52 protein-coding genes and 1 pseudogene (1 of these 53 cut by a window edge) are annotated in these 57671 nt (G+C 47.8%); 35 read left to right on the top strand and 18 right to left on the bottom strand.

What is annotated here, in order from left to right:
- Positions 1–153: 153 nt before the first annotated feature.
- The 3 genes from ACSQ8O_RS01820 to ACSQ8O_RS01830 all read left to right on the top strand — a co-directional run bounded on the left by ACSQ8O_RS01820 (position 154) and on the right by ACSQ8O_RS01830 (position 5483).
- The gene (locus tag ACSQ8O_RS01820; RefSeq protein WP_436240224.1) at positions 154–1956 is read left to right on the top strand and encodes a histidine kinase N-terminal 7TM domain-containing protein; all 1803 of its coding nucleotides are present in this window, start codon (positions 154–156) and stop codon (positions 1954–1956) included.
- A complete protein-coding gene (locus ACSQ8O_RS01825; RefSeq protein ID WP_436240225.1) occupies positions 1953–2549 on the top strand; it encodes a response regulator in 597 nt (198 codons plus the stop codon). The genes ACSQ8O_RS01820 and ACSQ8O_RS01825 overlap by 4 nt, the downstream gene beginning before the upstream one ends.
- A gap of 204 nt (positions 2550–2753) precedes the next feature.
- Positions 2754–5483 carry a hemoblobin-interacting domain-containing protein gene (locus ACSQ8O_RS01830; RefSeq protein ID WP_436240226.1) on the top strand — a complete coding sequence of 910 codons (2730 nt, stop codon included), beginning with the start codon at positions 2754–2756 and terminating at the stop codon, positions 5481–5483.
- 53 nt (positions 5484–5536) lie between these two features.
- On the opposite strand, the gene ACSQ8O_RS01835 is transcribed toward ACSQ8O_RS01830, so the two are convergent.
- Positions 5537–5686, bottom strand: coding sequence for a hypothetical protein (locus ACSQ8O_RS01835; protein WP_436240227.1), 150 nt, complete (start codon positions 5684–5686; stop codon positions 5537–5539).
- On the opposite strand from ACSQ8O_RS01835, the gene ACSQ8O_RS01840 reads away from it, so the two are divergent.
- Positions 5679–7418, top strand: a complete 1740-nt coding sequence (locus ACSQ8O_RS01840; protein WP_436240228.1) for an S-layer homology domain-containing protein — start codon at positions 5679–5681, stop codon at positions 7416–7418. The genes ACSQ8O_RS01835 and ACSQ8O_RS01840 overlap by 8 nt on opposite strands.
- 59 nt (positions 7419–7477) lie before the next feature.
- On the opposite strand, the gene ACSQ8O_RS01845 is transcribed toward ACSQ8O_RS01840, so the two are convergent.
- The 8 genes from ACSQ8O_RS01845 to ACSQ8O_RS01880 form a co-directional block, all read right to left on the bottom strand.
- The gene (locus tag ACSQ8O_RS01845; RefSeq protein WP_436240229.1) at positions 7478–8950 is read right to left on the bottom strand and encodes a DHA2 family efflux MFS transporter permease subunit; all 1473 of its coding nucleotides are present in this window, start codon (positions 8948–8950) and stop codon (positions 7478–7480) included.
- Positions 8943–9404: a MarR family winged helix-turn-helix transcriptional regulator gene (locus tag ACSQ8O_RS01850; protein ID WP_056622476.1), complete on the bottom strand. Its 462-nt coding sequence runs from the start codon at positions 9402–9404 to the stop codon at positions 8943–8945. The genes ACSQ8O_RS01845 and ACSQ8O_RS01850 overlap by 8 nt, the downstream gene beginning before the upstream one ends.
- Before the next feature lie 219 nt (positions 9405–9623).
- A complete protein-coding gene (locus ACSQ8O_RS01855) occupies positions 9624–10307 on the bottom strand; it encodes an ABC transporter permease (protein WP_436240230.1) in 684 nt (227 codons plus the stop codon).
- A complete protein-coding gene (locus ACSQ8O_RS01860) occupies positions 10285–11220 on the bottom strand; it encodes an ABC transporter ATP-binding protein (RefSeq protein WP_436240231.1) in 936 nt (311 codons plus the stop codon). The genes ACSQ8O_RS01855 and ACSQ8O_RS01860 overlap by 23 nt, the downstream gene beginning before the upstream one ends.
- A gap of 15 nt (positions 11221–11235) precedes the next feature.
- Positions 11236–12171, bottom strand: coding sequence for a sensor histidine kinase (locus ACSQ8O_RS01865; RefSeq protein WP_436240233.1), 936 nt, complete (start codon positions 12169–12171; stop codon positions 11236–11238).
- Between the two features lies 1 nt (position 12172).
- Positions 12173–12871 (bottom strand): response regulator transcription factor, encoded by a 699-nt coding sequence (locus ACSQ8O_RS01870; protein ID WP_056622468.1) that lies wholly within the window; start codon positions 12869–12871, stop codon positions 12173–12175.
- A 70-nt stretch (positions 12872–12941) separates the two neighbouring features.
- Entirely contained in the window at positions 12942–13736 is a 795-nt protein-coding gene (locus tag ACSQ8O_RS01875) for an ABC transporter permease (RefSeq protein WP_436240234.1), read from the bottom strand.
- Positions 13729–14475 (bottom strand): ABC transporter ATP-binding protein, encoded by a 747-nt coding sequence (locus tag ACSQ8O_RS01880; protein WP_436240235.1) that lies wholly within the window; start codon positions 14473–14475, stop codon positions 13729–13731. Before ACSQ8O_RS01880 ends, ACSQ8O_RS01875 begins: the two co-directional genes overlap by 8 nt.
- A 610-nt stretch (positions 14476–15085) precedes the next feature.
- Between ACSQ8O_RS01880 and ACSQ8O_RS01885 the strand changes: the two genes are divergently transcribed.
- From ACSQ8O_RS01885 to ACSQ8O_RS01920, 8 genes are all read left to right on the top strand, one after another.
- Positions 15086–16072, top strand: coding sequence for a substrate-binding domain-containing protein (locus tag ACSQ8O_RS01885; RefSeq protein WP_436240236.1), 987 nt, complete (start codon positions 15086–15088; stop codon positions 16070–16072).
- Positions 16069–17529, top strand: coding sequence for a sensor histidine kinase (locus tag ACSQ8O_RS01890; protein WP_436240237.1), 1461 nt, complete (start codon positions 16069–16071; stop codon positions 17527–17529). Before ACSQ8O_RS01885 ends, ACSQ8O_RS01890 begins: the two co-directional genes overlap by 4 nt.
- Positions 17504–18871, top strand: coding sequence for a response regulator transcription factor (locus ACSQ8O_RS01895; protein ID WP_436240238.1), 1368 nt, complete (start codon positions 17504–17506; stop codon positions 18869–18871). Before ACSQ8O_RS01890 ends, ACSQ8O_RS01895 begins: the two co-directional genes overlap by 26 nt.
- A 245-nt stretch (positions 18872–19116) precedes the next feature.
- The gene (locus ACSQ8O_RS01900; RefSeq protein WP_436240239.1) at positions 19117–20499 is read left to right on the top strand and encodes a sugar porter family MFS transporter; all 1383 of its coding nucleotides are present in this window, start codon (positions 19117–19119) and stop codon (positions 20497–20499) included.
- A gap of 167 nt (positions 20500–20666) precedes the next feature.
- A complete protein-coding gene (locus tag ACSQ8O_RS01905; RefSeq protein WP_436240240.1) occupies positions 20667–21158 on the top strand; it encodes an SRPBCC family protein in 492 nt (163 codons plus the stop codon).
- A 36-nt stretch (positions 21159–21194) separates the two neighbouring features.
- Positions 21195–22211: an SDR family oxidoreductase gene (locus tag ACSQ8O_RS01910; RefSeq protein ID WP_436240241.1), complete on the top strand. Its 1017-nt coding sequence runs from the start codon at positions 21195–21197 to the stop codon at positions 22209–22211.
- A 682-nt stretch (positions 22212–22893) separates the two neighbouring features.
- Positions 22894–23739 (top strand): MerR family transcriptional regulator, encoded by an 846-nt coding sequence (locus ACSQ8O_RS01915; RefSeq protein WP_436240242.1) that lies wholly within the window; start codon positions 22894–22896, stop codon positions 23737–23739.
- An 87-nt stretch (positions 23740–23826) separates the two neighbouring features.
- Positions 23827–24783, top strand: a complete 957-nt coding sequence (locus ACSQ8O_RS01920) for an NAD-dependent epimerase/dehydratase family protein (protein WP_436240243.1) — start codon at positions 23827–23829, stop codon at positions 24781–24783.
- A 92-nt stretch (positions 24784–24875) separates the two neighbouring features.
- Here ACSQ8O_RS01920 and ACSQ8O_RS01925 read toward each other — a convergent pair.
- The 3 genes and pseudogenes from ACSQ8O_RS01925 to ACSQ8O_RS01935 form a co-directional block, all read right to left on the bottom strand.
- Positions 24876–26420, bottom strand: a pseudogene (locus ACSQ8O_RS01925) (catalase); the annotation flags it as partial.
- A 194-nt stretch (positions 26421–26614) separates the two neighbouring features.
- Positions 26615–27457: an aldo/keto reductase gene (locus tag ACSQ8O_RS01930; RefSeq protein WP_436241921.1), complete on the bottom strand. Its 843-nt coding sequence runs from the start codon at positions 27455–27457 to the stop codon at positions 26615–26617.
- Positions 27458–27486: 29 nt separating this feature from the next.
- The gene (locus ACSQ8O_RS01935) at positions 27487–28710 is read right to left on the bottom strand and encodes an MFS transporter (protein WP_436240244.1); all 1224 of its coding nucleotides are present in this window, start codon (positions 28708–28710) and stop codon (positions 27487–27489) included.
- Between the two features lie 137 nt (positions 28711–28847).
- Between ACSQ8O_RS01935 and ACSQ8O_RS01940 the strand changes: the two genes are divergently transcribed.
- Positions 28848–29264, top strand: coding sequence for a winged helix-turn-helix transcriptional regulator (locus ACSQ8O_RS01940; RefSeq protein WP_436240245.1), 417 nt, complete (start codon positions 28848–28850; stop codon positions 29262–29264).
- Positions 29261–29629, top strand: a complete 369-nt coding sequence (locus ACSQ8O_RS01945) for a DUF4180 domain-containing protein (RefSeq protein WP_436240246.1) — start codon at positions 29261–29263, stop codon at positions 29627–29629. The genes ACSQ8O_RS01940 and ACSQ8O_RS01945 overlap by 4 nt, the downstream gene beginning before the upstream one ends.
- Before the next feature lie 498 nt (positions 29630–30127).
- Here the strand turns inward: ACSQ8O_RS01945 and ACSQ8O_RS01950 are convergent, their stop codons facing one another.
- Together ACSQ8O_RS01950 and ACSQ8O_RS01955 are read right to left on the bottom strand one after the other, a co-directional pair.
- Positions 30128–30451, bottom strand: a complete 324-nt coding sequence (locus ACSQ8O_RS01950; RefSeq protein ID WP_436240247.1) for an antibiotic biosynthesis monooxygenase — start codon at positions 30449–30451, stop codon at positions 30128–30130.
- A 66-nt stretch (positions 30452–30517) separates the two neighbouring features.
- Positions 30518–31210, bottom strand: coding sequence for an HAD family hydrolase (locus ACSQ8O_RS01955; protein WP_436240248.1), 693 nt, complete (start codon positions 31208–31210; stop codon positions 30518–30520).
- Between the two features lie 158 nt (positions 31211–31368).
- Between ACSQ8O_RS01955 and ACSQ8O_RS01960 the strand changes: the two genes are divergently transcribed.
- The 4 genes from ACSQ8O_RS01960 to ACSQ8O_RS01975 all read left to right on the top strand — a co-directional run bounded on the left by ACSQ8O_RS01960 (position 31369) and on the right by ACSQ8O_RS01975 (position 36374).
- Positions 31369–33153 carry a methyl-accepting chemotaxis protein gene (locus ACSQ8O_RS01960; protein ID WP_436240249.1) on the top strand — a complete coding sequence of 595 codons (1785 nt, stop codon included), beginning with the start codon at positions 31369–31371 and terminating at the stop codon, positions 33151–33153.
- Positions 33154–33311: 158 nt separating this feature from the next.
- Positions 33312–34157, top strand: a complete 846-nt coding sequence (locus ACSQ8O_RS01965) for an ABC transporter ATP-binding protein (protein ID WP_436240250.1) — start codon at positions 33312–33314, stop codon at positions 34155–34157.
- Between the two features lie 191 nt (positions 34158–34348).
- Positions 34349–35431: a 23S rRNA (adenine(2503)-C(2))-methyltransferase RlmN gene (rlmN, locus tag ACSQ8O_RS01970; protein WP_436240251.1), complete on the top strand. Its 1083-nt coding sequence runs from the start codon at positions 34349–34351 to the stop codon at positions 35429–35431.
- A gap of 271 nt (positions 35432–35702) precedes the next feature.
- Complete coding sequence (locus tag ACSQ8O_RS01975; protein ID WP_436240252.1) at positions 35703–36374, top strand: stalk domain-containing protein; 672 nt, start codon at positions 35703–35705, stop codon at positions 36372–36374.
- Positions 36375–36426: 52 nt separating this feature from the next.
- Here the strand turns inward: ACSQ8O_RS01975 and ACSQ8O_RS01980 are convergent, their stop codons facing one another.
- The 3 genes from ACSQ8O_RS01980 to ACSQ8O_RS01990 all read right to left on the bottom strand — a co-directional run bounded on the left by ACSQ8O_RS01980 (position 36427) and on the right by ACSQ8O_RS01990 (position 40059).
- Positions 36427–36933 (bottom strand): hypothetical protein, encoded by a 507-nt coding sequence (locus ACSQ8O_RS01980; protein ID WP_436241922.1) that lies wholly within the window; start codon positions 36931–36933, stop codon positions 36427–36429.
- A gap of 556 nt (positions 36934–37489) precedes the next feature.
- Positions 37490–38878, bottom strand: coding sequence for a threonine synthase (thrC, locus tag ACSQ8O_RS01985; RefSeq protein ID WP_436240253.1), 1389 nt, complete (start codon positions 38876–38878; stop codon positions 37490–37492).
- A gap of 152 nt (positions 38879–39030) precedes the next feature.
- Positions 39031–40059 (bottom strand): copper amine oxidase N-terminal domain-containing protein, encoded by a 1029-nt coding sequence (locus ACSQ8O_RS01990; RefSeq protein WP_436240254.1) that lies wholly within the window; start codon positions 40057–40059, stop codon positions 39031–39033.
- Between the two features lie 190 nt (positions 40060–40249).
- Here ACSQ8O_RS01990 and ACSQ8O_RS01995 point away from each other — a divergent pair, with 190 nt between their 5' ends.
- The 7 genes from ACSQ8O_RS01995 to ACSQ8O_RS02025 all read left to right on the top strand — a co-directional run bounded on the left by ACSQ8O_RS01995 (position 40250) and on the right by ACSQ8O_RS02025 (position 45902).
- Positions 40250–41995: an ABC transporter ATP-binding protein gene (locus ACSQ8O_RS01995; protein ID WP_436240255.1), complete on the top strand. Its 1746-nt coding sequence runs from the start codon at positions 40250–40252 to the stop codon at positions 41993–41995.
- Between the two features lie 46 nt (positions 41996–42041).
- A complete protein-coding gene (locus tag ACSQ8O_RS02000; RefSeq protein ID WP_436241923.1) occupies positions 42042–43760 on the top strand; it encodes an ABC transporter ATP-binding protein in 1719 nt (572 codons plus the stop codon).
- A 21-nt stretch (positions 43761–43781) separates the two neighbouring features.
- A complete protein-coding gene (locus ACSQ8O_RS02005) occupies positions 43782–44021 on the top strand; it encodes a hypothetical protein (protein WP_436240256.1) in 240 nt (79 codons plus the stop codon).
- Between the two features lie 54 nt (positions 44022–44075).
- Complete coding sequence (locus tag ACSQ8O_RS02010) at positions 44076–44291, top strand: hypothetical protein (RefSeq protein ID WP_436240258.1); 216 nt, start codon at positions 44076–44078, stop codon at positions 44289–44291.
- Positions 44292–44696: 405 nt separating this feature from the next.
- A complete protein-coding gene (locus ACSQ8O_RS02015) occupies positions 44697–45017 on the top strand; it encodes an ArsR/SmtB family transcription factor (RefSeq protein ID WP_056622409.1) in 321 nt (106 codons plus the stop codon).
- Complete coding sequence (locus ACSQ8O_RS02020) at positions 45010–45453, top strand: SRPBCC family protein (protein WP_056622407.1); 444 nt, start codon at positions 45010–45012, stop codon at positions 45451–45453. The genes ACSQ8O_RS02015 and ACSQ8O_RS02020 overlap by 8 nt, the downstream gene beginning before the upstream one ends.
- 14 nt (positions 45454–45467) lie before the next feature.
- Positions 45468–45902 carry a cupin domain-containing protein gene (locus ACSQ8O_RS02025; RefSeq protein WP_436240259.1) on the top strand — a complete coding sequence of 145 codons (435 nt, stop codon included), beginning with the start codon at positions 45468–45470 and terminating at the stop codon, positions 45900–45902.
- 74 nt (positions 45903–45976) lie between these two features.
- Here ACSQ8O_RS02025 and ACSQ8O_RS02030 read toward each other — a convergent pair whose 3' ends face one another.
- Positions 45977–47170 (bottom strand): MFS transporter, encoded by a 1194-nt coding sequence (locus ACSQ8O_RS02030; protein ID WP_436240261.1) that lies wholly within the window; start codon positions 47168–47170, stop codon positions 45977–45979.
- A 192-nt stretch (positions 47171–47362) separates the two neighbouring features.
- Here ACSQ8O_RS02030 and ACSQ8O_RS02035 point away from each other — a divergent pair, with 192 nt between their 5' ends.
- The 10 genes from ACSQ8O_RS02035 to ACSQ8O_RS02080 all read left to right on the top strand — a co-directional run.
- On the top strand, positions 47363–47806 hold the full coding sequence (locus ACSQ8O_RS02035; RefSeq protein ID WP_436240262.1) for a MarR family winged helix-turn-helix transcriptional regulator: 444 nt from the start codon (positions 47363–47365) through the stop codon (positions 47804–47806).
- 112 nt (positions 47807–47918) lie between these two features.
- The gene (locus ACSQ8O_RS02040; RefSeq protein WP_436240263.1) at positions 47919–48881 is read left to right on the top strand and encodes a ring-cleaving dioxygenase; all 963 of its coding nucleotides are present in this window, start codon (positions 47919–47921) and stop codon (positions 48879–48881) included.
- Positions 48878–49486 carry an alpha/beta hydrolase gene (locus ACSQ8O_RS02045; protein WP_436240264.1) on the top strand — a complete coding sequence of 203 codons (609 nt, stop codon included), beginning with the start codon at positions 48878–48880 and terminating at the stop codon, positions 49484–49486. Before ACSQ8O_RS02040 ends, ACSQ8O_RS02045 begins: the two co-directional genes overlap by 4 nt.
- Positions 49487–49517: 31 nt before the next feature.
- Complete coding sequence (locus ACSQ8O_RS02050; protein ID WP_436241924.1) at positions 49518–50129, top strand: flavin reductase family protein; 612 nt, start codon at positions 49518–49520, stop codon at positions 50127–50129.
- A 230-nt stretch (positions 50130–50359) separates the two neighbouring features.
- Positions 50360–51397, top strand: coding sequence for a fatty acid desaturase (locus tag ACSQ8O_RS02055; RefSeq protein ID WP_436240265.1), 1038 nt, complete (start codon positions 50360–50362; stop codon positions 51395–51397).
- Between the two features lie 148 nt (positions 51398–51545).
- On the top strand, positions 51546–52169 hold the full coding sequence (locus ACSQ8O_RS02060) for a TetR/AcrR family transcriptional regulator (RefSeq protein ID WP_056622392.1): 624 nt from the start codon (positions 51546–51548) through the stop codon (positions 52167–52169).
- Positions 52170–52226: 57 nt separating this feature from the next.
- Entirely contained in the window at positions 52227–55346 is a 3120-nt protein-coding gene (locus tag ACSQ8O_RS02065) for an MMPL family transporter (protein WP_436240266.1), read from the top strand.
- Between the two features lie 136 nt (positions 55347–55482).
- Positions 55483–55695 (top strand): hypothetical protein, encoded by a 213-nt coding sequence (locus ACSQ8O_RS02070; RefSeq protein WP_436240267.1) that lies wholly within the window; start codon positions 55483–55485, stop codon positions 55693–55695.
- A 1-nt stretch (position 55696) separates the two neighbouring features.
- The gene (locus ACSQ8O_RS02075; protein WP_436240268.1) at positions 55697–57247 is read left to right on the top strand and encodes a spore germination protein; all 1551 of its coding nucleotides are present in this window, start codon (positions 55697–55699) and stop codon (positions 57245–57247) included.
- Between the two features lie 18 nt (positions 57248–57265).
- A protein-coding gene (locus ACSQ8O_RS02080) for a GerAB/ArcD/ProY family transporter (protein ID WP_436240270.1) crosses the window boundary here: on the top strand, positions 57266–57671 show its 5' portion. It continues 695 nt past the right edge of the window; only the first 406 of its 1101 coding nucleotides appear in the window; the start codon lies at positions 57266–57268; its stop codon lies beyond the right edge, outside the window.

Raw genomic sequence — 57671 nt, forward strand, 5'->3', positions numbered from 1 at the left:
GGTACTTAGTACCTAGTTTTCACTCCGAAGGTACCCGAAAAGGTAAAAGGTAACCAGTTAGATTATTTCGCTAAAAATCAACAAATTTCATGGCAAGTTTGATAACATAGAACATGCGGAATGAAAGATGATTCCCGTATGGGGGCTAGAGCAATGAGTTATAATGCATATTTATCCGTCCTACTGATTGCTGCGACCTGTTGTTCATTAGTCATTGCCTACCTTTGTTGGAAAAGAAGAGAGCTTCCCATTGCCATCAGCTATGGTTTAGGCGTGTTAACGGGAGCATTTTACACCTTCGGCTACGCTTTTGAGGTTGTTAGTACATCGATAGAGCAAATACAGTTCTGGTTGCGCATCGAATATATCGGGATTCCATTTGGCACCATCCTGTGGTTCGTGCTCGTTTTACAGTATACAGGTCGACAAAAATATGTCAGCAAATGGGTTGTGTCGCTCCTCATGATTGTACCGATGACCACATTTATTTCCCATAATACGAATGAGTGGCATCATTTATTTTATTCAAGTATGAGATTAGATTACTCCGAAGGCTTCCCTCTCGTTACCATGGAAAAAGGACCGCTATACAAGCTGCATGTTGCTTACTCGTATTCATTTTTTGTAGTCGGTATGGGTATGTTGATCCAAATGTTCCGTAAAGCAACACCCCGAATGAAGAAACAAATCGCGTTTATGATTATTGGTTCATGGGGCCCGTTCGGCTTTACTTTGATATATTTAAGCGGTTTCTTCTACCTGCCAATCGATATTTCCCCATTCGGCTTTATATTCTCAGGCATCTTCTATTTATGGGGGATCTACCAATTCAATATGCTGCGGTTAGCGCCCTTGGCACTGCAAAAGGTGTTTGCATCCATGCAGGATGCGGTTATGGTGTTTGATTTGGATAACATCCTGACTAGCTTCAACCAGTCAGCGAAGCGTGTTATTGCAGGCATTGATCCGAATTGGATCGGGCAGCCAGCTGGTCAGATTTTCTCTCAATTCCCGATGTTGCTTGAAAGGGTATTACAGGGACCCTCAATGGAAAGTAAGATTCCAATATCGGGTTTAGCGGATAGGCGATTCTATAATGTTCACATGTCCTATATTCATGATCATGCGCAAAAGCCTGCCGGCAAAATGCTCTTGATAAGCGATGTCACGGAAATGGTACGATCGGAGGAGATTTTACGCGATAATGCTAGGCAATTAAGTGAACTGAATACCTTCAAGGACAAAATGTTTAACGTCGTGGCGCATGATATTCGTGATCCATTGGCTGTCCTTATCAATTTAGTAGAAATTATGGAAGACGATTTGCGCGATGTCGAGGGGGATTATGAAGAGATTGTACTTGAAATGAGCCAACAGATTCAGAATACGTTTACGTTGGTAGAGAGTTTACTCGACTGGTTTCGAAGTCAGAGAGGTGGCATGATTTTCAACCCAGTTGAACGAGACTTGGCACAAACCATACAGACAAACTTGCGTATGATGAAGGTCCGCAGTGAGAGTAAGCAGCTTGAGATGATCAATGAAATTCCTATGGATACGTACGTGTACGCAGATAAAGAAATGCTGGATCTCATTATCCGTAATTTGTTATCCAATGCGATTAAGTTCACGGCTATCGGAGGCACGATCCGGTTACGAGTCGCCTATGAAGCAGATGTCGTCGTAGTTTCGGTGAGCGATACAGGGGCAGGCATAACATTCGATCAGGCTAGTACTTTGTTAAAAGAGTCCTATCCAGCTTCGTCAATGGGAACCGCTGGAGAACGAGGTGTCGGACTAGGGTTAACCCTATGCAAGGAGTTTGTTCACCTAAATGGTGGGGAAATCTGGTTCGAGAGTGTACCCTTGCAAGGAACTACGTTTTATTTCACTATACCAACACGGCCTGAGGCGTCAGCAAAACTAGAAGGTTATGAGGGAGGGCGAGAGAGATGAAAGTCATCCTGATCGACGATGAGAAGGCCATGCATCTCATCATGAAGCGGATGCTCGCCAAAATGTCAGACATCGAAGTTGTGGGTTGTTTTTTAAATGCGAAGGAAGCTTACGCTTACCTAACCACGCACGAGGTGGACATGGTTTTCGTAGATATTAGTATGCCGCGGGAAAATGGCTTGGAGTTTGCGGAGCGTGTACGGGCGAGTGAGAGAGAGACCAAAATCGTGTTCATTACCTCTCACAAGGAATACGCCTTATCTGCCTTTGATGTATATGCCTTCGATTACATCGTGAAGCCTGTTGTACAGGAGAGATTGGTTAAAACGGTGGAGCGGGCTCGTGCGGAGATAGTTCCAGACGTAGATAGGGTAGTTACCTCATCCGAGTCTCTAATTGATCCACTGACGAATCGGGAGCTGGATATCGCTTTAGCCATCGTAGATGGGTTGTCCAATATGGAAATTGCCGAACGGTTCGGACTAACGGAAGGCACGGTAAAAGGACACATCAATCGCTTATATGGAAAGTTAGGCATTAAACGACGCGTACAAACAGTTGCTAGAATGAAAGAGTTGAGAATGTTAACTTGATAGGTCTAACTACATAGGAATAAAACGCCCATACCTGCCATAAGTATGGGTTTTTCGACATTATTTTCAAAACTATAACTTTAGTTACATTTCATTTGTAGGTGTAAAGTCTATAATTGCCAGTAGAAATAGAGTTATGACAAAAATCGATAGGAATGAGGTTGTTCCATGTTAAAGAAAAATCAGGGAGTAAGGAAGCTAGTAATGGGAAGATTATTATCTTTTCTGCTAGTTTTAGCGGTGGTCATTTCACCGTTTAGTACGAGCTTTGCGGGTACGGCTTATGCTGCTACGGGGCAAGATCCTACTCCGATTGGATTGGTTGGTAAACCAGTAATAAGCAATAACAACTATGATGTGACACTAACATTTGACGGGCCAGTTCAAGGAATAGATGAGGGTTGGGCAGATAAGATTGACGTAAGAGCATCATACGAGGGCATATTTTATAATGCTGATGATGAGTATGAGGCCTATAGTGAAATTGTTGGTAATACAGTAATTATTCATTTGGATTATGACTTAGGAGGAGACAAGAACCAAATCCGTATTAGGGAGGGTGCTTTTCAAGGTCAGAATGGAGTTATCCTCAGCCCAGAATTTGCTGCTCTTGATGTAGAGAATCCTTCGCTAGATGGTATGGCTATCAGCGAGGATTTGAAGACGGTTACGTTCACATTCGACAAGAATGTGACTACAGTGACGAACGACGTGTACAACTATGTTAAAGTGAACGGCGGTTTTCTGACGAATCAAGATCCAATTAGTGTAACAGGGAATCAGTTGATCATTACCGTTGCTGAGGCACTAACTGCTAATCCACGAATTGATATATTAAGCGGGGCTTTGAAGAGTGATAACGGTGTTGAAAATAATAGAATTTGTGCGAGATTGAATTTGAATCCGATTCAAATTAGTGGAATTTACGTTGGCAATGATAGCATCCCGAATACAAATTTATATTTCGATTTCGCTAACAATCAATATGTACTGAGTAACCTTAGTGATGCTGACTTGAAAGCTGCGATTACGATTTCCAAAGATGGGGGTACGCCTGTAGCTTTAGCTGCTAATGATACTGCTGGAACTGGTGAAGGTTTTTATGTTCATTTCTTCAAATCGTTAGCTCCTGGCAACTATGTAGTTCACATCGCGGCGGGTGCCTTGAAGAACAGCATTGGCCTTGTTAATGGTGCATTAACGTCTGGTACTATTGAAATAAGTGATCGTACAGCACCTGTCTATCAAGGGGTGGAAGTCAACGCAGAGCGAAATAAAGTGACGTTGACCTTTGATGAGGCGATTGTGGATAACCAAACGTGGACGGACTGTCCTCCAGTTTGGATGCCGGGACCTATGGGGCCAATACCGATGCCGTGCATTACGCCTGTGACACATTCAAATCTCAATAACTATATCACGATTAATAGAAGTGATAGCTCCGGCTTTAGCGGGTTATCCGAAGGAGATTCTGCTGCTGTATCCGGGAAGACGTTGGTCGTGACCCTGTCTACACCGCTCGCTGGATCCCAAAACAAAATCTTTGTTTCCTCGGGAGCGCTAAAGGATGTTAACAATAATGTGTTATACACTGGAGTCACTACGAGGTTCATTGATGTATCAACAATCGCTCCACCTCAATATGTGAATGCAACAATTGATAATCTGAATCATGATTATACTATTTATTTTGATAAAAAAATTAAAAACAACCTGGGATCGTTGGAAGCCCTTCATGATGCTATTCTGGTATCCACAGATGGTAGCATGCCTGTAGTGCTAGATTCTGTCACACAAGTTACGTATACGGATAATAAAGTTGTTCTTCGTTTCGTGAATCCTCTAGCTGATCGTAATATTCAGATCTATATACCTGCAAATACAATTGCAGATGAGTACAATAATGTACTAGAAGAAGTAGTAGTAACGGATCCAGTAACACCGAATGATTTCTACCAACCTCAAATGTATTATGCATACTTAACGAGTCAGCATTCCGTTCAGATTCGTTTCATTACAGCAGAAGGGCAAGGAATTTTAGTTGATAATACAATCAATGAAACAGGTTCACACTTGAAGGATTTCGTAACTTACTCAACGGACAGAGGAGTTAATTTTCTTCCTCTACAAACAGAAGATGTTGTAAGTGTAGATAATAACAATAATGTTGTTGTTTACTTTGCTCATGTTGTCGAAGGGAATCTGCAAATTAAAATTGCTGCAAATAAGCTTAAAGATACAGCAGGCGTTGTGTTGAAAACAGATGTCATTACCGGAGATATTTACACAAATCTTTTTCCTTATTATTTAAGTGGAGCGTTGTTCAGCAATGCGCCAACTGCCCTGACATTTGAAGACAATTCAGTGTGGAGAAGTAAAATTCAGAAGGTTGTCCTAAAGGAAAATGAGTATTGGGGAGGCAGTTCAGAAAGAATTCTGTCACCTAGCGAATACACAATAAGTGCGGGGAAACTTACGATTCATCAAGGAGTTTTTGAAAATAATAGCAGATATTATCGAATCCATGTATACTCAGACGGGTTTAATACTAGCACTTCAGACTTTATGAGAGCAATTAAAAGTCAAGATTCCTACTTCATAGCACCGGTCAAACTATATGCAACAAATGGGATCACTGTCAAGGCTAGGATTGTGGAAAACGAATATGGTGGCCATCTGAACGTCATTTTCCAATTATTGAATGGAAATGAACCAGTAAGTATTATAGCTGCTGAATCCGACTATTTCGAAAGTGGAACATTTACAGCTAACTTTAACGTGCAGGATGTGGCAACAAATCCCAATTATAGAGTTAGAGTTTTCGTAGTTAACGAATTTAACAGCAGTGAATTAAGTGTTGGTGTCAACTTGGCAACGCTAGTTACAGATGCGGAATATGATGTATTAGTCAATGGCGGTATGTTTAATGATTAAAATTTAATGCATAAACAGCACACTGAAACTGCCCTATTTGGGCAGTTTCAGTATTAAAGAAAGTGAGGAAATGAAAAAGTGAAACCTTTAAAGCTAATTTTGAACTCATCGATAGCCTTATCAATCGCATTGGCTAGTACGGCAATAGCACCATTAGCAGTAATGGCAAGCCCAGTTGTACTATCTACTGACATAATGGCCATTACATCTATACACCCAGGCGGAACAGTTAACATTTCAGGAACTTCTACGAATTCCGAAGTAATCGTGAAGGTCATTCGCCCTACAGGAAGTGTGGTTTACTTCAATATTGTTAAAGTGACGAATGGAACATTCTTGGATTCGTTCATTTTGGGTGGCAGTGAGCTGCCTGGTACGTATAAAGTCGTAGCTGGACAAGCCGATACCGTAGATACGGAAGATCTTGTTGTTACGGCGGCTCCAAGCGGCGGAACTGGAGGTACAGGCGGTACAGGCGGAACTGGAGGTACAGGCGGAACTGGAGGTACAGGCGGAACTGGAGGCACAGGTGGAACTGGAGGTACAGGCGGAACTGGAGGCACAGGTGGAACTGGAGGTACAGGCGGAACTGGAGGCACAGGTGGCACAGGAGGCACAGGAGGCACAGGAGGCACAGGTGGTGGTGGTCCGGTTGTCAGCAACACGGTAACTCCTAACAATGTCGAAATCAATCCCGACGCCGTTAAATCGAACAATGTGACAGGTCCTGACGGGAAGTCGACGACAACCGTGACGATTGATAACAAATTATTAGGCGATGCGTTTGTTCAGCTCAAAAATCAAGGTAAAACCGAAGAAAAGCAAATTATCGCGATCAAAATCGGTGCTATTGAATCAAATGGTAAGACAACAATTGATATTCCAGCTTCTGTTCTTGTAGAAGGCATGAAGAGCGCGCCGGATGCTCTAATCCGCATTTATTCCGGTAAGGAATCTTACCTGCTTCCTCTATCTGTGTTAGATCTAGCAAACCTTGCTAAGTCCCTGGGTACGGACAGTTCAAGCATGACTCTCCACTTGAATATTTCGGTAATGGGAACGGACATTGAGAAGAAGATTCAAGAGAGTGCGGCAGAAGAAGGTGCTACCTCGTTAGGACATTCTGTTGATTTCAGTATTACAGCTGAGAGTATCAACAAAAAAGTTGATGTGAACGACTTCGGCAGCGTCTACGTGGAGCGACAAATTGTGTATTCAGGTACGATTAAGCCCGAGAATGCGACGGGTGTCCTGTATGATCCAATTACGGGGGAAATTTCTTTCGTGCCTACCTTGTTCACGGTGAATTCGGATGGAACAACAGATGCGAATATCAAAAGAAACGGAAACAGTATTTATTCCGTGATTACATCGTTCAAATCGTTTGATGATATCAAAGGACATTGGGCAAAGTCGGACATCGAATTGCTTGCTTCCAAGCTGGTTGTTAGCGGTGCAACCGATACAGGCTTTGCGCCAGATGCGAATATCACTCGCGCTGAGTTTGCAACGTTGCTCGTACGTGCGTTGGCTTTGACGTCAAATGCAGGAGCAGCCTCATTCAATGATGTGGGTGCAGCGGATTGGTACGCAGGTGCTGTTGGTGCTGCTGTGAAGGCAAAGCTAGTGAGCGGCTTTGAAGATGGTTCTTTCCAGCCTAACGCGCCGATCACACGTGAGCAAATGGCCGTTATGGTAGCGAAAGCGTTAAGCGCAGCGGGTAAAACAGTTGAAGGTCAAGCAGAATTATTGAACAAATTTAACGACAACTCAGAAATTAGCAGTTGGGCGAAAACGTCTGTTTCACAATCCGTGAAAGCGGGGATTATCTCCGGTATGACGGATAGCACATTCGTTCCATCTGCCAATGCTAGCCGCGCACAAGCGGTTGTTATGCTGAAGAGATTGCTGCAATATGCGCAATTTATTAACTAATCAGGCATAGCGAAAAAGGTCATCTTCACAGATGACCTTTTTGTCGTTCTATTTTACCCTTATGCAGCTTTTTCTACATGAGGTTCTTCGGCTGGGGTAGTCTTTCTAATAAAGAAGGCCAGCACCAGCGCGGCGAGCGTCATCCATGTTGCGATTTCAAAGGAGAAATTGATCCCATATACCGTGGCATGATGCGTAACATCGGCCATAGCTGCCGCGTCTTTGGGATCGATTTTGCCAGCTATAACAAGGTCTTTCGCGTGGGAAGTCGCTGTATTCGTCATAATTGTAACCAGCAGCGCTGTACCTAGCGCCCCCGCGACATTTCGCAGTGTCTGGGACATTGCCGAGCCATGCGCGTTCAGACGTCTTGGCAGTTGATTCAAGCCCGCTGTTTGAATGGGCATCATCAGCATGGACATCCCGAACATCCGAAGGGTGTAAATCAGCATGAGATGGGAATACGTAGAATCAACAGTAAGGTGACTGAATTCGTAAGTTGTAATCGTTGTAATCGTCAAACCGATAACAGCCAGCCAGCGTCCTCCGATTTTGTCAAAAATAATACCCGTCACAGGGGACATAATGCCCATCAGGATAGCACCAGGCAGAAGCAATAGGCCTGAATCCAACGGTGAGAATCCACGGATATTTTGCAAGAAGATCGGCAGCAAGACCATTGCAGAAAACATCGCCATCGTAATGATGACATTAATGACAGTGGTTAAGGAGAACATGCTGTATTTGAACACGCGAAGCTCGAGAAGTGGTTTTTCTATTTTAAGCTCACGCCATACGAATAGAAGCAAGGCTACGGCACCAATAATTAAGCAACTAACAACAGTGGCGCTGCCCCAACCATCGGATCCAGCATCACTAAATCCGTATAACAAACCACCGAAGCCGAGAGTAGAGAAAATAACGCCAAGAATATCGAATTTAGGTGTAGACGTTTTGATCACATTTTTCATGGAAAAAGCGCCGAAAACCAGTGCAAATAAAGATAATGGCAAAATGATGTAGAAGAGCACACGCCAGGAATGATGCTCAACGACCCAGCCAGATAATGTCGGTCCGATAGCAGGCGCACAGATCATGGCAAGACCCATAAGACCCATGGCTTTCCCACGTTCCGCAACAGGGAAAATCGTTAGGAACACGATCGTCATCAGCGGCATGAGAATACCAGCACCAACCGCCTGAACGAGACGCCCGGTTAATAAAAGGCTAAAGCCGGGGGAGAAGGCACAAATGATGGTGCCAAGTGCGAAAAATCCGGATGCTGCTAAGAATAGATTTCGCGTCGTAAAGCGAGAAATGAGAAAGGCACTGATCGGGACGAGAACACCGTTTGCGAGCATATAACCATTGATCAACCATTGAATGGTGTTTTCATTGACATTCAAATCCTTCATCATGCTCGGCAAGGCGACATTCAATAAGGTTTGAGCTAATAGGGCGACAAAAGCCGCGATCAGCAGGGAGGCAACAATTGGGCCTCTTCGTAGGGTATTCGTGACGGCATTACTCATACGTAGAATCTTCCTCCAGTTCTTGGTGCAGGATGCGCACAATTTTTTGGTGAATACGAAGCAAACTGTCGATTTCATCATCGGACATTTGTAAGAGCGGAGACATGCGTTCCACTTGGTTTTCTCGCACGCGTTGAAGCAGCAGCTCACCCTTGTCTAGCAGTTTAAGGGTGACCGAACGGCGGTCAGTGCTGGATTGTTCGCGGGATACCAGTTGATCTCTGACCATGCGATCGATAATGCCGCTCGTCGTGCTTTTACCCAATTGAATACATTCGGCTAACTCCGATAGGGTAATGCCAGGTTTCTCACTCAGCTTTCGAAGGACGAATGATTGAATCGGTGTGATATTTAAATGCTGGTAAGCTTTACTCATCACCTGGTGGAAGGCTTGTTTGACCTCTCGTGCGGACCGAATGATTTCAAGGGTACGCTGTTGCTGCTGATCATCCATGTTCATTCATTCCTTCAATTAAATTTCGTGGGCGAATAATTCGTATACGAACTATTATAGAAGCACTGATAAAGTACTGTCAAACTGATAAATTTGGTTGTTTGTCCTAGTTTGTACAGATAGATGGACATCATGCAGTTCATATGTAGTGAAAAAAGCCCTATCAAAGCGAGGAGCGCTCAGATACGGGCTCTATAGGGTAATGTTTGAAAAGCCAGCCTACAACTGACTCCTCCGCACGCCCGCGTAGGCCATAAGAACCCCGAGCGTGAAGCACAGCAAGGCTGCCATTAAGTATTTTCCGTAACTATCCTCGACGGAGATGTTATTGACAATAACCATCGTAGCGTTAGATAGAAAGAATGAACTCACGATTAAGGCAGGCATTGTCTTCCGAATCATGCCGAAATAGAGCGGAATTAGCGACACGCTCCCACATGCAAAAGCGAAAATCAGGATGCGAATCGCTTCTTTCATAAGCCGGTCGTTGGTTAGCGTTTCGGTAATGTAATGGTTATGCGAATTGAAGAATAGAAGTGAGAGCAACACGAAAACATTGTTGAATAGCACCGTAGCGAAGGTCCAAGCCCCTATAATGATCAACTTGGCCAAGAATACCTGTTTACGAGGCACGGGGTAGGCGAAGAGAAGGGTAATCGTTTTGTTTCGATACTCGTCAATGACCATTCGGGACATTAGCACGGAACCGAAAATAATGAAGGTAATCCCAGCATAGTTCATAATGCTCTGGAAAGCTCGGTCATAGCTTATGATTTCATTATTAGGTACATCGCTACCTATGACCCATAGTGCTACCATGAGATTGGTGATCACGGCGCTAAGTAAAAGTCCCCGCCACTTCGTTTTCTTCAGTTCCAGCTTAATGAGCTTCCATAGCATCATGGTTTCCTCCTTCGATGACCCCGAGGAAATAGTCTTCGAGCGAGCGGGTCTTTTTGTTCAGCGCCTCGACGCCAATCTCATGCTGCACAAGTAAGCGATTCAGCTCTACAGGGGCAAGACGAGGATCATAGATGCGTATGGTGCTGTGGTCCATAATTTTATAATTAACGATAGCCAGCTTATCTTCCAGGACAAGCACAGCCCGCGGCACATCCGTCACGACAATTTCCGTATACTCGTTATGACGTCCACGAACCTGTTCCATGGATACCTCTTCGAGCAGCTTTCCATGGTTAATGACGCCGATTGTATCAGCCAATTGCTCAATTTCCTGTAAAATATGACTGGAAATGAGCAGCGTCATGCCAAATTCCTTGCTCAACATGCGAAATAGATCACGGATTTCACGAATCCCCGATGGATCCATGCCATTGACGGGCTCATCGAGGATGAGCAGCTCGGGCTTCGTACAGATGGCCCGGCCAATGCCAAGACGCTGCTTCATGCCAAGTGAGAAATCCTTCACGGGTTTATTGCCAATGTCGGACAATCCAACGAGATCGAGTGTTTCATGTATAGCAGTTTTATCGTAATAGCCCATATATTCGCAGTGCAGCTCCAGATTAGCACGTGCAGTCAGATGGTCATAGAAGATCGGATATTCAATAATGCTGCCCATCCGTTTCATCGTTTCGTAAGAGTGGGGGGTTAGTGGAGCCCCGAACAATTCAATTTCACCGCTAGTCGGCGGGATTAAATTCGTAAGCATACGCATGACCGTTGTTTTGCCCGCACCATTCGGGCCCAGGAAACCGTAGATCTCGCCACGACGCACGCGCATGTTGACTCCGGAGACAACTTCGGTCTTTTTGTACCTTTTAGACAATTGCTTCGTTTGAAGAATAAGGCTCATCACATAAGGTTCCTTTCAAAAGCGGATTGTGGGAAAACGGACCGTAAATACGGTCTTCACATGAGGAATACTGTCCAGGGAAATACTCCCTTCCATGAGTTCAACTAACCGCTTCGTAATCGTGAGACCTAGGCCGCTGCCTTGATAGGTCTGGTTTCTGGAATCCTCAAGTGTATAAAGGCGTTCGAAAACATTCTGGCGATCTCGCTCGTTAATCCCCTTACCTTGATCCCACACGTCGATATAGACGCTGTCCGTGTCTTGTCGCAACGTGACGCCAATAATCCCGCCATCGTTTCCATAACGAATCGCGTTGGAGAGTAGATTTTGCAGCACACGTCCGAGTGCCTCCGCATTCCCATACGCATAGATCGGCTCTTCGGGTATGGCGACATCGACTTCGAGACCTTGTGACTCAATTAATTCGTAATAGAAAAGAATGCCGTTCCGGCAAGCCTCACTCAGATTGATTTTGGATAAAGGGACAGGTCGATCACCTGATTCCAATCGCGCCAGATCGAAAAACTGATTTGTCAGATTGAGGATGTCGAGCGTTCTTTCGTGAACCTTGAGGGAGAGTCGCTTCCGCTCCTCCTCGCTGGCAGCGTGGTCATGTACGAGTGTTTCTGTCAGGCCGAGCACAACCGTAAGCGGTGTTTTCAAGTCATGGGACATGTTAGCGACCATCTTTTTGATCGCATTTTCCTTGCGAGTATAGTCAGCTTCCACTTTGCGATTCGCATCGAGGAGTCGGTTTATGACAATGAGTAAGCGTTGGAGCTGGGTGGAATCGGTATGGAGATGAACCTTCTCTGAAGATTCCTGATCAAGAATATCGGTTAGTTTCGTTTGCAAATAGCGGAGATGACGCGATTGGTCGATTCTGATCTTCAATTGAACGAAGATGACTATTCCAAGAAGGATACACAGGCTGGGCCATACAATGTCCATATCAGAAATCCCCCATTTTGTAACCAATCCCCCATACGGTCTTAATGTAACGCGGGTGCGCAGGATCGTCCTCAATCTTCTCCCGTAGGCGGGAAATATGGACCTGAATCGCATTCACATCGTCATAATAAGCGTCATTCCATACCGAGCGATAGATTTGCTCCTTGGAGAAGGCGCGTTTGGGATGGGACATCAATAGTTTTAAAATAAGAAGCTCCTTCGCAGTGAGATTGAGAGGCGTGTCATTTTTGGTCACGAGATGCTCATCGGGATGAAGCGTCAGCTCATGAATGCGCAAGAGGGCGTGCTCAGCCTGTGCTGAAGGACTGGCATATTGGGAAGCCCGCCGCAAAATTGCTTTTACACGTGCCGACAACTCAATAAGAGAGAATGGCTTCGCTAAGTAGTCATCTGCTCCAAAGCCGAGACCCAATGCTTTCTCAACATCACTATCTTTCGCGGACAATATGAGCACAGGCACAGTACTTCCGCTCCGCACCCTGCGCAGCACTTCCATGCCATCGACTCCAGGCAGCATCAGATCCAGCAGTATCATATCAAAAGCTTCCTCGGCAAAGAGCCGCAGCGCCGCCTCCCCATCAGGGGCATGTCGAACGGTGAGACTCTCTTTGGTTAAATGGCCCAGGACCATTTCAGCAATTGCCGGGTCATCTTCTACAAGCAAAATGTGATTAGCCATGTCATTTCCACCTTTATGTCATATGCTTCCAGTATACTGCTTTGTCCGCTCATAATGAAACGGATGCAGCTTATATAGAAACATCACGCTTCGCGAACACATACCAAGCTAGAGCGAGGAAGAGCAGCTGATAACAGGCCAACATCATCAAGGAAAAAGATAAAGACATACTGGCTATGAGCGGTTTGCCATCCACATAACTCAGCAAATTCGTGTTGGCAAAAATCAGAAATTTGGACCATTCAAATTGTTTGAGCACGTAGGCTAATTGCCCGCTGGTCAATAAGAAGAACAAGGAAATCCCGATGGCCATGGAACTTGCACGAAAAACAGAAGAGAACATGAACGCTAGTGTGACCATGACGATCATTTCGATGCCGCTGTAGCCGATAGCTTTCCAGGAGTAAGCCACATTCGAGAACGCAGCCCCGGCATGAAGCTCGGAAGCACCGTCAAATCCGAAAAACATGCCACCTGTAAGAAAAGTGGTTAATACAAGTAATAGCATAAGGCCCACCCCGAACAATAGGACGGTCACGAACTTGGAAAGTAAGATCGTTGAGCGGCTGAAGGGCCGGATCAGTAGTAATTTGATCGTACCGCCGGAGAACTCGGAGGCTACGATGCCCGCGGCAACGATAATCGTAAACAATGTGACAATATCCATGAGATTTGGAATGGCGGAAAGGCACAAGTCTAAGAACTCCCACACATTGTTCACGGTAAGCTCGTCTTGATTCGCATACTTACAGAGAAAGGCTACTGCGATAACAAGAATCGGAATGAAGGCAATCATCACCCAAGTTCCGATTTTGGTGAAGATCTTAATGCCCTCATTTTGCACGAGTTTGATGAAATTAAGCATAGTTGGCAACCTCCGTGAGCTCGATATATTTCTCTTCGAGTGTTTGTGTGTTCGTCTGCGTCTGAAAGTCTGCAAGTGCGAAGGTCGTTCGCAAACGCCCTTCGATTACGACGCCGAAGCGGTCGCACATTTGCTCCATTTCGGCGAGCAGATGAGAGGAGACCATCACCGCGATGCCTTCTTCAGCGGCTAACTTACGGACGAGCTGGCGCATTTCGCGGATGCCTGCCGGGTCAAGACCGTTGGTTGGCTCATCAAGGATGAGCACGGCGGGCTGATGGAGCAGGGCCTGGGCGATGCCTAGCCGTTGGCGCATGCCGAGCGAGTATGTCTTCACTTTATCGTGAATGCGGGCTGAGAGCCCGACTAGCTGCACGATCTGGTCGATGCGGCTCTGGGGAATATTCCCCACCATGCGAGCGAATTGCTTCAGATTTTGCATCCCGGTGAGATGCTTGTAGAGCTCGGGATTCTCGATAATCGCGCCTACGTGTCGAATCGCTTCCTGGAAGCTAGTGCGAATGCTGTGGCCGCTGATTGCGACATCACCATCGCTCATGCCGATGAGGCCGACCATCATGCGGATGGTTGTTGTTTTGCCAGCACCATTGGGCCCGAGAAAGCCGAATACCTCGCCCGGAAAAAGCTCAAAACTAATCTGATCCACGATGTTCTTATGTCGAATTCGCTTCGTCAGATTGCGTACTTCGACAACGGGTTGAATGCTCAAACGGTTCATATGTGTACCTCCAATAAGTTTCATACGCTTATCTTACTAGACACATCATGCAGGACTCTTTCCTAAATCTTACGAAAGTCTTTCGATGTGCAGGAGAGTAGGAGGGGCGGGGGTTTTCTGAGGACTTTAAGGACATTCTGAGTACCCACGGGGGACTCTCTGGGGTCCGCTGTCGATTCCGCCAAGGACTTACTGAAGACTCTTAGAAGCACCACCGTCTCAACTTACTGGAAAACATACAGCTATTTCCAGTGATTTCAGCCCATTTCTCCGATTAACTGGAAAACCTACAGCTAATTCGAGCACATATGCCCAATTGAGCCGGATATAGAGGAATTACCTGTATGAAATCCATCTATCCACATTTCGAGGGTATTTGGGTGAAAATAGATGGAGGTTTTCCAGCTAATCAGCAACTAGCTGCTCAAAGCTAAGTCCACGCTCACGCTCTCGTTTTCTCATCCAAATTCACGACTATGTGCATTCTTTCACAAGCCAGCCCCTAAATGTTCCTCCTTATGGCAAACCCTGCATGTGCAACCCTCACCGGGTTCATACTAAACAAAAAGCGTCCCCTAGCGGACGAATGCGCTGATTAGGAGGTGCCACCATGCGAAATAGAAGCTGGACGCTCGGTCTGCTGGGCTTATTTCTCGTTTTTTGCTATGTGATGCTTCAATTTCTCCTATCCACCGCTCATATTGGCCAGCTCGTGGGACAGATGGAGCCGCGTAGCGAGGCTCAGCAGCCGTTCAAACACATTGTGCTCATCGCCCAAGAGCTGGACAACCCATTCTGGCGAACGGTCGAGAAGGGCGCGAGTGAAGCCGCAGCAAGCCGTGGTATGAAGATTGATTACTTGGGTCCAATCCGTATCAATCCAACTGAGCAAACGAGTCTGTTGGAGAAGTCGATTGCAGCGAAACCGGATGCCCTTCTTGTGCAAGGGATTAAGGAGCCGCAGTATGACATGTTGATCAGCAAAGCGATCGATCAAGGCATTCCTGTGATTACGTTAGATGCGGATGAACCGGAAAGCCGAAGATTGACTTATGTGGGCACGGATAATCGGGAAGCGGGCAGACGGATGGGGGAGCTCGTAGCAGGGGCAGCAATCGGCAAGGGGCGAATCGGCGTTGTTATCGGAAGTGAGCAGGCGGAGAATCAGCAGCAGCGTTTAGAGGGATTCCGTGCTGCTATTGCGGATATGCCACATTTTGAAATTATAGATATTCGCTCATCGAATATATCTCGGATTCAGGCGGCCAAACAGGCGGAGGCGATGCTCAAGCAATATCCCGCCATCCAGACGATGGTGGGCTTCAGCTCCTTAGACGCGGCAGGCATCGCGGAAGGGGTGAAAGCAGCGCATCGGGATGACACGCTCGTGTTCGGCTTCGATGATGTGGCAGCGACGAAGCAGGGAATCAGCCAAGGAAGCATCAAGGCTTCCATTGTGCAGCAACCTCACGAAATAGGTGCAGTATCTGTACAGCTATTAGATTCGTATTTCAAAGGGGCGGCGTTACCGCAACAACATGTTACAGGCACCTACATCCTCGATGCGACGACGCTAACTTCTGTGAGTTCCCCGTGAACATACGTCGCATGCTGTTTATCGTGCTGCCTGCGCTGTTTATTTTGAATAATGCCGTGGCTTACTTCATCTTTCATAGTGGCAGATCCGTACAGGAAAGCTATAATGTTATGCTTAATCGGGTATTATTGTACAAGCAAATTGCCGGGCAAACGCAGGACAATCTTCGTGCTATGAACGGCTATATCGTGGACCGTAGCGAGGACAGCCGGTTGGCCTTTTTACGCCAGAAGGAGGCGTTGGAGGTATTGCAGCAGAAATTAGCTTCACAAAACACGATTCCAGCGACCGACCTCACGTTCCGCAGCTATACCCATATGGTCGATACCTTCATGACACAAGAAGCAGGCGTGATCCAGGCAGCCAGCAGCCCAGATTCGCTAGCGTATACAGCCTTTTATGAAGAAGCAGAACGGACAGCGACATTCATACAACAGGAAGGCTACCAGTTGATTGATTTGGAGTTGAGCTACTATCAGCCACTCTATCGGCAAATCCTGAATCATACGGAGGGGATGAATCAGTGGGGTGTCGTTATTTTCATTCTGACTACCTTGATCAGTATTGTGCTTGCTTATCGCATTTCATGGGGCATCTCAAGACCGATTGGCCAGCTGGCTCAGGTGGCGAAACAAATGTCGAACGGTGATCTGCATGCGCCCATTCCTCACTTGCCTGCAGAGCATGAGTTTGGTGTGTTAGCGCGAGCTTTTGGACATATGCAAGATAATCTCAAAGCGCTTATTGTGAAGGAAACGGAAGGATTGGAGAAAGACAAGCAGTTGAAAGAAATGGAGCTCGAGGTGTTGCAAAATCAAATGAACCCGCACTTCCTCTTCAATTCTTTGAATGTGTTGTCCAAGCTTGCCCTGTTGGAGGGCGCTGAGCAAACGAGCGATTTGACGGTCACCATGTCGAATCTACTCCGATATAATTTACGAAAGCTAGATCGACCTGTGAGGCTTAGGGATGAGGTGGACCACGCCAAGCAATATTTCACCATTCAGCAAGCAAGGTTCCGCAATCGCATACAGTTTGTACTGGATATTGATGAGGGCGGCCTGGGCGTTCCTGTACCGATGCTTACGCTGCAGCCGATACTTGAGAATGTGTTCGTACACGGCATCGAGGGAATGGAAGAAGGAGCTGTCATTCAGCTTACGATTACACAAGGGAGCGGTGAAACGCTAGTCGCGATCTCAGACAATGGGGTTGGAATGAGCGAGGAGACCCGTGAAGCGCTGCTTGATGTGGACGGGGAACTTCAGGCTTCCCACCCCAATGGCCAGTCCACAGGTTTAGGGACACGAAATGTGTTCAAACGCTTAGCTTTATTTTATGGCAAAAAGGATCTCGTGCGCATTGAAAGTGATCCTGGACGAGGGACGAAGGTCGTCCTGCGGCTGCCGGCCGAAGGAAAGGAGGTTGGAGATGTATCGCTTACTGATCGCCGATGATGAAGCGTTAGAGAGAGAAGGCATCGAATGGATCGTCGGACGGATGATGCCGAATATATTTGAGGTCATTCATGCGGAGAACGGCCGCACTGCAATTCAAAAAGCGGACGAGCACCGTCCCCACATCATCCTGATGGATATCCGCATGCCGGGTATTCAGGGGTTGGAGGCATTAAGAGAAATCAAAGCGGGACATCCTCAGACGAAAATGGTGTTAGTGACCGCCTACGAGCAATTCGAGTATGCGAGAGAGGCGCTATCCTTAGGGGTTAAGGACTATCTAGTCAAGCCGGCCAAAAGGGATCAGATCGTTGAGCTCCTGCAGCGCTTAGTTGCCGAAATTGAGCAAGAAGGGCGGAAGCGAGAGGGGGAGCTCGCGATGCGGGATAACTATTTTCAGTTGCTCCCGTTGGCCGAAACGGAAATGGCGCTGGTCATTATGTCCGATTCTGTGAATGAAACAGATGCCGGGTATTTGGCGGAAATACTGGAGATATCCACCGAACAGGGATGCGGGTTAGTGCTGGCTCTGCCAGAGCCGGGGCATATATCCGACAAGGAAGTAGGAGCTGCTAAAAAGAAAATCTACGAAACCGTTAAAACCTTCACGAAAGGTTATCTCAAGAATCGCGTCGGATGTGTAGTCAGCTCGATGGTGCATTGGCATATGGCCATCTTTCTAGTAGACCGCGCTCAGCTGAATACGGAGGTTTTGCGGGAAGAAGCGGCTTCCCTAGGTGTGAAGCTCGTAGAACATCTGCGGCAAGTACGTAGCATTGATGTGAATATTGGCATCGGATCAATTCGATATGAGTTGGAGGGGATCCGCACGTCCTACTTTGAAGCTGTTTTTGCGGCGACGTATGATAAAAAGTGGGGCAACCTGCGGTCCTTCGAGGAACTGAAAGGGCTCCCTGCAGAAGGGCAACGAGGTTTGGCCGAACCGCGTACCGCTGACAATTCATCGGAGCGTACCTACGTGGAGCTAGCCATTCGGCGAATTCGCGAGGAGCGTGAACACCATACGTGGACCGTGCTAGATCGCGCGCTGACTTACATTCATGAGAAGCTTCAGGAGGACATTTCACTCGAGGATGTTGCTGAGCTTGTCCACTTGAATCCCCATTATTTTAGCAAAGTGTTCAAACAGCAAACTGGCGAAACTTTCATCGACTATGTGACACGACTACGCATCGAGAGGGCCAAGGAGCTTATTAGCGAGGGTCATCTTAGCCTAAAGGAAGTTTGCTATTTGGTCGGATATAAAGATCCGAATTATTTCAGCCGCGTATTCAAAAAGGTAACAGGTGTTACCCCTACGGAATATCGTACGGGGCTATAAGGAAAAATAGTCCATGCTTGTGCAAGGACTATTTTGCTATTTCGGGACAAGATTGTGCTAGCCGGAGGCTGAGAAGAGGCGCGAGTCTGAGAAGGAATATTTTTATGCTGGTATATCACAAATTAGTGCAGGGAAAGGTTCCCCAGCTGTCATAAAGCCCATGCTATAATGAGTCTCGCTTCACACAAAACGTAAGATCAAAGACTCGCATGAAGATGCGGTAGACGTCAGAAGGGACCATCATTATGAGTGCACATATAGACAATTCAAGTCAACAAGTTAGCATAAAATTCGTCACGCTTGTGTCCATCGTTGCTGCGCTCGGCGGGCTTCTGTTCGGGTTCGATACGGCTGTTGTATCGGGAGCAGTTGGTTTCATGAAAGAACGCTTTACGCTAAGCGAAGTGGAGGTAGGCTGGGCGGTTTCCAGCTTAATTATTGGGTGCATCGTGGGTGCAGCAGCATCTGGTGTCCTGAGTGATCGTTTCGGTCGGAAAAAGGTGCTCATTGCAGCGGCGCTGTTATTCATTATTGGCTCTATTGGATCTGCGATCCCGGATACGTTCACAGGGTATATTATTGCGCGTATCATTGGCGGACTCGGCATTGGGATCACCTCAACGCTTTGCCCGCTGTATAACGCGGAGATTGCACCTGCGAAATATCGCGGCCGACTTGTGGCATTGAATCAATTTGCTACGGTGACGGGAATTTTCCTCGTCTATTTCATCAATACCAGCATTGCGAATCATTCGGATGAAGCCTGGAATATTGCGACGGGCTGGCGTTGGATGTTCGGCTTTGGAGCATTTCCTGGCTTAGTGTTCTTAGTTCTACTTTTCTTCGTACCCGAAAGCCCGAGATGGTTAATCAAGCAAGGAAGAGCAGCGGAGTCACTTCCGATCCTCCTTCGCATTCATGGGGAAGAACTGGCAAGAAAAGAAGTGATGGAGATCAAGGAATCTTTTAAACAAGAAAATGGTTCCATTCGCCAACTATTCAGCCCAGCGCTGCGGCTAGCATTAATCGTCGGTGTGGGCTTGGCCGTTCTCCAGCAAGTGACTGGCATCAATGCGGTGATGTACTATGCGCCTGAGATTTTCAAACAAACCGGCACAGGCACGAATGCTGCGCTGACGCAGACGATTTTGGTTGGATTAATCAATTTCCTCTTCACAATCCTTGCCATCTGGCTCATTGATAAAGTGGGTCGGAAAGTGCTGCTGCTGGTCGGTTCCGCTTCAATGACGGTCTGCTTGGCGGTGATAGGCATCGCGTTCCACACGGGGCACACATCAGGCAATCTTGTACTGGTCTTTATCCTACTTTACGTAGCTTCCTTCGCGGTGTCCTTAGGGCCTGTTGTTTGGGTGATTATGTCCGAAATTTTCCCGAATCGTATTCGCGGCAAAGCCACGGCTATCGCATCGATGGCACTGTGGATCGCAGATTATGTGGTCTCGCAGACGTTCCCTCCATTGCTTAGCTCTGCTGGTCCCGCGATAACCTTCTGGATCTTCGGCATCCTTTCCTTGGTGACGTTCGTCTTCACCATGCGAGTTGTGCCTGAAACGAAAGGTAGATCTCTGGAAGAAATCGAGTCCCTTTGGTCCGCGAAAAAAGCATAAAAGCATGAACAGAAAGGCCGGGGCCCTAACCTCGGCTTTTTTGCTATGCATGCGAAGGAACTCCTCCACTTGGCGCTATTTCTTGATTTGAACCCGCATCTACAGGTAAGATGAAGCTAGGACACTCGGTTGTACTTTTTGATAGGACAAAATGGAGGAGGCATCGTATGATAGCTGATCTGCAACCCGCTCAAGGAGGATATTTGGCTCGTTATGAGCGTCATTGGCAGCATGATGTGAAGGAAGTCTGGTCATGGTTGACGGAAAATGACAAGCTAACGCAGTGGTTTCCCGAGTTAGAGGTAGGCGAACTCCGTGAAGGCGGAGTGATAAAGTTCAATATGCCTGATGGGACGGTTATTCCTATGGACATCCTTGAGCTTAGCCAAGATCAGGTGTTGGCGTTTACGTGGGATGAGGATCGTGTTCGTTTCGAACTTCATGCGGAGCCAGGCGGTGGATGTCGTCTTGTGTTCAGTGAGTACTTACATCAAATAACGGAGCACACGCCAAGAGATTTGGCTGGGTGGCACGTGTGTTTAGATGTCATAGAGGCGTTGCTAGAGGGTAGATCGATTGCCTCACGTAAGGATATGTGGAATGGCTGGTATGTGAAATATAAGCAGCTGACAGACACAGTTCTGACGAATCAGGCGTAATACATACATGAATATGGAAATAACGGAGGCGAAATCATGAAGGCACTATTTATTGGCGGTACGGGCACCATCAGCTCGGCGATTACGAAACAACTGCTAGCCGCAGGTTGTGAGCTATATTTGTTGAATCGAGGCACGCGCAATGCGGACTTGCCAGAAGGTGCACGCATCCTGCAGGCGGACATTAACGACGAGGAGCGCGTGGCGAAGCTGATCGCGGACTTATCGTTTGATGTTGTCGCGGATTTTATCGCGTTCGAGCCGTCTCAGCTGGAGCGGGATTACCGACTTTTTCAAGGCAAAACGAAGCAGTTCATCTTCATCAGCTCGGCTTCCGCGTATCAAACACCATTATCTGATTACCGGATTACGGAAGGAACGCCATTATCCAACCCCTTATGGGCTTATTCCAGAAATAAAATCGCCTGTGAAGAGTATTTAGTTAAACAATACCGGGAGCAAGGCTTCCCGATTACGATTATTCGACCAAGTCATACGTATGATGAGCGCTCGATTCCACTTGGCGTCCACGGGACGAAAGGGAGCTGGCAGGTGGCCAAGCGTATGCTGGAAAACAAGCCAGTGATCATTCACGGTGACGGAACATCGTTATGGACGATGACGCATAACAGTGATTTTGCAAAAGGATTCATTGGTCTCATGGGCAATCTTCACGCCATTGGGGAATCTGTACATATTACAACGGATGAGACATTAACGTGGAATCAGATCTACGAAGCGATCGCTGATGCGCTTGGCGTGAAGCTTCACGCGGTGCATGTGTCGTCTGAGTTCCTTGACGCTTGCAGTGCACAGGACTACCGTGGAGGCTTGCTTGGGGATAAAGCGAACTCCGTTGTTTTCGACAACGCGAAGTTGAAGCGGCTTGTGCCCGAATTCGTGGCTACAACGCGATTTGATCAAGGGATGAAACGGACGATCGCTCATATTTTGGCTAATCCTGAGCTGCAGAAGGAAGATCCGGAATTCGATGTGTGGTGCGACAAGGTCATTGGGGCACTAGAGTCTGCGAAGAAAGCGATTCTCGCGTAAAAGAAGAGGCACCCAGAGGGTGCCTCTTTATATGTTTGGGTAAGCGAAGCTTACCCAATATGTGTGCCTAGAAAATCACACTTCACGTGATTTCCCGCTTACTGTTCGCAGCCACCGCTCGCTCTTCGCCCGCCTACCCGATTAAATGGAAATTATCCAGTTAAATCTTGCGAATTCTTCCGAAATCGACGATTAAATGGAAAATATACAGTTAAATCATCCGTTTTCACTCATTTTCTCTGGAATTCTTGAAATTAGATGGAGAAATTCCAGTTACTTTATTGAAAGACGAAATGGCGTTGAAATTAGCTGTATAAAATACAGTTAATCTTATGTTCGGCCAAAAGGATGCCCGCAAGGCCGCTGCTGTATACAAAAAGGGACGTACTTGTCAAAGTACAGTCCCTTGTTCTCATGTAATGGCCTAAATCAGAATATCCAACGTACCGTTGGGGTTCGTGTTCATTTTCTTGCTTGCAGCGCTGTTTGGAACTTCAATTTGAAAGTGTAGGTAGCCCACAGGCGATTATGACATGCCAAATTGAGGAAACGCTGAAGGTGGACTGAGAATTTGCTTAAAATGTTATGTCCGGAGGGGGCAAGCTTGAACTTGTTCACTTTATTCCCAATGAAATCCGTATAATGGAGATATATAAGGACAGGATTTGAAAGGTGGATGGCGATGTCGAATTTCATTAGAATCGGACTCTTTTCCAAAATCGCACAGGTGACCATACGTACCCTGCGCCATTACGATGAGCGCGGATTGCTAAAGCCTGCATATATCGACACCGTGACTAGCTATCGGTATTACACCTATGAACAGCTCATTCGAATTCATCATATCTTGGTGCTGAAGGAGACGGGGTTTTCGTTAGATGAGATCGCGACGATGATCGATCAAGCACTCACAATGGACGACATGAAGCAAATGATGCATAAGAAGAAAGCGGAGCTAGCGAATCAGATAGAGGAAGCTGCCCAACAAATGGCGCGCATTGAGTCTAGATTGCATCAACTAGAACGACTGGGTGAGAAGCCTGCTTATGAAGTTGGGATTAAGCAAGTACCAGCGCTCTATATAGCCGGGCTTCGCCGAATCGTACCTCGCGTACAGGATATGCCCGTCTACCGCTGTCAGATGTTCGAGGAGCTCGAGGAAGGGCTGGGGGGCCGGGCATCGATCGGCCATATGCAGCAAGAGTACGTTCTGTATCATATGACGGAGTTTATCGAGGAGAATTTCGACATTGAAGTGGGGTTTAGTTTTGATTCATTAGCCTACCTACGCCCAACTGGCCCCATCACCATATATGAAATTCCAGCTGAGTCCATGGTGGCAAGCCTGATTTACAAAGGGCCATTCATGGGGGTTGGAGATGGGATTCTAGCACTTTTTACATGGCTCGGGGTCAATGGATATACACAAACCGGTCCGGTACGTGAGCTGCACCTATTCGGAAGAGAAAATCATCTTCACGATTACAACAATGTAGTTGTAGAGCTTCAAGTACCTATTTCCCAATAGGCTGCCAACTATTTTCTGAATGTCTCTTGACTCTCCCGTTACGGTAGACAATATCGTTAGGGTATCGAAGACGAGGGGGCATGATGAATGAGTAATCAAGTGCATGTAATTGTTGGAACGGGGTCGCTCGGGATGGCGGTTATGCAGGAATTAAAGCGGCGTGGGGTCGAGCGTATACGCATGGTGAGTCGCAGCGGAAGATTGTCGGAGGCAGCAGCGGTGGAAGTGGCCAAAGGGGATGCTTCCCAACTTGTTGATGCAGTGGCGCTGTGCAAGGATGCTGCTGTGGTCTATCACTGTGCTCATCCGGGCTACACGAACTGGCCGTCCCAATTCCCCGGCCTTACCCGAGGGATTATGGCAGGTGCTGCTGCTGCAGGTGCGAAGCTGATCTACGGTGACAACCTGTATATGTATGGCCAAGCAAATCAGCCTCTGACAGAGAACCTACCGGACCTTGCTACTGGCAAAAAAGGGCTAACACGCGCCCAGATGGCGGAGGAATTGTTGCTTGCGCATCAATCGGGGAAGGTTCGCGTGGCGATTGGCCGTGCATCGGATTTCTATGGGCCTGGGGTTAAGCAGTCCTCACTGGGGGAGCGCGTCTTTGGATTCGCTTTGAGCGGCAAGCCCGTTAGTCTGCTGGGTAATCTGGATATGCCACATACCTATACGTATATTGATGACTTTGCCAGAGGACTCGTAACACTCGCGCAAGAGGATCGCGCTTTGGGGGAAGTCTGGCATATACCAAGCGCGAAAACGCACACAACCCGGGAATTGCTCGAACTGATTTTCGATGAGCTAGGCTCCACAAGTAAAATAAGTACATTATCCCGTCCGATGGTGACGATGATCGGACTTTTCCATCCCATGCTGAGGGAGCTCAAGGAAGTATTATACGAGTTTGAACATCCCTTCATCCTGGATCACAGCAAATTTGAGGCTGCTTTTGGCCCACAAACGACGACTCCGCATGTGGAAGCCATCAAGCATACCGTGCGGTGGTATAAGGAAATGATGCAGGAGAAGTTGGCTCGGTAGCAGGGGCATACCACGGGGGCACGTTTCGTTTCGCTCATAACTCGGCGCCTCCCACAACCCAAAAAGGCACCCATTCCGGGTGCCTTCCTCATTTAGTAACCGTCCGTCCACTGTCCAGCGGACTCCGCCAATTCAGCCCCAGCTTTCGCGGTGGCTGAACCCAAGTGCTCCAGCTCAACCTTCGCTTGAGCGAGCCCCTCAGACACACGCCGTCCGTAATCCGGATCAGCCTGCTCGAAATAACTGATCATGTTCGCTTGTATCACAGGCTTACAGATCTTTAAAGCATCAACCAGATTCGCGATCAACTCATCGCGCTCCCAATCCTCGAACTTGCGGTACGTATCGCCCGCCTGCCCAAAATCATTCGTGCGGCTTATCTTCTCGCGAACTAGCCGATCATTATACATCGGCTGATGCTCCTTGCCCGAAGGTGCCGCTTCCTGTAATCCGCCGAGCGAAGAGGGCTCGTAATTCACATGTGGATTTTGGCCAGGGGCCTTGTCCACCATCAACGTCATCTGCCCATCCCGCTGGTTCGTGGCAACTGGCGCCTTCGGTGCATTGATCGGCAGCTGCAAATAATTCGTTCCTACGCGATACCGCTGGGTATCTGAGTAGGAGAACGTCCGACCCTGCAGCAGCTTATCGTCCGAGAAATCAAGGCCATCGACGAGTACACCCGTCCCGAAGGCGGCCTGCTCTACCTCAGCAAAATAGTTCTCCGGATTACGATCCAGCACCATTTTGCCCACTTTCCGGAAAGGAATCTGCTCATGATCCCACAACTTCGTTGGGTCTAACGGATCGAAATCGAGCTCAGGGTGCTCGTCGTCGCTGAGAATCTGCACACACAGCTCCCACTCCGGATAGTCACCCTTCGCAATGGCTTCGTATAAATCCTGCGTGGCATGGCTAATATTTTTACCTTGAATCGCCTCGGCCTCGGACTGCTTCAGGTTCTTCATCCCTTGCTTCAGCGGCTCCCAATGGTATTTCACGAGCACCGCATCGCCGTTCTGGTTCACCCACTTGTACGTATTGACGCCCGACCCCTGCATCTGCCGATAGTTGGCTGGAATGCCCCATGGCGAGAAGAGGAAGGTGATCATATGCGTCGCTTCTGGCGTATTCGACACGAAATCGAACATTTTCTCCGGGTTCTGCAGGTTCGTGACCGGGTCCGGCTTGAACGCGTGCACCATATCAGGGAATTTCAACGGATCGCGGATGAAAAAGATTTTTAAATTATTGCCGACTAAGTCCCAGTTGCCATCTTCCGTATAAAATTTCGTCGCGAAGCCGCGCGGATCCCGTAACGTTTCTGGCGAGTACGTGCCGTGTACAACGGTCGAAAACCGCACAAAAACAGGGGTACGCTTCCCCTTCTCCTGAAAAAGCTTAGCCCGCGTATATGTAGAGACCGGCTCGTCGCCGACCGTTCCATACGACTCGAAATACCCGTGAGCCCCCGCGCCACGCGCATGCACTACACGCTCTGGAATGCGCTCCCGATCAAAATGGGAAATCTTCTCGATATAATGGTAATTTTCGAGCGTCGACGGCCCGCGATTGCCTATCGTGCGGATGTTCTGGTTATCCGAAATCGGATGGCCTTGGCGGTTCGTTAAAGTCATATTCGTTTGATCTTCTATATTATTTGGATCAATCTTGTCTTTGCTCATGTCGTTAAGCAGCCTCCCAGCAGTAGTTACAAGTAACTTTTACCAACTAGAGGGAAATTATTCCTAGCAAAAAGCCCTCACTCTCTTTCCGAAGAAAGGAGCGAGGACTTGCCATGTTTCGTGAAAGCTCCATCATCCTACATGGATTAAAAATCAAAATTGTCTGGATCCGGGCCGACACGCAGATTCTGATTCATGCTATTGATTGCCGCCATGTCCTCGTTCGTGAGCTCGAAATCGAAGATCGAACCATTTTCCAAGATGCGATGGTCTTTGGTCGATTTGGGAATGGTGACAATACCGCGCTGCAAATCCCACCGTAGGATGACTTGAGCAATGGATTTGCCGTGGCGTTCAGCCAATGCCTTCAACGTAGGGTTATCTAAAAGCTGACCTTGCATCAGCGGGGACCACGCTTCTAACTGAATGCCATGCTCCTTGCAAAAGTTGTGTATGTCCGTTTGAGCTAAAAGAGGATGAAGCTCAACTTGGTTGACCATAGGTTTAATCTTCCCAGTGCCCATTAGATCCTCCAAATGATGAATTTGGAAGTTGCTCACGCCAATCGCTTTGACGCGGCCCTCTTGATAGAGTGTCTCAAGCGCTCGCCACGCTTCTACGTATTTGCCTTGAACAGGCCAATGAATGAGATACAAATCGAGATAGTCCAAGCCCAGCTTCTCCAAGCTCGCTTCATAGGCAGCAATCGTGGACTCATAGCCGAGATCGGCATTCCACACTTTTGAAGTTACGAAAAGTTGATCTCTTGTTAGACCATGCTCAGCCATGCCTTCGCGAATCCCTTGTCCCACGCTGCTTTCATTGCCGTAAATGGCCGCGGTATCGATGCTGCGATAGCCTATTTTCATGGCTGCTTTCACGGCTTCCACGACCTCTGGGCCGTCCTCTACTTTAAATACGCCAAGCCCTAGCCAGGGCATAGTTATGCCGTTATGAAGTGTAGTTTCAGCTTGAAGGTTGTTATTTATTGTGTTTTGTAGATGGTTTGTTTGATTTGTCATTGTGGTACTCCTCCTAAAATGGCTGGTTGTAATTGTTCCGTTTGATCTGATTTTTCAAGTTTGCGGCTCCAGAGGGTAAGTAGTACGGCACCGAAAACCATTACTCCGCCTACCCAGGTTGTATGAATAAGGCCGATGGAATCGGTAATGATGCCACCGAGGAATGCTCCGCCTGCAATACCAGCGTTGAAAGCTGCAATGTTGAAGGCAGATGCGACATCTTTGGCCTCAGGGGCAAATCGTTCTGCAAGCTGTACAACATAAATTTGCAAGCCAGGTACGTTCATGAATGCGAGCAATCCCATGAAAAAGATGGTGATTAAGCCAGCTGCTTTGAATGGTGCTGTGAACATAAACAGGAACAGTACGAGTGCTTGTAATAAGAACATGATCAGCAAGGCTTTGCTTGCGTTTCGGTTCGCGGCGCGTCCTCCGATGACATTGCCGATCGCAATGGCAACCCCATATAGGAGTAGGATTAACGCTACTGTATGTTCTGCAAATCCTGTAATCTCATGCAATAACGGAGATAAATACGTGAACACTACGAACGTCCCGCCATAGCCTAAGGCTGTGATGGAGAAAGCGAGCAGCAGCCGTCCGTTCGTGACGAGCTTCAGCTGTGTGCCAAGTCGTGTCCGCGTTCCTTTACGCAAATTGGCAGAAACTAAGATCAGGTTCGCGACGAGAGCTATCACGCCAACCGCGACAATGGCGAAGAACGCAGCGCGCCAGCCAAGCTGCTGACCGAGATAAGTTCCAATCGGCACACCGGTTACGGTGGCGACGGTAAGTCCCGAGAACATCAGCGCAATCGCGCTGGCTCTGCGGTTCTCGGGCACGAGATCGGCGGCGATGGTCGAACCAATCGACATGAAGATGCCGTGCGCCAACGAAGAGATGACGCGAGCAATCAACAGCACGACGATGCCACTTGCTGTGGCAGCCAATAGATTACCCGCGATAAACACGAGCATGATCCAGAGCAACAACGTTTTGCGTGAGACCGTTGAGGTTAGTGAAGTTAAGATCGGGGCTCCTAAAGTAACCCCTAACGCATATAAAGTAACGGTTAACCCTGCACCTGTGATGGATATATGAAGGTCTTCAGCAATGAGCGGAAGCAGTCCGACACTGATAAACTCGGTTGTGCCAATGGCGAAGGCGCTAACCGCGAGGGCAAGCAGCGCTAGTGTATTTCCTTTGGTTTCTTGTTTCATAGTAATCACTCCAAACTTGTGTGTACCGGCCGGTAAGTGCTATTATCAATCATTATAGTCGGATTGACCAGTACGTACTTTAAAGTACGGTAGGTACTTTTTAGTACCTATAAAATGGGATGGAGGAGAATCATCAGATGGCTAAAAAGCTGTACAACATCTCTGTAGAAGCCACGTTGGAAGTGATCGGTGGGAAGTGGAAATGCGTCATTCTCTGTCATTTGACTCACGGTAAACGGAGGACGAGTGACCTCAAGCGTTTGATGCCTAGAATCACTCAGAAAATGCTGACACAACAGCTTAGAGAGCTCGAAGACGATGGGATCGTGGAGCGGATTGTGTACAATCAAGTGCCGCCTAAAGTGGAGTATGCGCTCAGCGAGTATGGTGCAAGCCTGAAACCGATCTTGGATTCGCTCTGTATGTGGGGAGAAACGCATATCATCAAAGAATATGGAGATAAATTCGTTGTTCTAGAGGAAAATGTGCTGAATAAACGGGACGAAGATGTCCTAGTCGACGAACTTATGGAGAAAGAGGTAGAAATGACATGAATACAACGATTAATCAGAAGGGCGATTCTCAGGTAGCCATCGTGGAGAGCACGGACATTCTCATCAGCAACGAGCAAGATGCGCTAGATTTGATGGCATCCGTCCAATACCTGACAGGTTGCGACAAGTTTATTATTAATCAGTGGAATTTGACGGAGGATTTCTTTGAGCTCAAAACGAAACTCGCAGGCGATGTTCTCCAGAAATACACGAACTATCATATGAAAATGGCCGTTATCGGCGAATTCGATCAATACGACAGCAAAAGCCTCCGCGATTTCATCTACGAATGCAATCATGGTAAGCAATTCTTCTTCGTAGCAGACGAGCAGGCTGCTTTGGACGCTCTGCATGGTGTGAAGTAGCAGCATTGCTGACGCCAAACATCTAACACGCACCACATAGCACCAATAAATTCAGCTACTCAATTCATTGAATCGGACGAATACTTAGTCAGCACCAGCGCCGAATGTCAACGTCCCAGCCCCCAACGTTACCTCATGCAGCCCCCGCGGCAACGATTAACTGGAAAAACTACAGCTAATCCTTCCATTTTTTCGCCGAAACACGATTTAACTGGAAAATATGTATCTAATTTGGTATTTTCAAGCTGGAAGAGTTCAAAACGCTAAAATTAGCTGTAGGAACTCCAGTTAATCGTATTTTTACCGTGGAATCAGCTGATTTAGCTGTACTTTTTCCATCTAATATCTGTAAGCGTGCGAGCAAAAGTGTCCGCTATTGACGGACGGAGTAGGTAGGCGGCAATGCAATGTTTGGGGGCATTGTGCTTCTGTACCGCGCTGCCGCGAGTGCCCCTGCCAACCAACAAAAAAGCAGCGCATGATCCCTGCGCTACCTGTTTATCCGAACTGGCCAGGCCGCACTTTCTTCACATCAAACATGCTTACATTCGACGAAATGACGTATTCAGGACGTTCCTGCCCTTTACTGTTACGGTGGCCCGCCAGATGCTCGGGGCTTTTCTCCCAGTTTTTCCACGCCTGCTCAGATTCCCAACGAATGAAAACGACGACCTCTTCAGACTCTTTGCTCCGTTTGTTGACCATAACGGTCACATCGATTAGCCCTTCCATACCGTCCAACGGACCTTCCTTGCTAAAGCGTTCAACGACTTTGTCGCTATTACCAGGTTGTACAATAATGGTTCTTTGTTGAATAAGCACGAAGCTCAGCTCCTTTTTAACAATGCATGATTATGAGAATCATTATCATTTAAAAAGAGGGAGTCGTCAACACGTGCTTGTTTTATTTATTGAATTTCCCTCGACCGCCTCCAGCAAAGCTTGCAGCGATAGTTCCGCCAAAGTCCCCACTGTACGCGGCTCCCCGTCAAAAGACAGGAGCTTCGTGACCGGGTTAGGCACCACGATGTAATGCATGCCTGCGGCCGCTGCCGCGCGAGCACCGTTAGGTGAATCCTCAATCGCAATCGCTTCATCCGGCTTTACGCCAAGGTCTTTCAACGCAAGCTCATACAGCTCGGGATGTGGCTTCACCACAGCGACATCTTCAGCGGTGCGAATCGTTTCGAAATAATCGCTGATTCCCAACTGAGCTAAATACGTATCGACCCAAGCTCGCCGGGAGCTGGAGGCTAAACCAATGCGCAGGCCTAATCCTTTGGCCGTCTCTAAATAATCAAGTATACCCGGACGAATACCTTCATGCGCCATCTTCTGGGTATGTCGATCATGCACGCCTTGCCGAAATGACTCCCGATCCAACGGAATCTTCAGCTCCGTGATCAAATATTCATAGGGGTCGAAGACATGCGAGGATGTTCCAATGCACTTTCCGTACATGTCCAAAGTCAGCTCCACCTCATGCTCGAGATAAGCTTCCCTGAACGCTTCATACCAAGCTGTCTCCGTATCCAGAATCGTGCCGTCAAAATCCAAGATCAATGCTTTTATCCTAGCCAAACTGCCATCCTCCTTAAGAACCACAACAAATTCTAAATAAAATTGGGAAGGGTTTCTAAAAACTTTGTCGAAATCTAGAAGACTAGCCTGTATGACCTATATGACCTAGGTGTATCAAACCGCTATGCTGTACAATTCTGGAGGTGTTTTTGTTAATCATGTCACAAGCTAAATCACAAGGCAAGCAAACATCTGTTAGGTTCTTTCGATCACTCTCTTTCAAAATTTCAGCTTGGACAGCCGCCTGCTATATTGTACTTTGCGTGTTGCTTACCTTCGTTTCCTATCAACAGCATAGGCAGCAAATGTCAGATAACTTGGTCGCACTTGAAGGGATTTTCCATGCTCCCCTCATGCAGAAGATAGATTATATTGAGAAATCAAAGGAAGAATTAAAGAAAAATAAAGAAGCTTATAAGTATGAACCTGCTGTTATGAACGTACAGGAGGATATGGACCGTGTCTCTAAAGGGGATTTGGTCGAAAATGCCTACTTATTTTACCCAGAATGGACAACATTGGAGGGAGAGCCAGCTCTATTAAATTTGTTATCCAATGCAGAGCTATATGTCGATGAGAAGCCGGCAGATCCTTATGCACCAGTTCCTGAGCTGCTTACGGCGCTTAAGGAAGCAGAGGAAACAGGTTTCGGTATCACGGGTGTCTACCAAGATTCATTAGGAACTTGGGTGAGTGCGGTAAGTACGATTCGAGATAAGGACGGCAAACTTGTTGCTTTCGCGGGATTAGATTTCGATTATGGCGTTCTGCAGGCACAGATGAATAAATATACGCTCCAATCAATATGGACGGGTTTAATCGCCATTGTGATCGGGACCCTTTTCATCGTCTTCATTGTACGACTGTATCTGCGTCAGATTACCCCCTTAATGAAGCTGGCCCAGTCAGCGGCAGCAGGAGATTTGTCAGATGCATCGCTAGTCAAAAGCAAAAGCAGTGATGAATTGGGTGTATTAGGCAATCATTTGAAAGACATGGTCGGGAACCTACGTGGACTCATTGTTCAGATCGCACAAGCAGCGCAACAAGTTTCGGCGGCTTCGGAATCGCTGCAAACGGGTGCTCAGCAGACTAGCCAATCTACAGCGTCTGTCTCGGAGATGATGGGCCAGCTTGCTTCACATTCGGAGCAGCAGCGTCAAGGCACAGAGGAAAGCAGTCATGCCATGAATGAGATGGCTGTTGGGATTCAACGCGTAGCGGAATCAGCAGGGCATGCCACAGACATTTCAGGCCATGCACGCGCTCATACGAGCGAAGGTAACGCGCGGATGGGGCAGAGCATGCTGCAAATAACGGAGGCCCTGCGCTCCGTCCAACAGGCGGTACAAGCGATTCAGAGCTTGAAGTCGATGTCTGAGGAAATCGGCGAGATCACAGTCCTCATTACGCAAGTGACGAGACAAACCAATTTGCTTGCACTGAATGCCTCTATTGAGGCAGTGAGAGCTGGCGAGCACGGCAAGGGCTTCGTCGTCGTTTCCACGGAAATCCGCAAGCTTGCGGATCAATCTCGACTGGCGACAGAGCGTATTGCTGAGCTCGTGGAGCGTGTCCAACATGAGACGGGAGCCGCTGTTATCGCGATGGATCGCGGTCTAGGAGAAGTGGAGGCTATGCAGGCTGTCATTGAACAAACGGACGGTACATTCAAGGATCTTTCTGGCACGGTGCAGGAGGTCGTCGATCAGATGACGGATGTATCTGCTGTATCGGAGCAAATGTCAGCGAGCTCAGAAGAGGTACTAGCCGGAATCGTGGAAATGGCGGAGCTAACTCGCATGACAACGGAGCTTACGCAGGCTGTTGCGGCTGCAACGGAGCACCAATTAGCGACGATTTCGGAAGTTGCCAGGACGGCTAATGAATTGAACGGAATGTCGAATGAGCTGCAATTGGCTGTGGCTCGGTTTAAAGTTTAAGTCTCATAACAGGTGGAAGAAGTAGGATGCCTTCGGGCATCCTATTTTTGTATGAAAAGCCTTGACAATTTAATTGATAATGATTATCATTTTTAGTTAATGGAGAGAAATTATCGAATCATTGGACCCTATATACATATTGGAAGGGGATGTTCCTCATGGCAATAGCAACGAGAATATATACCGAACAACTACATGTTTCTTACGATAAATTGAAAATCATCAATGATCTAAGCATCGAGATTCCAACGGGCAAGATCACCGCATTAGTCGGTGCTAATGGCTCGGGGAAATCAACAATTTTGAAAGCTATGTCGCGACTGTTGAAGCCAACAGAAGGGACCGTTTTCCTAGACGGTCATTCCATTCATCATCAATCGACGAAGGAAATCGCGAAGAAATTAGCGATTCTACCGCAGTCGCCATCTGCTCCGGAAGGCATTACAGCTGAAGAACTCGTAGGATATGGTCGTTTCCCGCATCAGCGCGGCTTCCAGAAGATGTCCAGCGCCGATCGTGAGATCATCAACTGGGCATTCGAAGTGACAGGGATGACAGCGTTCAAGGATCGTCCGATCGATCATCTATCGGGTGGTCAACGTCAACGGGTATGGATCGCAATGGCGTTAGCGCAGCAGACCGATATGCTGTTCTTGGATGAGCCAACGACTTATTTGGATATGGCACATCAGCTTGAGGTTCTCTGTTTGTTGAAAGAGATCAACGAGCGTCACAACACGACAATCGTCATGGTTGTGCATGATTTGAATCATGCGACGCGTTATGCGGACCATTTGATCGCGATTAAATCAGGGAATGTCGTCTATGAAGGCGCACCGATGGATATTGTAACACCGCAAATGCTGCTCGATGTGTTCGCTATTCATGCCGATGTCATCGTGGATAAACGTGCCGGCGTGCCGCTCTGTATCCCTTATGGCTTGGTATCGGATGATGAAGTCGTGGCGAAAGAGGAACGTAAAGTAGCAGTAACGAGTGCTTGATTAGCTCAGATGAGCCTGTGATAGAGGTGCCCCCGGATTGGGAGGTGCCTTTTCTTTGTGGAAATGATAGGCTTCCCTTGTGTTCAGGGAGGATTTTTGGCACAATACTAACTAGAGAGATTGAGATGGTATGCTTCGGCTGCTTAGAAGAACTGGACTGCATGTGATAGTCTTGAAAAGAGGATAACGGAATGAAACTTTCATCCATATATGGATTAACTTTTGATCAACTGGTCGCTTGGCTGGCCGAAAAAGGCTACAAAAAGTCGCGCGCCCTGCAAGTATGGGACTGGCTGTATCGCAAGCGGGTCGCTTCGTTCGCGGAAATGACGGATGTGAAAGAGGATTGCTTGGCCACGTTGAGCGAGCATTTTGCTATCCATACCTTGAATGAACACACGCGGCAGGAATCAGCGGATGGCACGATGAAATTCCTGTTCAAGCTGTCGGACGGCAATTTGATCGAAACCGTTCTAATGCGTCATAAATTCGGGTTATCCGTCTGTGTGACGACGCAAGTGGGATGTAACATCGGCTGCAGCTTCTGTGCGAGTGGCTTGCTGGCTAAGAGCCGTGATTTGTCGGCCGCGGAAATCGTGGAACAAATTATGAAGGTCCAATTTCATTTGGACGCTATGGGCAAAGCGGAGCGCGTTAGCCACATTGTGGTGATGGGGATTGGCGAACCGTTCGACAACTTCGTGAATATGGTCGATTTCATCCGCGTCGTGAAGGATCAGAAAGGTTTGGATATTGCAGCAAGACACATCACAGTATCCACCAGCGGTCTAGCACCTAAAATTAGAGAGTTCGCGGATTCGGATTTGAAAGTGAATTTAGCGATCTCCTTGCATGCGCCAACGAACGAGCTTCGTACACGCATCATGAAAATCAACAAAGCGATTCCGATCGAGACGTTGATGGAAGCGATTGAGTACTATTTGGAGAAAACGAATCGCCGTATTACGCTTGAGTATATTTTGCTCAAAGACGTGAACGATGGCAGAGAACATGCGCTGCAACTAGCTGAGCTGATTCAGCATATCCGCCAGCTGGCGAATGTGAACTTGATTCCGTACAATCCGGTGGATGAGCACAGCCAGTATCAACGGAGTGAGCGCGAATCGGTGCGCGCCTTCTACGATACGCTCAAGAAGCAAGGCATCTCTTGCAGTGTGCGATTGGAGCACGGGACGGACATTGATGCCGCTTGTGGACAACTACGAAGCAAACAAATCAAACAATCCACAGGGGATAACGTTGTGGCGGGATAATAAAAAGGCCTGTGAATGATCTTCATTCACAGGTTATTTTTTTGTTACTTTTTCCAAATAGAGGGATGACGGGAGTAGAATGAGTAAAGTGATGATCATTAAGTTTCACCAACCGGGTTGAATGTGTTTACAATAGATGTAAGCTTAGTATGGAAAAAGAATTGATCTAATGCTGATGTGGACAATCGCGGCATACAATGAGTACAAATGGTCAACACTGTCATCCTGCTGTCTAAAACTTTTCGAAAGTGACTCGAAGGGAGTGGTGAACTTGAACAAATGGTTGTTGACGCTAATCTGCAGCATGGCTTTATTCACAGCGACAGCTGTCTACGCATCTGACACGATTCAGAAAGGCAGACAAGTTAAGGTGAATGGCAAAGTGCTCGACACACAGGTGGAAGTAACGAAAGATGGAACAACAATAACTTCGACTCGGGCAATTGCGGAGGCACTCGGTGCTAAAGTGACTTGGAACGCACCTTCGAACACGGTTGAAATTCATCGTGTAGAAGGCAAAATGACGTACGATGATAACCAGATGTCATATGCCAATTATGTATCCTTGCTGCTTCACGGTACATATAGCTTGAAGGTTGAGGTTATAGGAGAGAACCTTGGGGCTCATTCAGACACGACAATCGTGTTTGCGGATGGTTATGTGGATGTGCCCGAAAATACGGATTTTCAGAAATTGTTTCTTTTACTGCTGGCAGATCAAGTGGGGGAGTTACCCAACAAGCGTATCGAGTTCTGGTCCAATAAAGAGCTTGCTAAGGCGTATGTCTCTGGGGAATATCGCGTGGATGGGCTGGAAGGATGGTCGGGGTTGAATGCCCGGTTTGGCTTGTTAACGAACGAGGGAGGAAGCGTATCGCTTTCGCATATTCTCAGTGTTCATGAGCGTGACAACGTCTCGATTGGTAAATATAAGCCCCAATGACACCAAAAGCCGTCCTTGCAGTGAACCTGCGGGACGGCTTTCTCATTGGTGATTAGTTTCGACTACGTACGATCATCATGAAGCCGCCAACAACGATAAGCCCAATAGCGATGATTGAATTGTTATGGAAGAGCGTCCCGAAGATGGAACCGATGGAGAAGATCGCGAAGAACAGCAGCGACATCACGGATAGGATGTTAATCGGAATAAGCAAGTACTTATTGCGGCCACCGAACCAATATAGTTCGAACAAGCCGACAGCTACAGCGAGCATGAAACCTGGCCACATGAGGTGCCAAATATCAAAAAGCGCGGAGATTTGGCACACGATACCTGCCGTTAGTAGAATACCACCTGGAACAAGTACGCCTACGCCCCGTCGTTGCGTAATGAAGAAGTACAACCAGTGGAAGAAGACCCCGACGGGAATAACGAAGAGTGTCGGCCAGAAATATTCAAAAATAGTGCCTGAGCTGAACGATACATCCCCTTTTAGAAACATAAAAACACCTAGCAGAATCAAGATCGGCCCGAGAAAGGCGCTGCGATTCATATTCATATTCAATTTGTTCACTCCTATTGTTGGATTCATTATTCTAAGAATACTATGACAGGGTACAAGTGTCTTCAGACTATAGGGAAGGACGAAGATCGGTCTGAGGACTGATTTAACTGGAAAACATACAGCTAAATTTGCCCAATTCGTCATTGGAAAAGGAATAACTGGATTTCCTACAGCTAACTTCGCCCATTCCGTCTCCAAAGCGCCTTAAACCCGAAATTTAACTACCTAATATCCATCTAATTGATTAAATTGGCCCATTTGCGCTTGAATAGATGTAATTTTTCCAGTTAATCCAATTGCAATCTACTTAAGTTGCTGGCGGGGAGCTGGTTGCGTGTCTAGTGGGGAAGGGGAATGTTTTGGTGGAGTAGATGGAGATGAAGAAGTTGGATGTGGGGGTAAAATGGCGTGGTTGGAGAGACAGGTGTTTGAGGAGCAATAACGCAGGTGGAGCAACTAAGGAGGGGTGGATGAGACGTCAAAAAGCCTTCCCTCCACAACGTGGAAGGAAGGCTTCTACAGAAGGGGCAGAAGCCCCTATAAACCCTTACTAGAAAAACTTCACGAGTTCATTCTTGATCTCGTCGTTCGAACCGCCAACCACTTTCTGGAACTGTGGTTTGTCGAACAGCGCTTGGATTTGCTCTGGATACGTCTGCGCAATACCGCGCAAGCGGATCGACTCATCGAACTTCGCTGGATGCGCAGTGGACAAGGATACCGTTACTTCGCCAGCGACGGCGAGTTTATCGGCTGCAGCAACACCGCATGCGGTATGCGGATCAAGCAAGTACTCGTACTTCGCGTGGTAGTCGCTGATCGTGTCGAGACACTCGTCGTTCTTCACGCCGTACGCAGCGAAATCTGCCTGTACGGTCTTCAACTTGTCGGCTGGGATGACGACGCGGCCTTCGGCCTTGAACTGCTCCATGATCGCGTTAACAGCCGCAGCGTCTTCGCCGTACAGATAGAACAAGTAACGCTCGAAGTTGCTCGCCACTTGAATGTCCATGGACGGGCTATACGTACCGCGGAACTCGCCTGGTTGATATATGCCTTCTTGTACGAATTTCTCAAGAATATTGTTTTCATTCGTTGCAAGAATGAGCTTGTTGATCGGAAGTCCCATTTTCTGAGCTAGGTAGCCAGCAAAAATATCGCCAAAGTTCCCCGTCGGCACGCTGAAATTCACCTTAGCAGCCTGCGCCTCTTGTGGCAGTTGGAAGTAAGCGTAGAAATAATACACGGTTTGCGCCAAAATGCGGGCAATATTGATCGAGTTAATCGCGCGTAAATGGTAGCGGTGCTTGAACTCAACGTCAGCGAAAAGCTCCTTGATAATGCGTTGGCAATCATCGAAAGTACCTTCAACGGAAAGATTCAATACATTATCGTCATTTACGGTTGTCATCTGAAGCTCTTGCACCTTGCTCACCTTCTGGTGCGGATGCAGGATACAAATACGGATGCCCTCTTTACCGCGAACGCCCTCGATTGCCGAAGCGCCTGTATCACCAGAGGTAGCTCCGAGGATGTGGATGATGGAATTCGTTTTGCGTGAAACATACGAATACAGATTGCCAAGGAATTGCAGGGCAATATCCTTGAAAGCAAATGTAGGCCCGTGGAACAATTCAAGCACATACGTGTCATCGCTTAGGCGCTTAACCGGCGTAACTGCTTCATCACGAAACGTTGCGTAGCTTTCATCAACAAGCTGCTTCAGCTCATCGCGAGGAATTTCGTTGTTCACAAAAAGTGAGAAAATTTCAAGAGCGAGCTCTGAATAGGAGAGCTTCGACCAGCTTTGAAGTGTGTCAGCGGATAGCTGCGGGAGGCTTTTCGGTACGAGTAGACCGCCGTCATTGGCCAATCCCATCAGGATCGCATCGATGAAGCCGATAGGTTCTACTTTGCCGCGAGTGCTAATGTATTCCATATGAGTCCCCTTATACGATTGAATTTTCAGTTATTGTATCAAAAAACAGAACATTTGGACAGTGCACATCCGTCACGGATACGACTCTTTCAAAAACAAAGAAACCTTCCCCGTTAGGGAAGGTTCCACGAAGGTCCTATCAAGCAAATATGTTATTCTTGCTCTGCTTCTACAACGATTTTCCAAGCGTTGCTGATCGGCGGCAAGCTTTTGGTCATCATAGGGCCGTAGAATCCGATAACGTTCGTGCCTTTAACCAGCGCGGATTTGTCAATGGCATCACCTTTACCGTCTACAATGGCTGTGTCAGCACTAACGGTAAGAACAACCTCTCCTGGGGCATCTTCAGTAAGTCCTTGGCCTTTGACAAGAAGGCTGCCATCTTCGCGTACAGCTTCAATCACGCCAGTTGTACCTAAGGCACCCTTATGAGCTGCTGTATCAAGCACAGTGATGTTGGATGCGGACGTTTGCGGCGGCAAGCTAAGTGTCATCGCCATGGAATGCTCTGCGGTGATCGTTAAACCAACGTGAAGATCAGCAAGTGACAGCTTCGTGCCATCAAGCATTTGGTAAGTCGTTTCCGGGCTCACATTGAGAACGATACCGCCAGTACCCGTGTCTTGAATTTGAATTTGTGCGTTATCGCCTGTTGTACGAATGGAGGTAATGACGCCGGTCGATTGCACTTTCTTGGTCGCCTCTTTCATTGTAATTCCGACGGAGCTTCCTTTAGCAGAAACGGTCCCATGAAGAATCGTGCCAAAGAAGGAAGCAGGCACATACATCATGCTGTTCACTAATTGAGGTGCTGTGCCGAGTTGTGTCAGCATTTTATTTATCGTGTAGCGATCTTCGCCTATTTTCACCGTTGTAAAAAGGTTCGCCTTCGTCAGATCAACCGCATAGGTCGTAGGATTCCATGTGAGCGTGAAGCCAAGGCTTTCAGCAACAGCGCGTAGTGGGAGCATGGGCTCTGTGATTCCGGTTTTCTCAAATCCGGATTCACTAATCGCATTACCATTAACTTGAACGGTGATGGGGGCTTCGAAAACCGTCTTAACAGGCTGAATTTGCTTAGCGTTCATATCGGGAATAACAGCTTCTGTGGTAGCAGCATAAGCAGCTCCAGTTGTCAGCATGCTGGATAAGGTGAGGATGGTTAGTGTTTTTTTCATCATAGGTTTCATCGTGTGTAACTTCCTTCCTGTATGTAAAATATGGGTAATGTTCTGCTTTCTCTAACGCATGGTTCTGTGACAAGGTTGCAGACGAGCTGAAAGTTTCATTTTAGATAAGATACAGAGTGGACTTCATTGGGTGGAAACTATAGAATCAATGAGTGTGCCAAGAAATTGTAAAGAGGTGGTAATGGTGTCTTTTGTTATGAAGCTTCGCTGGTTTTTCAAAGAGAGATGGAAGTATTATGTACTAGCAGTCTCCCTCTTAATCGGTGTGAATATCTTAGCGACGATTCCGCCCAAAATGATCGGGAATATCATCGACCATATTCGTACTGGAAATTTAACAGCTTCCGGGCTTCATTATACGGTTTACTTGCTGATTGGGCTTTCGTTGCTTCTGTATGTCATGACCTATTTGTGGATCACGAACTTATTCGGGAACTCCGCTTTGGTGGAGAAGTTGCTTCGAGGGCGATTGTTAACGCATTTGTCCAAAATGTCTCCTCCGTTTTTCCAACGCAACACGACGGGACAGCTGATGGCACTGGCGACGAATGATATTCTAGCCATTGGTCAAACCTCCGGGTACGGGGTCATGACGCTCGTTTCTACGATTGTAGGGGCTTCCGTTGTCATCATCACGATGGTGTCGCTGATCTCCTTCAAGTTAATGCTAGCGGCGTTAATACCGCTGCCTTTTCTAGCTGTCATGATTAATTTGTTAGGCAAAAAGGTACGTGTACGCTTCCTTGCGGCTCAAGCCTCCTTCGGTGTGATGAATGATCATGCGCTGGAATCAATCTCCGGTATCCGGGTGATTCGTTCTTATGTGCAAGAAGCGCACGATTTAAAAGCCTTCGATGAAGTTACATCGGATGTAATGAACAAAAACCGCCGCGTATCGATGCTCAACGCGCTGTTCCAACCATTGACTTCGTTGATCGTTGGTCTCAGCTATTCGATCGGTATCGGATACGGGTCGTATCTCGTGTTCCAAGGTGAAATCACGCTGGGACAGCTGATTTCGTTCAATATTTACCTCGGTATGCTCATCTGGCCGATGATTTCCTTTGGCGAGTTTATTAACGTTCTGCAACGGGGCAGCGCCTCGGCAGATCGTCTCGATAAGGCACTGACGCAACAAGCTGATATTGTTGACGCTGAGAAGCTTGTCCACGTCGCTGTGCCTGAACGCATTGAGATGAACGATCTAACGTTCACCTACCCGACAGCGAATCATCCGAGCCTCGTCCATGTCTCCTTTGAGTTGGAGCGAGGACAGACGCTTGGGATCGTCGGCCGGACCGGCAGCGGCAAAAGCACGCTCCTTAAGCAACTGCTGCGTCAATATCCCATTGATCCAGGCAAGTTGAGCATCTCGGGTGCACCCATCGAGCAAATCGCCATAGATCAAATCAAACGCTGGGTTGCCTATGTGCCACAGGAGCATCTGCTGCTATCGAAATCCATTCGCGACAATGTCGCGTTAGGTAAACATACGGCTTCACCGGAAGAGATTGCGCACGCCGTGGAGATGGCTTCTTTTACTCAAGATATTGCCCAAATGCCAGAAGGTTTAGCAACCATTGTTGGTGAGAACGGCGTGATGCTGTCCGGCGGACAGAAACAGCGTCTAGCGATTGCGCGTGCGCTGTTGATTGATTCGGAGATTTTGCTGCTGGATGACTCGCTCTCCGCGGTAGATGCACGTACGGAAAGTCGCATTCTCCAGCATATCCGTAAGGAACGAGCGGGGCGTACGACTCTCATTTCCACACACCGACTGTCTGCTGTGAGCCACGCGAACTGGATTCTTGTCCTGGATGAAGGCCGAGTCATTGAAGAGGGCACCCATGAGGAGCTTATGCAGTTCGGTGGCTGGTACCGGGAACAGTGGGATCGTCAACAGATGGAAGCCAGTCTCGAAGAGTGAAAGGAGGACAACCATTTTGTCTAAACCGACTACGGCCAGACGACTCATGTCTTACGCACTCGTCTACAAGTTCAGAATTCTCGGAGCGCTGCTCATTCTTTGTTGTTCAGTAGCTGCCGAGCTGGGCGGGCCTTATATAACGAAAACAATTATTGATACTTATCTCTCTACAGGTGCGAAAGAAATAGCTCCGGTACTCAAGTTGCTGGGTTTGTATATGGGTTTACTGTTAACAGCAGGTCTATGTAATTATTCACAAGCCTATATTCTTCAGTCTACCGCCTTACAAATTATTAAAAACATGCGGATGGATCTGATGGGCCACATTCAGCGTATTTCCCTGCGTTATTTCGATAACACGCCGATTGGCCAAGTTGTATCTCGTATCGCCAATGATACGGAAGCCGTTCGCGATCTGTTCATGAGCTTCATGGCTACGTTCGTTGTCAGCATGCTGCAACTGGTGGGGATTTACGTTGCACTCTTCCTATTGGATTGGCATCTAGCTTTGTTCTGCTTGGTGCTGCCGCCGATTTTTGTGGTGATTATGTATGTCCATCTCAAATATTCGAAAATCTTCATCACCATTATGCGCGCCAGACTTAGCGATATGAACGCGATGATCAATGAATCGATCGTTGTGATGCCGATTATTCAAGCTTTTCGCCGCGAGAAAGTCACACTGGATGAGTTCGAAGTGCTGAACATGGATCGCTATGTGAACCAGCGGAAGCAATTTCAAATTTACGGCCTTTCCACACGTAATGTGGTTGGGACGATCGGCAGCTTAGTGACGGCGATGGTCATTTGGTATTTTGGTGGAAAATCGCTGGAGACCGCTATTTCGTTCGGAGTGTTTTATGCGTTTATTGATTATTTGGGTCGGGTTTTTCAGCCGATCATCGGGATTTTCGATCAATTGACGAATGCGCAGCGGGCTTTTGTATCGGCGGAAAAGGTGTTCACGATTCTTGACATGGAAGGTCAAGAGGTTGAAAAGGTTGGCCACGTTGAGCGACCTGAGGGCATTGTGAAGTTCGATAATGTCACCTTTGCTTATAAAGAAGGGGAAAACGTTCTGAAGAACATTTCGTTCGAGGCGCGAAAAGGGGAGACCATCGCCCTAGTCGGGCACACCGGCTCAGGCAAAAGCTCCATCTTGAACTTACTACTTGGTTTCTACGAGCCCGGTGAGGGCTCGATCACGATTGATGGCCGCGACATCAGAGGCATGTCCAAGCAAGCCCTGCGTAAGCATATGGGGATCGTGTTGCAGGATCCGTTCCTGTTCGCAGGGGACATCAAGTTCAACGTCAGCCTGTACAACCAGGACATCTCGCTGGACAGAGTGAAGGCTGCGCTGCGGGATGTAGGCGCTGCTGGCTTTATCGAGCAGCTGCCGAACGGCTACGACGAGCAAGTCGTCGAGCGGGGCAGCACGCTGTCCTCTGGCCAGCGGCAGTTGATCTCCTTCGCACGCGCGCTGGCGTTCGATCCGTCGATCCTGATCCTCGATGAGGCGACAGCCTCCATCGACAGTGAGACGGAAGGGCTCATCCAGCGTGCGCTGAAGGTTGTGAGTGAAGGGCGGACGACACTCGTCATCGCGCATCGGTTGTCCACGATCCGCGATGCGGATCAAATTCTTGTACTGCACCGCGGCGAGATCGCCGAGCGGGGCAATCACGATACGCTCATGGCGCTAGGCGGGCGCTACGCGAAAATGTACCAACTGCAGAAGGGTTCTTCGGCAGTTGTAGGATAGAGAGAGGCGCTTCCTCGGTTGATGAGGAAGCGCCTTTTGCGTGTGGGCGTGCCGCGGTGCACAGCGCGGCTGGTGCAGGCGACGACGGTGGCTGCGACTAGCCTGTTTGGGCGACGAGCTCCCGGATTAACTGGAAAACCTCCATCTATTTTCGCGGCTTTTGCTCATTTTGGACAATTAGATGGAGAACCTCCAGTAAATTCCCCGATTTCAGGCTTAACGTCCGAATACAGCCAAATTAACTACAGGAAATACAGTTAAGTTCTCTCAAGTGAGAAAAGTGACGAAATTAGATGTACTTTTTACAGTTAACGTGTGGGAGGGGGGAGTTGTGGTGGAGATGATGGTGTTGATGTTGGTGTTGATGTTGGTGAAGTAGAAGTAGAGTTAGAAGTAGAAGTAGAAGTAGAAGTAGAAGTAGAAGTAGAAGTAGAATTGGAAGATGAAGATGAAGATGAAGATGAAGATGAAGATGAAGATGAAGATGAAGATGAAGATGAAGATGATGCTGTTGCAGTGAAACAGTTTTAATGCTAATTTGTTTGAAACACGTGTCCCTCAACGGAACTATAACCCACCAATACAACGCCGACATACCAATAAGACAACTATCGGAAACAGGCATCCAACCAAACTCTACGACTGCATCACAAGCACCCAACAGAACACTAACCCACCAACAGGACAACTATCGGAAACAAGCCAACTACCAACACCACGACCGCCAGTACCATATACCCACCCTACATTACTACCACCCCCAACTTGCCTCTCTTAATACTTTCACAAGCTAATCCCTTCTCTTTACGGAACGCACTCAACTTGCTATAAAACCGCTATTCAAGCTCACTCCTAACCGCCGATTGCGCGGAAAAAGAAGAAATATTTTACAAATTTTGATTGACATGCAACTAAAATGTTGCATATAATAGGCGCATGGACAAACTTTTTAAAGCACTTGCAGACGGAACACGCAGAGAATTACTAGACATCTTGTTCGTGAGTAACGGACTGTCCTTAACAGAGCTCTGTCAGCAAATGACGATGAGTCGCCAAGCTGTTACTAAGCATCTTTTGCTGCTGGAGGAGGCAAATTTGGTTACAGTCATGTGGCATGGCCGCGAGAAACTTCACTATCTGAACCCGGTACCGATCGGGGAGATCTATCATCGCTGGATCGGTAAGTTTGATCAACGCCGGATTGAGGCGTTAACCAATTTGAAACAAGCTCTAGAGGAGGATTCGAATCATGAATAAGAAGTCTTTCGTTTATGTGACATACATCGCAACGACACCTGAGAAGCTGTGGGCAGCTTTAACGAGTAGTGAGTTTACGAAACAGTATTTTTTTGGCCGTGAAATCATTTCGGATTGGCAAGTTGGTTCGAGCTTTCACTTAATGAATAAAGACAAGACGGAACACTACGGTGAAGTACTTGTCTATGAGCCGTATCGCTTGCTCGCGATTACTTGGAGTGTCAAGGACGCGGAAGGCGATCGGATGTCCAACGTGACGTATGAATTAACACCATTGAACGGCACGATCAAGCTAACACTTCGCCATGAAGAGCTGTTAGAACAAGATATTCGTAAGGATGAAGGCAAAATTGAAGGATTTAACAATGGCTGGCCTGTTATTCTCAGCAATTTGAAGAGTCTGCTCGAAACAGGCAAAACGCTGCCAGCGTTCTAAAGGAGGGCAAGATGATGAGTGCGAATCAACTGAATTACTCGGTTAGCAACGCAGGAGCATTCTCGGATTTTGCAAGTGTGACGGAAGGCATGTTGAAGGGTAAAATCTTTCTAAAAGACTCTCTACAATTGACGAGTATGGAAGTTTCACTCAATCATTTACCCCCAAAGGGGGAAATCCCCTTTTATCACAAGCACAAACAAAATGAAGAGCTCTACATCTTTCTTCAAGGGCAAGGCCTAATTCAAGTAGACGGAAATGAAATAAATGTACGCGAAGGCACGTCCATTCGCATTGCACCTGACGGTGTGAGAGTGTTGCGGAATACGTCGACGACAGAAGGCCTGCATTTTATTGTGATTCAGGCCAAGGAGAACAGCCTCACCCAATGGGTGGAGTCAGATGGAATCATTCTGGAAGAACCCGTCGAATGGGATAACAAGATCTAGTTGTTTAAAACAAAAAAACAGCGGCAAGCTAAGACTGTATAACTAAGTCCTAGCTTGCCGCTGTTTCGTTATTCTTACTTCACCTTACGCTCTCGCAGATAGCTCCATAGCATCAAAACAAAGCCCGCCCCGGTCAAACCCGCGCCGATCCAAGGCAACGACGACAGGCCGGTGTGGGTAATCGCCCAACCGCCTAGAAAGGCGCCGCCAGCGTTCCCGAGATTCAACGCAGAATGCGTTGAGGTGGCCGCCAGCTCGGGCGCTTCTTTAGCCAGATTCATAATGCGAATCTGCAGCCCAGGTAAAATCCCGAAAGCGGCAATCCCCCATATAAATATGGTGATAATCGCAGCAACCGGGAATTGATCCGTATACGCGAATACAGCTAGGATGAGCGACAACGCGGCAAAGTTGCCGATCAAGGAAGGCATGAGCTTCCAGTCAGCCATTTTGCCACCGACGATGTTGCCTAGTGTTACACCAAAGCCGAACAAGATGAGAATCCAGGTCACGCTGCTCTCTTTGAACCCTGTGATGCTGATAAGGATTGGCGCGATGTAGGTGAAGACTGCGAACAAGCTGCTACAACCTAAAGCTCCGATCAGAAATACGAGTAACAAACGCGGCTGCAATAGAGCACGGACCTGCTTAACAAGGCTGCTATTCGTTTTCTGAGTAATCTTTGGAATGAAGATGAGGATACCGATGAACGAGATGATCCCCATAATGACAACGGAGCCGAAGGATGCCCGCCAGCCGAGATGCTGACCGATGTAGGTGCCAAGAGGTACGCCGAGAATATTCGCGATGGTTAAACCCGCCATCATCACCGAAATAGCACTGGCCCTTTTTTCAGGCCGAACCAAATTCGCCGCGATCACAGAGCCGACACCGAAGAAGGTACCGTGAGCCAAAGCAGTGATCAGTCGCGCTACCATCACGACCCCGTAGGACGGGGCCAGTGCAGCTAGGCCATTACCTAAGATGAAGATGAGCATCAGCACGAGAAGAAGGCGTTTTTGCGGCAACTTATGAGTCAACATAGCGAGAATCGGAGCACCGAATGCCACACCAAGTGCATAGCCCGTGATCAATTGACCCGCTTGCGAAATGCTAACATTCAAGTCATCCGCCACATTGGGCAGAATCCCCATAATTACGAATTCGGTCATACCGATCGCGAAGGCGCCAACCGTTAGGGAGAAAAGGGAAATAGGGAACCGTTCTTTCTCGGTCGCTGTCCCTTGTAAGGCATGTGAAGTGTTCATGACTGCATAGAACCCACCTTTCTATCTTAAAGGTTTAATCATACCACGAGGACAGGCGACAAGGTGTGACATTCTTTGCATTTTTTTTGCCATAAGTAATAATTTCAAATTTGCCTGTTGACATTTATCTTTAAATAAAGTATCTTTAAATTAAGATAAACGAAGCAAACAAATGAAATGAGGTGAAGCAACATGAGCGAAGCAAGAAACTATTCTTTAGATCTTTACATCGCCCTTTCTAGAGCGAGTGAGTGGGTGAACGCCCACGGGGATCGAGATATTCGCAAGCATGGACTGAACCGCACAGAGTTTGGTGTACTGGAACTGCTTTACCACAAGGGATCGCAGGCGATTCAACAAATTGGCAGTAAGGTGTTAATGAGCAGCGGCAACATCACTTATGTGGTCGATAAGCTAGTCAAAAAGGAATACGTTATACGCAATACCTCGACGGAAGATCGCAGATTAATTTTTGCTGAAATCACGGAAAAAGGGAAACAATTTATTGAGGAAGTCTTTCCGAAACACGCCGAAGTGATCGAAAGCGCCGTAGCAGGATTAACGGACGAAGAGAAGCAGCTCGCAAGTAAGCTGTTGAAGAAGCTCGGCAGGTATGCGCAGGAAGGATTCAAGTAGTGATTGAGTTGGCATCCAGCTCAACATGAACAGTTTTCCACGAATTTAATGGCAACATCGCACGCAAACTATCTTAAAATAAAGATTCTTAAATATGAAGGAGTTGGCTATTATGACAACAACAACACAACAACAAACCGCAGGTATCCACCATATCACCGCTTTCGTGCAACATGCACAGGCAACCGTTGATTTCTATGCAGGTATTCTGGGACTTCGCTTGATCAAAAAAACAATCAATTTCGACGCACCAGAAGTTTACCATCTCTATTTCGGAAATGAAGGAGGAAGCCCAGGTACGATCATTACCTTCTTCCCTTACGCGGGATCTCGCAAAGGTCGGGTCGGCGGTGGTCAAGTCGGCATCACAACTTACGCCGTTCCAACAGGCAGCCTATCTTTCTGGGAAGCGCGCCTAACCCAATTCGGTGTTGCGTATGAGAAAAATTCGCGATTTGGCGAAACATATGTACAGTTCAAAGACCCAGATGGTCTAAGACTAGAGATTGTCGAGCGCGAGCAAGGCGCGCCAAGTCAGTGGGCGTTTGGCGGCGTACCTGTGGACAAAGCGATCAAAGGCTTCGGCGGCGCTGTTCTATACAGCACGGCACCTGACAAAACTTCGGAGCTTCTCGTGAATGTCATGGGTCTGAAAAAAGTAGGGCAAGAAGGCGCCTATGCACGCTTCACCTCCTTCGGTGACTTGGGTAACATCGTCGATATCAACGTAACGCCGATGGATTACGGCGCTGGCGGTGCGGGTACGGTTCATCATATCGCTTGGCGTGCGAAAGATGATGCCGAGCATGCGCTATGGAGAAGTCATGTAGCGAACAATGGCTACCACCCTACACCAATCGTGGATCGTCAATACTTCAACGCGATTTATTTCCGTGAAGAAGGTGGCATCCTGTTTGAAATTGCTACCGATCCTCCAGGGTTTGCAAGAGATGAGGCGCCAGAAGCACTTGGCGAGAAATTAATGCTGCCAGAATGGTTTGAAGCAAGCCGCGATCAAATCGTGCAAAATCTGCCGCCAATCGAAGTGCGGGTATTGGAAGGTGATGAACAATGAGACATATCTATCAGCAAGGATCTGATCTGAATGCTCCCGTGCTCGTTCTGTTTCACGGAACGGGCGGGACAGAGAACGATCTGCTGCCTTTGGCGCAGGCGATTTCACCAACCTCCTCCGTACTTAGTGTACGGGGGAACGTCCTAGAGAACGGCATGCCGCGGTTCTTCCGTCGGCTGGCTGAGGGTATCTTCGACGAGGAGGATCTCATCTTCCGTACGAAAGAAGTGTACGATTTCCTCGACGAAGCAGCCGTCGAGCATGGCTTCGATCGCAGCAACGTAGTCGCGATCGGCTATTCCAACGGCGCGAACATCGCGGGCAGCCTTGTGTTCCACTATCCGAATGCGTTTCGTGCAGCCATTCTGCATCATCCGATGGTACCGCGGCGCGGCATCCCGCTGCCTGATCTCTCAGACACCCCTGTATTCATCGGGGCTGGCAAGAACGACCCGATCTGCTCCCCTGAGGAGTCGGAAGAGTTAGAACGTCTGCTGAGTGATGCTGGATCGGATGTTCATGTACACTGGGAGAATTCAGGCCATCAATTGACGCGCTCAGAGGTTTTTGCCGCCGCAGAGTGGCTCAAAGGGATCTCACTCTAATAGATGAAGAGGGGAGATTGTCACCATGACAATGCTGGGCATTGATCCATCCGCACAAAGCGAGCGAGAGAACTATAAGCTGCTCATCGGCAGCATTATCCCGAGGCCGATCGCTTTCGTCTCGACCTTATCCACGGAAGGTGTGCTGAACGCCGCGCCTTTCAGCTATTTCACCATCGTGACGGCGGACCCGCCGATGGTTGCCGTTTCCGTGCAGCGGAAGCAGGGTGTCCGCAAGGACACCTCCCGCAACGCGGTCGATACAGGAGCCTTCGTTGTACATATCTCAGACGAATCCTATATCGACCAGATCAACCAGAGCGCGGCTGCGTTGCCGCCTGAGGAGAGCGAAGTGACGCTGACGGGGCTAACGCCCGTCGCGAGCAGCCAAATCGGCGTTCCGGGCATCGCCGAAGCCAGCATCCGCATGGAATGCGTCCTCGAGCAGGTGATTCCGCTCGGCGGAACACCGGACGCACCTGCGGCGGATTTGTTAATCGGACGCGTCGTATATTTTCACATCGATGAGAGCTTAGTTGACAACGGGCGTATTGACCCGGTGAAACTGAAGCCTGTAAGTCGGTTAGCGGGCAACTCTTATGCGAAGCTTGGCGAGCTTTTTGAGATAGATCGACCGGTTTAATAGAGAGGCGAATCGCTTCGTTCTAACGCAGAACGAGAGGCGAATCGCCTCTTTTTATGGCGACTTACTTATATTACATTTTACAAAAAGGGTTTACCCACGTATGATGAGTTAGCTATGTAATATTTCTTATCCTATAACGGGAACTTATTTCGATTCGTAACGTACTACTTCAAGGAATATAAACTTACGAGATCCGACACGACGCGGAGAGAGGGAGTTCTAACAGGATGAAGCATGAGGATAAGGGTGGGTGGCGGAAAGATATCGCGCCTTTCGAAAGACCACATATGAAGCATAGTGTGTGGCAAATCATCAATACAGTGGGACCCTTTTTCGTGCTTTGGTATTTTGCTTTTCTAAGTCTTTCCGTTTCAATTTGGCTAACTTTCGCGATTGATCTAATAGCTGCAGGGTTTTTGATCCGCATATTTATCATTTTTCATGATTGCTGTCACAAATCCTTTTTCAAAAACAAACTCGCCAATGAAATTGTTGGCACACTAACAGGAATTTTAACCTTCGTACCGTACCATCAGTGGCGTCATACACACTCTGTTCACCATGCATCCAGTGGTAACTTGGATAAAAGAGGCGTAGGTGACATCTGGACGCTAACCGTGGATGAATATATGGAAGCAACATGGCTAAAACGAATGACATATCGCCTGTATCGCAGTCCGTTTGTGATGTTTATTGTCGGACCGATCTTCATCTTCTTGATTGATTACCGGTTTAACCGCCGGAAGGCAGGCATGAAAGAAAGAATCAATACCTATATCACCAATATCGGTATTGTTGGCAGTATTGCACTGCTTTGCTGGGGCATGGGTTGGCAGTCTTTCCTGCTAATTCAAGGACCGATGTTCTTTTTCTCAGGTATGGCGGGCATTTGGTTGTTCTACGTTCAGCATAACTATGAAGAAACCTACTACGAGAATGATGCAGAATGGGATTATGTGAAAGCCGCGATGCATGGTAGTTCGTTCTACAATTTGCCTCGTGTTCTACATTGGATCACAGGCAATATTGGCTATCACCATATTCATCATTTAAGCCCGCGCGTGCCTAATTATAATCTGCAAAAGGTGCACAACAAGAACGCGGCACTTCGCAATGTGCAGACGATCACACTGAAGACGAGTCTGGAATCTTTGAAATTCCGTATTTGGAATGAGGAATCCAAGAAGTTCATTCAGTTCAAGGATCTGAAACAGTTCCGAGTGAAAGTGAAACCGCGAATTATAAAAGCTGTAGATGTGGAATAACAATGAAAAACAATGAAATAACAAACTTGTGTCTGACCTGTGATCATCTGCGGGTTGGGCCCTTTTTTTTATCAAAATAGCGTTGAAATGCCCAAATAGGCGCTGTATAATCCTACTATGACGTCAAATAGTGAACGGGTGTTTATTAATGCAAATTTTAAAAGATGAAGTCAAAAAAAGTATCCGCCAAGCGGCTTTGGCCGAGTTCAAGAAGCATGGATATTTGAAAGCCTCCATTCGGCAAATTGCAGAAGCTGCTGGTATAACACCTGGCAACATCTATCGCTACTTCAAGAGCAAGGATGATTTGTTTGATGAGCTCATTCAACCTATTCAGGAGCAATTAGCCGAGGTGCTGCGGGTATGCAAGCAAGAGGTAGATGATACCCTTTGTACGGCATTGTCGGATCATTTGCTAATCCTACGCCGAATTGATGCCTCTCTGATGCTGCTTTTCAAGGAGTCCAGCACCGAGCTTACGATTCTGCTGAATCTGAGTGAAGGCTCTCGATTTGCTTCGGCGAAACAAGACATGATTACACTGGTGCATCAGATTATTTCGGAAGTATTTACAGCCGAATTGGCGCCATCGGGCACGCTATCCCAGAAGGATCAGCTCGCTGCGCGCATGATTGCGATGACAATGATGGAGAGTATTTGTCTTATTCTGCGCGACCATGAGGATGGCGATACGATCAAAATGCTCGTTGATGAACTGTTGTACCTATATTGCACAGGTATTTCAGAAAAAATAAAGCTAGCACAAGCATAAAATTTTTTGGCTCAATAATGAACGCTTGTTTACTAGTGAGTGGAGGAGAAGAGAGAGATGAAAACCATTATTAAATGGCGTTGGGCGATTCTAGCCGCGTGGTTGGTGGCGACGGTGTTGCTGACGGTTTTTCAACCCAATGTGAATGCGATCCTTGGACTTAGAGGGCAGGATCCGTTGCGTAGTGACGCGCCATCCAAGGTTGCCTCAACGATTTTGAACAAAATCAATGGAGTTGAGGGCACGAGTGATATCGTGGTCTTCCATAACCCGAATAAGCTGTCAGATGCCGATATGAAGGCGATTGAGGCCGGTATTACGAATTTGAAAAGTCATCAAGACCAGCTCGGCTTCAATCAGTTGATTGATCCCTTTACCATGCCTGAGGCGAAATCATCACTGATTTCTGAGGATGGCACGACCTTGATGGCGAGCTTTTCTTTGGATAAAAGAGGGCGTCACGTCGAGGACATTAAGTTGGAGTTTGAAGATGTTCTGAAGGACATGAAGGTGGAGTATTACCTCTCTGGGGAGGATTTCATTCAGGATGATTATATTAAAGCTTCCGAGTCCGGTGTTGAAAAAAGTGCCGCGCTAACGGTCATTTTCATCCTAGCTGTCCTGGTGATTATGTTCCGCTCCGTCATTATCCCGGTGGTTTCCTTGCTGGCTGTCGGTATTTCGTACCTGGTGTCGATGGGGATTGCCGCGCAGCTCATTGATAAGTTCAACTTCCCGGTGACGAGTGTTACGCAAATGCTGTTAATCTTGATTCTTTTCGGGATTGGGACCGATTATAACATTCTCTTATTTAATCGATTCAAAGAGGAATTATCCCATGGCTTATCCGTGGATGAAGCGATCATTGTGACCTACCGCACGGCGGGTAAAACGATTTTTTATAGCATTTTGACCGTGTTTATTGCGTTTGCTGCATTAACGTTATCGGATTTCGGTATTTATCAATCAGGTAACGTGGTTGCGATTGGTACAGCGATTCTCCTGCTCCAAATCGTAACGGTGACGCCGTTTTTCATGAAAATGCTGGGGAATAAGCTCTTTTGGCCTTCCAAAGGCATGGGAGGGCATAAGGAGAGTAAATTCTGGGCAGGCTTGACGAAAATCGCAGTGAAAAGACCGATTATTACGACGGTCATTATTCTGATTATTACAATTCCGCTTGCGCTTGCGAATCATCAGAAACTGTCTTTTGACCAGTTGAAGGAGCTTGGGAATGATCACCAATCCACCAAAGGTTTCAGCCTCGTTGCGGATCATTTCAGCCGAGGTCAGGCACTCCCAACGATGGTCGTTATTGAGAATGACAAACCACTTAACACGAATGATGGTTTAGCGGCAATTGATAAGGTGACGGAGAAGCTGAAAACCATTCCAGGTGTCGATATGGTATCCAGCGTGACACAGCCGCAATCGAAGCCGATTGATGACTTCTATATTTCTACGCAAACGAAGACGGTTGCCGATGGCATTACAGCTTCGCAAAAAGGTGTAAATCAAATTCGTGATGGACTTACGTTGATGCAAAGCAAGCTGGAAGTGCCCGATACATCAAGCGTTGGCCAACTTGTAGATGGCACAAGTCAGGTGCAGGATGGCTATAGCAAGCTGACGACTGCACTGGATCAAGTGGCTAGCGGTATCGCGCAAGGTGCCGGTGGTGCAGGAGAACTGAGTACGGGAATTGCTGCATTGAAAGATGGCATGGACCAAGTCAGTGTCAATAGCGTTAAGATTACTGAAGGGCTGACGCAGCTTGGTCAAGGCTATAACGCTATGACGGAAGGCTACGGTCAAATCGAGGGGCAACTTACGGGGATTCAGCAAGGACTCGTTGGCATGAACGGCCTGATTGGTGGACTTGGCAGCAAGTACAGCCAGCTTATGACGGATGAGGATTACATCAAGCTGAAGCAAACAGGCGAAGGTCTTGCCTCCGGTCTGACGCAGTTGAGCGGCGGGCTAAGTGAGCTTGGCAAGAACGCAGCCAAGCTGAACAGTGCTTTCGCCGAGGCGACGCAAGGCCTGGCGCAAGTGAATGGCGCGCAAGCACAGCTAGCGGCGGGACTTACGCAGCTGGAGAGCGGCGCGGCTGAGCTCGCGAAAGGGCTGAAGCAAGGCAGCGCGGGCAGCCGCGAGATCGCTGCGAACATGGCGAAGCTGAACGCTGCGCTAGGCAGCGTCAAAGACGGTCAGCAGAAGCTGAGCGAAGGCTTGTCGGGTCTTAGCGGCGGCATGGGCCAGCTGAAGGACGGCCTTGGTCAGAGCGGCAACGGACTCGGTGACGTGTCCGAGGGGCTAGGCATGACGAGCCAGTTCCTGACGCAGCTGAACGGCTCGAAAACGTTCTTCATCCCGAAAGAAGCGCTATCGAGCGCGGATTTCGGGAAGTCCTTGGACAGCTTCATGTCCAAGGATCGGACGATGACGAAGATGATCGTCATCTTGAAGGACGATCCGTATTCCTCGGCGGCGATGGATACGATTGAAGGGATTAACGCTGAGCTGGCAGCCAGCGTGAAAGGCACAGTGCTGGAGAAAGCGAAGGTCGGCGCGGCAGGACCGAGCTCGACGACGTATGACACGAACAAGGCGCAGCTGAAGTCGTTCAATAGCACTGCGATAATCGTCATCATCGGTGTGTTCATCGTCTTACTGTTCGTCATTCGTGCTTTCTGGCCAGCCGTCTACATCATCTTGAGCCTCGTGATTTCCTACTACGTGGCGATGACGGCGACGAATGTCGTGACAGATAAAATCATTGGTGCCGATGGGGTTTCCTCCTTCGTACCCTTCTTCTCCTTCATCATTATTATTGCTGTCGGCGTCGACTACAGCATCTTCCTGATGATGCGTTACAAAGAGCTTGGCGATCTATCGCCTTCCAAGGCGATTGTGCAAGCCGCTAAACACATTGGCGGCGTGGTGATCTCGGCGATGGTCATTCTTGGCGGAACCTTTGCCACGCTCGTACCATCCGGCCTCGTTCTGTTGATCGAGCTAGCGGTGGCCGTGATCGTCGGTCTCATCGTGCTCTGCTTCGTCTTGCTGCCGATGCTGCTGCCTGCGCTGCTGGCTATGCCAGAAGCACTACGGGCTAAGCGCGGCGCCAGCGCGCACAAAGTATCGACGGATAGTCGCACGGTGTACGAATCGTAGTCTAAATCAAAAAGTGCCTTTCCATCTATTGTGGGAGGGCGCTTTTTTTGCGTGTAAAGAGCTAAACATGAGGTGTTGGTTGGATAAAACTAGAAGTAAACGCAGAACCTACGAGTAAAACACATGGGGGATGCCTGTGATTCCACTGATTGTTGCTCTTATTCTGTTTGTAATCGGTCATCCAAAGAAAAGTGTTCGCCAGCAAGATCACAGAATTGTTCCTGCCTATGTCACTTTACTGCTAATCGCTCTCATTCTTGCTGTATTTCATGCAACGGGAACCTCTTATGTGCTAACGGACATGATGCAAAACGTAATGAATAGTCTTGTTGAAAAGGTAGGCGGATAGTTTGTCGTTCTTAGGAAAACTCCTCAAAAAATCAGCCTCTAGCGCATCGCACGGACCGCTGTCTGAAGCTGCTGATGCACTTGGTCCCGCAGATCAACAATTAAGCGGGAATCTCGAAAAAGACTTGCAGTTAATCCTCTCGGCCACTCAGAATCCATCCGATCTTATTGTTCGTGAACTTCCCCTCCAGCTGGGGAATGGTTCGGAGATTCGTGCAGCCGTTCTCTATATTGATGGACTCGCTGAAAAGGATATCGTACATCAATGTGTTATTCTCCCCCTGATGCAAATGGGTCATCAAGATGAGGTTACCTTAACGTATATCGAGAAATTTGTGATTACGGCTAGCGGTATCAAGCGTGTAAAAACGCTCGCTGAGAGCATCAAGGGACTGCTTTACTCAAATACGCTTGTTTTACTGGATGGGATTGCGGAAATCCTGCTCATCACCTCGGAAGGATGGGAGCATCGCTTTGTAAGCAATCCGACCAGCGAACCGATTATTCGGGGGCCACAGGATGCGTTTAATGAGGTGCTTCGCACCAACACAGCCTTAGTAAGAAGGAAAATTAAAGATCCCAAATTGGTTCTATTTCCGATTCAGATTGGCACGCGCACGTTGACGGATGGGGCTATCGCGTATCTGCAGGACGTAGCCAATCCAAGCATTGTTGGCGAGGTGAAGAGAAGGCTGATGGCGATCGAGACCGAGGGAATTCTGGATAGCGGTCAGCTTGAAGATTATTTGGAGGATTCGCCACTCTCGCCATTCCCGCAAATTAGCTCGACAGAGCGAGTGGATAAAGCAGCTGCGGCTATCTTAGAAGGTAAAATTGTCGTTCTAGTAGACGGCACACCCTTTGCATTAACGATGCCAATCACTTTCACTGAATTTCTGCTATCGACAGAGGACTACTACACGAGTTATATCGCGGCTACGATGCTGCGCTGGGTGCGATTCTTGGCGATGATGATGGCGCTCACGCTACCCTCCATCTATATCGCGATTACGACCTATCATCAAGAAATGATTCCGACGGAATTGATGCTTGCCATTGCGAGCAATCGCAGCGGCATTCCATTCCCTGCCTTTGTGGAAGCGCTGATAATGGAAATCAGCCTGGAACTGCTGCGGGAGGCGAGTCTGAGACTGCCTGGCACGATGGGGCAAACGATTGGTATCGTCGGCGCCCTGGTGATTGGACAGGCTGCGGTTCAAGCGAATATCGTCGGCCCTGTACTGACCATCATCGTCTCCTTTACAGCGATTGGCGCCTTTGCCATACCCAATTACAATGCGTCTTTGGCCATCCGATTACTGCGCTTTCCTCTCATGGTACTAGCTGCTGTTTTTGGTATTTTCGGTATCGTATTCGGCACCAGCGCCATACTCATTCACATGATTCATCTGCGCTCTTTTGGTGTCAGTTATCTGGCTGCATTGACCCCGCAATCGTTAAAAGCTGTCGATGATTCCATTGTCTTCAAGAAACCGGCGCCAATGCTCAAATATCGTCAATCCTTTCTTGGTCCTAAGAAGCAAAAACCTTAAGTGAGAAGAGGAACATCCTTGTCATCTGCCCAACTAACAACCAAACAAATTATGATTCTTCTCTGTTTTACTGTGTTTGGTACGATTTTTTTTACACTTCCACGTACAATAACGCAGGCTTCGGGGCACAGTGGATGGGTGTCGATTCTGATCGGCAGCCTGTTGGTTATTCCCCTTCTTTGGCTAATCGCACAAATTGGTTCGTCTATGCAAGAGATGAGCATTATCGCTTATTGCCTTAGCTTATTCGGACCCTTCTTCGGCCGCGTGTTTGCACTTTTCATTTTGGTGCCACTGGTATTTCTTTCTGGCATCTCGATCAGACTCGTTGGCGAACTATTCGTTACGCTAATTCTTCCGGAAACGCCATTGGAGATTATTGCTATCATGTTGATTGTCCTGCGCTATTATTTGGCGAAAGGAG

Source organism: Paenibacillus sp. LjRoot56 (genome assembly GCF_964253335.1).
Taxonomy (GTDB): domain Bacteria; phylum Bacillota; class Bacilli; order Paenibacillales; family NBRC-103111; genus Paenibacillus_E; species Paenibacillus_E allorhizoplanae.

What these genes read in the sequence shown, in the direction of transcription:
- ACSQ8O_RS01820 (WP_436240224.1), top strand. Translation starts at nt 154, where the DNA reads ATGAGTTATAATGCATATTTATCCGTCCTACTGATTGCTGCGACCTGT.
- ACSQ8O_RS01825 (WP_436240225.1), top strand. Translation starts at nt 1,953, where the DNA reads ATGAAAGTCATCCTGATCGACGATGAGAAGGCCATGCATCTCATCATG.
- ACSQ8O_RS01830 (WP_436240226.1), top strand. Translation starts at nt 2,754, where the DNA reads ATGGGAAGATTATTATCTTTTCTGCTAGTTTTAGCGGTGGTCATTTCA.
- ACSQ8O_RS01840 (WP_436240228.1), top strand. Translation starts at nt 5,679, where the DNA reads ATGGCCATTACATCTATACACCCAGGCGGAACAGTTAACATTTCAGGA.
- ACSQ8O_RS01835 (WP_436240227.1), bottom strand. Translation starts at nt 5,686, where the DNA reads ATGGCCATTATGTCAGTAGATAGTACAACTGGGCTTGCCATTACTGCT.
- ACSQ8O_RS01845 (WP_436240229.1), bottom strand. Translation starts at nt 8,950, where the DNA reads ATGAGTAATGCCGTCACGAATACCCTACGAAGAGGCCCAATTGTTGCC.
- ACSQ8O_RS01850 (WP_056622476.1), bottom strand. Translation starts at nt 9,404, where the DNA reads ATGGATGATCAGCAGCAACAGCGTACCCTTGAAATCATTCGGTCCGCA.
- ACSQ8O_RS01855 (WP_436240230.1), bottom strand. Translation starts at nt 10,307, where the DNA reads ATGATGCTATGGAAGCTCATTAAGCTGGAACTGAAGAAAACGAAGTGG.
- ACSQ8O_RS01860 (WP_436240231.1), bottom strand. Translation starts at nt 11,220, where the DNA reads ATGAGCCTTATTCTTCAAACGAAGCAATTGTCTAAAAGGTACAAAAAG.
- ACSQ8O_RS01865 (WP_436240233.1), bottom strand. Translation starts at nt 12,171, where the DNA reads ATGGACATTGTATGGCCCAGCCTGTGTATCCTTCTTGGAATAGTCATC.
- ACSQ8O_RS01870 (WP_056622468.1), bottom strand. Translation starts at nt 12,871, where the DNA reads ATGGCTAATCACATTTTGCTTGTAGAAGATGACCCGGCAATTGCTGAA.
- ACSQ8O_RS01875 (WP_436240234.1), bottom strand. Translation starts at nt 13,736, where the DNA reads ATGCTTAATTTCATCAAACTCGTGCAAAATGAGGGCATTAAGATCTTC.
- ACSQ8O_RS01880 (WP_436240235.1), bottom strand. Translation starts at nt 14,475, where the DNA reads ATGAACCGTTTGAGCATTCAACCCGTTGTCGAAGTACGCAATCTGACG.
- ACSQ8O_RS01885 (WP_436240236.1), top strand. Translation starts at nt 15,086, where the DNA reads ATGCGAAATAGAAGCTGGACGCTCGGTCTGCTGGGCTTATTTCTCGTT.
- ACSQ8O_RS01895 (WP_436240238.1), top strand. Translation starts at nt 17,504, where the DNA reads ATGTATCGCTTACTGATCGCCGATGATGAAGCGTTAGAGAGAGAAGGC.
- ACSQ8O_RS01900 (WP_436240239.1), top strand. Translation starts at nt 19,117, where the DNA reads ATGAGTGCACATATAGACAATTCAAGTCAACAAGTTAGCATAAAATTC.
- ACSQ8O_RS01905 (WP_436240240.1), top strand. Translation starts at nt 20,667, where the DNA reads ATGATAGCTGATCTGCAACCCGCTCAAGGAGGATATTTGGCTCGTTAT.
- ACSQ8O_RS01910 (WP_436240241.1), top strand. Translation starts at nt 21,195, where the DNA reads ATGAAGGCACTATTTATTGGCGGTACGGGCACCATCAGCTCGGCGATT.
- ACSQ8O_RS01915 (WP_436240242.1), top strand. Translation starts at nt 22,894, where the DNA reads ATGTCGAATTTCATTAGAATCGGACTCTTTTCCAAAATCGCACAGGTG.
- ACSQ8O_RS01920 (WP_436240243.1), top strand. Translation starts at nt 23,827, where the DNA reads ATGAGTAATCAAGTGCATGTAATTGTTGGAACGGGGTCGCTCGGGATG.
- ACSQ8O_RS01935 (WP_436240244.1), bottom strand. Translation starts at nt 28,710, where the DNA reads ATGAAACAAGAAACCAAAGGAAATACACTAGCGCTGCTTGCCCTCGCG.
- ACSQ8O_RS01940 (WP_436240245.1), top strand. Translation starts at nt 28,848, where the DNA reads ATGGCTAAAAAGCTGTACAACATCTCTGTAGAAGCCACGTTGGAAGTG.
- ACSQ8O_RS01945 (WP_436240246.1), top strand. Translation starts at nt 29,261, where the DNA reads ATGAATACAACGATTAATCAGAAGGGCGATTCTCAGGTAGCCATCGTG.
- ACSQ8O_RS01960 (WP_436240249.1), top strand. Translation starts at nt 31,369, where the DNA reads ATGTCACAAGCTAAATCACAAGGCAAGCAAACATCTGTTAGGTTCTTT.
- ACSQ8O_RS01965 (WP_436240250.1), top strand. Translation starts at nt 33,312, where the DNA reads ATGGCAATAGCAACGAGAATATATACCGAACAACTACATGTTTCTTAC.
- rlmN (WP_436240251.1), top strand. Translation starts at nt 34,349, where the DNA reads ATGAAACTTTCATCCATATATGGATTAACTTTTGATCAACTGGTCGCT.
- ACSQ8O_RS01980 (WP_436241922.1), bottom strand. Translation starts at nt 36,933, where the DNA reads ATGAATATGAATCGCAGCGCCTTTCTCGGGCCGATCTTGATTCTGCTA.
- thrC (WP_436240253.1), bottom strand. Translation starts at nt 38,878, where the DNA reads ATGGAATACATTAGCACTCGCGGCAAAGTAGAACCTATCGGCTTCATC.
- ACSQ8O_RS01990 (WP_436240254.1), bottom strand. Translation starts at nt 40,059, where the DNA reads ATGATGAAAAAAACACTAACCATCCTCACCTTATCCAGCATGCTGACA.
- ACSQ8O_RS01995 (WP_436240255.1), top strand. Translation starts at nt 40,250, where the DNA reads ATGGTGTCTTTTGTTATGAAGCTTCGCTGGTTTTTCAAAGAGAGATGG.
- ACSQ8O_RS02000 (WP_436241923.1), top strand. Translation starts at nt 42,042, where the DNA reads ATGTCTTACGCACTCGTCTACAAGTTCAGAATTCTCGGAGCGCTGCTC.
- ACSQ8O_RS02005 (WP_436240256.1), top strand. Translation starts at nt 43,782, where the DNA reads ATGAGGAAGCGCCTTTTGCGTGTGGGCGTGCCGCGGTGCACAGCGCGG.
- ACSQ8O_RS02015 (WP_056622409.1), top strand. Translation starts at nt 44,697, where the DNA reads ATGGACAAACTTTTTAAAGCACTTGCAGACGGAACACGCAGAGAATTA.
- ACSQ8O_RS02020 (WP_056622407.1), top strand. Translation starts at nt 45,010, where the DNA reads ATGAATAAGAAGTCTTTCGTTTATGTGACATACATCGCAACGACACCT.
- ACSQ8O_RS02025 (WP_436240259.1), top strand. Translation starts at nt 45,468, where the DNA reads ATGAGTGCGAATCAACTGAATTACTCGGTTAGCAACGCAGGAGCATTC.
- ACSQ8O_RS02030 (WP_436240261.1), bottom strand. Translation starts at nt 47,170, where the DNA reads ATGAACACTTCACATGCCTTACAAGGGACAGCGACCGAGAAAGAACGG.
- ACSQ8O_RS02035 (WP_436240262.1), top strand. Translation starts at nt 47,363, where the DNA reads ATGAGCGAAGCAAGAAACTATTCTTTAGATCTTTACATCGCCCTTTCT.
- ACSQ8O_RS02040 (WP_436240263.1), top strand. Translation starts at nt 47,919, where the DNA reads ATGACAACAACAACACAACAACAAACCGCAGGTATCCACCATATCACC.
- ACSQ8O_RS02045 (WP_436240264.1), top strand. Translation starts at nt 48,878, where the DNA reads ATGAGACATATCTATCAGCAAGGATCTGATCTGAATGCTCCCGTGCTC.
- ACSQ8O_RS02050 (WP_436241924.1), top strand. Translation starts at nt 49,518, where the DNA reads ATGCTGGGCATTGATCCATCCGCACAAAGCGAGCGAGAGAACTATAAG.
- ACSQ8O_RS02055 (WP_436240265.1), top strand. Translation starts at nt 50,360, where the DNA reads ATGAAGCATGAGGATAAGGGTGGGTGGCGGAAAGATATCGCGCCTTTC.
- ACSQ8O_RS02060 (WP_056622392.1), top strand. Translation starts at nt 51,546, where the DNA reads ATGCAAATTTTAAAAGATGAAGTCAAAAAAAGTATCCGCCAAGCGGCT.
- ACSQ8O_RS02065 (WP_436240266.1), top strand. Translation starts at nt 52,227, where the DNA reads ATGAAAACCATTATTAAATGGCGTTGGGCGATTCTAGCCGCGTGGTTG.